The sequence below is a fragment of the Rhodococcus sp. OAS809 genome (assembly GCF_040546695.1).
Lineage (GTDB): Bacteria > Actinomycetota > Actinomycetes > Mycobacteriales > Mycobacteriaceae > Rhodococcus_F > Rhodococcus_F qingshengii.
Genome location: NZ_JBEPOI010000002.1, coordinates 4,512,653 through 4,569,897 on the forward strand (window position 1 = coordinate 4,512,653; position 57,245 = coordinate 4,569,897).

49 protein-coding genes and 2 pseudogenes (1 of these 51 cut by a window edge) are annotated in these 57,245 nt (G+C 62.4%); 16 read left to right on the forward strand and 35 right to left on the reverse strand.

Annotated elements, in window-relative coordinates; genetic code table 11:
• From ABIE52_RS23975 to ABIE52_RS23995, 5 genes and pseudogenes are all read right to left on the reverse strand, one after another.
• Positions 1 to 2,032: the 5' portion of a phosphocholine-specific phospholipase C gene (locus ABIE52_RS23975; RefSeq protein WP_192712727.1), read on the reverse strand. 92 nt of this gene lie to the left of the window's left edge; the window shows 2,032 of its 2,124 coding nt (coding positions 1–2,032); its start codon is at positions 2,030 to 2,032; its stop codon lies off the left edge, out of view.
• 104 nt (positions 2,033 to 2,136) lie between these two features.
• Positions 2,137 to 3,882: an Ig-like domain-containing protein gene (locus tag ABIE52_RS23980; protein WP_354541550.1), complete on the reverse strand. Its 1,746-nt coding sequence runs from the start codon at positions 3,880 to 3,882 to the stop codon at positions 2,137 to 2,139.
• 29 nt (positions 3,883 to 3,911) lie between these two features.
• Positions 3,912 to 5,054: an Ig-like domain-containing protein gene (locus ABIE52_RS23985; protein WP_042451633.1), complete on the reverse strand. Its 1,143-nt coding sequence runs from the start codon at positions 5,052 to 5,054 to the stop codon at positions 3,912 to 3,914.
• Between the two features lie 269 nt (positions 5,055 to 5,323).
• Complete coding sequence (locus ABIE52_RS23990) at positions 5,324 to 5,833, reverse strand: O-acetyl-ADP-ribose deacetylase (RefSeq protein WP_042922970.1); 510 nt, start codon at positions 5,831 to 5,833, stop codon at positions 5,324 to 5,326.
• Between the two features lie 546 nt (positions 5,834 to 6,379).
• Positions 6,380 to 7,312: pseudogene (locus ABIE52_RS23995) on the reverse strand (ADP-ribosylglycohydrolase family protein); the annotation flags it as partial.
• A gap of 27 nt (positions 7,313 to 7,339) precedes the next feature.
• Between ABIE52_RS23995 and ABIE52_RS24000 the strand changes: the two are divergent.
• From ABIE52_RS24000 to ABIE52_RS24010, 3 genes are all read left to right on the forward strand, one after another.
• Entirely contained in the window at positions 7,340 to 8,020 is a 681-nt protein-coding gene (locus ABIE52_RS24000) for an NUDIX hydrolase (RefSeq protein ID WP_003943269.1), read from the forward strand.
• 61 nt (positions 8,021 to 8,081) lie between these two features.
• On the forward strand, positions 8,082 to 9,206 hold the full coding sequence (locus ABIE52_RS24005; RefSeq protein WP_192712730.1) for an NAD(P)H-dependent amine dehydrogenase family protein: 1,125 nt from the start codon (positions 8,082 to 8,084) through the stop codon (positions 9,204 to 9,206).
• Positions 9,203 to 9,682, forward strand: coding sequence for a carboxymuconolactone decarboxylase family protein (locus ABIE52_RS24010; RefSeq protein ID WP_003943220.1), 480 nt, complete (start codon positions 9,203 to 9,205; stop codon positions 9,680 to 9,682). Before ABIE52_RS24005 ends, ABIE52_RS24010 begins: the two co-directional genes overlap by 4 nt.
• A 1-nt stretch (position 9,683) precedes the next feature.
• On the opposite strand, the gene ABIE52_RS24015 is transcribed toward ABIE52_RS24010, so the two are convergent.
• Genes ABIE52_RS24015 through ABIE52_RS24040 form a run of 6 tightly spaced genes read right to left on the reverse strand, consistent with a single transcriptional unit; the run spans position 9,684 to position 17,452 of the window.
• The gene (locus ABIE52_RS24015) at positions 9,684 to 10,472 is read right to left on the reverse strand and encodes an SDR family NAD(P)-dependent oxidoreductase (protein ID WP_030536188.1); all 789 of its coding nucleotides are present in this window, start codon (positions 10,470 to 10,472) and stop codon (positions 9,684 to 9,686) included.
• Positions 10,462 to 12,207, reverse strand: coding sequence for an N-acyl-D-amino-acid deacylase family protein (locus tag ABIE52_RS24020; RefSeq protein ID WP_054826743.1), 1,746 nt, complete (start codon positions 12,205 to 12,207; stop codon positions 10,462 to 10,464). Before ABIE52_RS24020 ends, ABIE52_RS24015 begins: the two co-directional genes overlap by 11 nt.
• Complete coding sequence (gene casG / locus ABIE52_RS24025) at positions 12,204 to 13,865, reverse strand: steroid-24-oyl-CoA synthetase (RefSeq protein ID WP_161120515.1); 1,662 nt, start codon at positions 13,863 to 13,865, stop codon at positions 12,204 to 12,206. The genes ABIE52_RS24020 and casG overlap by 4 nt, the downstream gene beginning before the upstream one ends.
• Before the next feature lie 19 nt (positions 13,866 to 13,884).
• Positions 13,885 to 14,925, reverse strand: a complete 1,041-nt coding sequence (locus ABIE52_RS24030) for an NAD(P)-dependent alcohol dehydrogenase (protein WP_161120516.1) — start codon at positions 14,923 to 14,925, stop codon at positions 13,885 to 13,887.
• Positions 14,922 to 16,067, reverse strand: a complete 1,146-nt coding sequence (locus ABIE52_RS24035; protein WP_192712731.1) for a serine hydrolase domain-containing protein — start codon at positions 16,065 to 16,067, stop codon at positions 14,922 to 14,924. Before ABIE52_RS24035 ends, ABIE52_RS24030 begins: the two co-directional genes overlap by 4 nt.
• On the reverse strand, positions 16,064 to 17,452 hold the full coding sequence (locus ABIE52_RS24040) for a flavin-containing monooxygenase (protein WP_192712732.1): 1,389 nt from the start codon (positions 17,450 to 17,452) through the stop codon (positions 16,064 to 16,066). The genes ABIE52_RS24035 and ABIE52_RS24040 overlap by 4 nt, the downstream gene beginning before the upstream one ends.
• Before the next feature lie 167 nt (positions 17,453 to 17,619).
• On the opposite strand from ABIE52_RS24040, the gene ABIE52_RS24045 reads away from it, so the two are divergent.
• Entirely contained in the window at positions 17,620 to 18,276 is a 657-nt protein-coding gene (locus tag ABIE52_RS24045; RefSeq protein WP_161120519.1) for a TetR/AcrR family transcriptional regulator, read from the forward strand.
• Positions 18,277 to 18,279: 3 nt separating this feature from the next.
• Here the strand turns inward: ABIE52_RS24045 and ABIE52_RS24050 are convergent, their stop codons facing one another.
• The 3 genes from ABIE52_RS24050 to ABIE52_RS24060 form a co-directional block, all read right to left on the reverse strand.
• A complete protein-coding gene (locus ABIE52_RS24050; protein WP_007730294.1) occupies positions 18,280 to 18,852 on the reverse strand; it encodes a TetR/AcrR family transcriptional regulator in 573 nt (190 codons plus the stop codon).
• Positions 18,853 to 18,888: 36 nt separating this feature from the next.
• A complete protein-coding gene (locus ABIE52_RS24055; protein WP_042451624.1) occupies positions 18,889 to 20,004 on the reverse strand; it encodes an agmatine deiminase family protein in 1,116 nt (371 codons plus the stop codon).
• 157 nt (positions 20,005 to 20,161) lie between these two features.
• The gene (locus ABIE52_RS24060; RefSeq protein ID WP_192712733.1) at positions 20,162 to 21,745 is read right to left on the reverse strand and encodes a helix-turn-helix transcriptional regulator; all 1,584 of its coding nucleotides are present in this window, start codon (positions 21,743 to 21,745) and stop codon (positions 20,162 to 20,164) included.
• Positions 21,746 to 21,917: 172 nt separating this feature from the next.
• On the opposite strand from ABIE52_RS24060, the gene ABIE52_RS24065 reads away from it, so the two are divergent.
• Together ABIE52_RS24065 and ABIE52_RS24070 are read left to right on the forward strand one after the other, a co-directional pair.
• The gene (locus ABIE52_RS24065; RefSeq protein WP_192712734.1) at positions 21,918 to 22,748 is read left to right on the forward strand and encodes a siderophore-interacting protein; all 831 of its coding nucleotides are present in this window, start codon (positions 21,918 to 21,920) and stop codon (positions 22,746 to 22,748) included.
• Positions 22,749 to 22,802: 54 nt separating this feature from the next.
• On the forward strand, positions 22,803 to 23,888 hold the full coding sequence (locus ABIE52_RS24070; protein ID WP_192712735.1) for an ABC transporter substrate-binding protein: 1,086 nt from the start codon (positions 22,803 to 22,805) through the stop codon (positions 23,886 to 23,888).
• 96 nt (positions 23,889 to 23,984) lie between these two features.
• Here ABIE52_RS24070 and ABIE52_RS24075 read toward each other — a convergent pair whose 3' ends face one another.
• Entirely contained in the window at positions 23,985 to 24,365 is a 381-nt protein-coding gene (locus ABIE52_RS24075) for a hypothetical protein (protein ID WP_192712793.1), read from the reverse strand.
• Between the two features lie 654 nt (positions 24,366 to 25,019).
• Here ABIE52_RS24075 and ABIE52_RS24080 point away from each other — a divergent pair.
• Positions 25,020 to 26,177 (forward strand): acetyl-CoA C-acetyltransferase, encoded by a 1,158-nt coding sequence (locus ABIE52_RS24080; RefSeq protein ID WP_030536178.1) that lies wholly within the window; start codon positions 25,020 to 25,022, stop codon positions 26,175 to 26,177.
• A 72-nt stretch (positions 26,178 to 26,249) separates the two neighbouring features.
• On the opposite strand, the gene ABIE52_RS24085 is transcribed toward ABIE52_RS24080, so the two are convergent.
• The 10 genes from ABIE52_RS24085 to ABIE52_RS24130 form a co-directional block, all read right to left on the reverse strand.
• A complete protein-coding gene (locus ABIE52_RS24085) occupies positions 26,250 to 27,797 on the reverse strand; it encodes an ABC transporter ATP-binding protein (RefSeq protein WP_192712736.1) in 1,548 nt (515 codons plus the stop codon).
• The gene (locus tag ABIE52_RS24090; RefSeq protein WP_042925250.1) at positions 27,797 to 29,428 is read right to left on the reverse strand and encodes an ATP-binding cassette domain-containing protein; all 1,632 of its coding nucleotides are present in this window, start codon (positions 29,426 to 29,428) and stop codon (positions 27,797 to 27,799) included. The genes ABIE52_RS24085 and ABIE52_RS24090 overlap by 1 nt, the downstream gene beginning before the upstream one ends.
• 129 nt (positions 29,429 to 29,557) lie before the next feature.
• Positions 29,558 to 30,451, reverse strand: coding sequence for a ChuX/HutX family heme-like substrate-binding protein (locus ABIE52_RS24095; RefSeq protein ID WP_042925282.1), 894 nt, complete (start codon positions 30,449 to 30,451; stop codon positions 29,558 to 29,560).
• A gap of 46 nt (positions 30,452 to 30,497) precedes the next feature.
• Positions 30,498 to 32,270, reverse strand: coding sequence for a sulfite reductase subunit alpha (locus ABIE52_RS24100; RefSeq protein WP_192712737.1), 1,773 nt, complete (start codon positions 32,268 to 32,270; stop codon positions 30,498 to 30,500).
• A gap of 33 nt (positions 32,271 to 32,303) precedes the next feature.
• Positions 32,304 to 37,772, reverse strand: a complete 5,469-nt coding sequence (locus ABIE52_RS24105) for a glutamate synthase-related protein (RefSeq protein WP_192712738.1) — start codon at positions 37,770 to 37,772, stop codon at positions 32,304 to 32,306.
• 182 nt (positions 37,773 to 37,954) lie between these two features.
• On the reverse strand, positions 37,955 to 38,998 hold the full coding sequence (locus ABIE52_RS24110; RefSeq protein WP_007730324.1) for a ParB/Srx family N-terminal domain-containing protein: 1,044 nt from the start codon (positions 38,996 to 38,998) through the stop codon (positions 37,955 to 37,957).
• A 168-nt stretch (positions 38,999 to 39,166) separates the two neighbouring features.
• Entirely contained in the window at positions 39,167 to 40,027 is an 861-nt protein-coding gene (locus tag ABIE52_RS24115) for a 3-hydroxyacyl-CoA dehydrogenase (protein WP_030536170.1), read from the reverse strand.
• Positions 40,028 to 40,042: 15 nt separating this feature from the next.
• Positions 40,043 to 40,657, reverse strand: a complete 615-nt coding sequence (locus tag ABIE52_RS24120) for a TetR/AcrR family transcriptional regulator (RefSeq protein WP_030536169.1) — start codon at positions 40,655 to 40,657, stop codon at positions 40,043 to 40,045.
• Between the two features lie 84 nt (positions 40,658 to 40,741).
• Entirely contained in the window at positions 40,742 to 41,338 is a 597-nt protein-coding gene (locus ABIE52_RS24125) for a hypothetical protein (protein ID WP_158170356.1), read from the reverse strand.
• A 4-nt stretch (positions 41,339 to 41,342) separates the two neighbouring features.
• Positions 41,343 to 41,801, reverse strand: coding sequence for a hypothetical protein (locus ABIE52_RS24130; RefSeq protein WP_158170357.1), 459 nt, complete (start codon positions 41,799 to 41,801; stop codon positions 41,343 to 41,345).
• A 101-nt stretch (positions 41,802 to 41,902) separates the two neighbouring features.
• Between ABIE52_RS24130 and pip the strand changes: the two genes are divergently transcribed.
• On the forward strand, positions 41,903 to 42,862 hold the full coding sequence (gene pip, locus ABIE52_RS24135; protein ID WP_007730337.1) for a prolyl aminopeptidase: 960 nt from the start codon (positions 41,903 to 41,905) through the stop codon (positions 42,860 to 42,862).
• On the opposite strand, the gene ABIE52_RS24140 is transcribed toward pip, so the two are convergent.
• Entirely contained in the window at positions 42,850 to 43,452 is a 603-nt protein-coding gene (locus ABIE52_RS24140; protein WP_192712739.1) for a TetR/AcrR family transcriptional regulator, read from the reverse strand. The genes pip and ABIE52_RS24140 overlap by 13 nt on opposite strands.
• Before the next feature lie 106 nt (positions 43,453 to 43,558).
• Here ABIE52_RS24140 and ABIE52_RS24145 point away from each other — a divergent pair, with 106 nt between their 5' ends.
• The gene (locus ABIE52_RS24145; protein ID WP_064113605.1) at positions 43,559 to 44,638 is read left to right on the forward strand and encodes an alpha/beta fold hydrolase; all 1,080 of its coding nucleotides are present in this window, start codon (positions 43,559 to 43,561) and stop codon (positions 44,636 to 44,638) included.
• Here ABIE52_RS24145 and ABIE52_RS24150 read toward each other — a convergent pair.
• The gene (locus ABIE52_RS24150) at positions 44,609 to 45,730 is read right to left on the reverse strand and encodes an endonuclease/exonuclease/phosphatase family protein (RefSeq protein ID WP_192712740.1); all 1,122 of its coding nucleotides are present in this window, start codon (positions 45,728 to 45,730) and stop codon (positions 44,609 to 44,611) included. The genes ABIE52_RS24145 and ABIE52_RS24150 overlap by 30 nt on opposite strands.
• Before the next feature lie 132 nt (positions 45,731 to 45,862).
• On the opposite strand from ABIE52_RS24150, the gene ABIE52_RS24155 reads away from it, so the two are divergent.
• Positions 45,863 to 47,155 carry an MFS transporter gene (locus ABIE52_RS24155; protein ID WP_007730351.1) on the forward strand — a complete coding sequence of 431 codons (1,293 nt, stop codon included), beginning with the start codon at positions 45,863 to 45,865 and terminating at the stop codon, positions 47,153 to 47,155.
• Here ABIE52_RS24155 and ABIE52_RS24160 read toward each other — a convergent pair.
• A complete protein-coding gene (locus ABIE52_RS24160; protein ID WP_231917411.1) occupies positions 47,130 to 48,143 on the reverse strand; it encodes an ABC transporter substrate-binding protein in 1,014 nt (337 codons plus the stop codon). The genes ABIE52_RS24155 and ABIE52_RS24160 overlap by 26 nt on opposite strands.
• An 88-nt stretch (positions 48,144 to 48,231) precedes the next feature.
• Between ABIE52_RS24160 and ABIE52_RS24165 the strand changes: the two genes are divergently transcribed.
• Positions 48,232 to 49,059 (forward strand): transglutaminase domain-containing protein, encoded by an 828-nt coding sequence (locus tag ABIE52_RS24165; protein WP_030536164.1) that lies wholly within the window; start codon positions 48,232 to 48,234, stop codon positions 49,057 to 49,059.
• A gap of 12 nt (positions 49,060 to 49,071) precedes the next feature.
• Positions 49,072 to 49,867 (forward strand): annotated as a pseudogene (locus ABIE52_RS24170) (2-phosphosulfolactate phosphatase).
• Here the strand turns inward: ABIE52_RS24170 and ABIE52_RS24175 are convergent.
• From ABIE52_RS24175 to ABIE52_RS24190, 4 genes are all read right to left on the reverse strand, one after another.
• Positions 49,822 to 50,613 carry an ABC transporter permease gene (locus ABIE52_RS24175; RefSeq protein ID WP_054780764.1) on the reverse strand — a complete coding sequence of 264 codons (792 nt, stop codon included), beginning with the start codon at positions 50,611 to 50,613 and terminating at the stop codon, positions 49,822 to 49,824. The pseudogene ABIE52_RS24170 and the gene ABIE52_RS24175 sit on opposite strands and share 46 nt — an antisense overlap.
• Positions 50,610 to 51,551: an ATP-binding cassette domain-containing protein gene (locus tag ABIE52_RS24180; RefSeq protein WP_054826940.1), complete on the reverse strand. Its 942-nt coding sequence runs from the start codon at positions 51,549 to 51,551 to the stop codon at positions 50,610 to 50,612. Before ABIE52_RS24180 ends, ABIE52_RS24175 begins: the two co-directional genes overlap by 4 nt.
• Before the next feature lie 14 nt (positions 51,552 to 51,565).
• Entirely contained in the window at positions 51,566 to 52,441 is an 876-nt protein-coding gene (locus tag ABIE52_RS24185; RefSeq protein ID WP_158170360.1) for a DUF4097 family beta strand repeat-containing protein, read from the reverse strand.
• Positions 52,442 to 52,506: 65 nt separating this feature from the next.
• Complete coding sequence (locus ABIE52_RS24190) at positions 52,507 to 53,022, reverse strand: toxin-antitoxin system HicB family antitoxin (RefSeq protein ID WP_007730367.1); 516 nt, start codon at positions 53,020 to 53,022, stop codon at positions 52,507 to 52,509.
• Positions 53,023 to 53,153: 131 nt separating this feature from the next.
• Between ABIE52_RS24190 and ABIE52_RS24195 the strand changes: the two genes are divergently transcribed.
• Positions 53,154 to 53,750, forward strand: coding sequence for a CHAP domain-containing protein (locus ABIE52_RS24195; RefSeq protein ID WP_030536161.1), 597 nt, complete (start codon positions 53,154 to 53,156; stop codon positions 53,748 to 53,750).
• Here ABIE52_RS24195 and ABIE52_RS24200 read toward each other — a convergent pair.
• On the reverse strand, positions 53,741 to 54,511 hold the full coding sequence (locus ABIE52_RS24200; RefSeq protein ID WP_158170361.1) for an acyl-[acyl-carrier-protein] thioesterase: 771 nt from the start codon (positions 54,509 to 54,511) through the stop codon (positions 53,741 to 53,743). The genes ABIE52_RS24195 and ABIE52_RS24200 overlap by 10 nt on opposite strands.
• A gap of 124 nt (positions 54,512 to 54,635) precedes the next feature.
• Here ABIE52_RS24200 and ABIE52_RS24205 point away from each other — a divergent pair, with 124 nt between their 5' ends.
• Positions 54,636 to 54,980 (forward strand): ArsR/SmtB family transcription factor, encoded by a 345-nt coding sequence (locus ABIE52_RS24205; protein ID WP_003943224.1) that lies wholly within the window; start codon positions 54,636 to 54,638, stop codon positions 54,978 to 54,980.
• Positions 54,980 to 55,648, forward strand: a complete 669-nt coding sequence (locus ABIE52_RS24210) for a cation efflux transmembrane domain-containing protein (RefSeq protein ID WP_233272373.1) — start codon at positions 54,980 to 54,982, stop codon at positions 55,646 to 55,648. The genes ABIE52_RS24205 and ABIE52_RS24210 overlap by 1 nt, the downstream gene beginning before the upstream one ends.
• 54 nt (positions 55,649 to 55,702) lie before the next feature.
• On the opposite strand, the gene ABIE52_RS24215 is transcribed toward ABIE52_RS24210, so the two are convergent.
• Entirely contained in the window at positions 55,703 to 56,176 is a 474-nt protein-coding gene (locus ABIE52_RS24215; protein ID WP_051649717.1) for an SRPBCC family protein, read from the reverse strand.
• Positions 56,177 to 56,321: 145 nt separating this feature from the next.
• Here ABIE52_RS24215 and ABIE52_RS24220 point away from each other — a divergent pair, with 145 nt between their 5' ends.
• Positions 56,322 to 56,738 carry a DUF7144 family membrane protein gene (locus tag ABIE52_RS24220; protein WP_003943077.1) on the forward strand — a complete coding sequence of 139 codons (417 nt, stop codon included), beginning with the start codon at positions 56,322 to 56,324 and terminating at the stop codon, positions 56,736 to 56,738.
• A gap of 95 nt (positions 56,739 to 56,833) precedes the next feature.
• Here ABIE52_RS24220 and ABIE52_RS24225 read toward each other — a convergent pair whose 3' ends face one another.
• The gene (locus tag ABIE52_RS24225) at positions 56,834 to 57,046 is read right to left on the reverse strand and encodes a DUF8691 family protein (protein WP_003943015.1); all 213 of its coding nucleotides are present in this window, start codon (positions 57,044 to 57,046) and stop codon (positions 56,834 to 56,836) included.
• Positions 57,047 to 57,245 lie beyond the last annotated feature (199 nt).

The following is a 57,245-nucleotide window of genomic DNA, read 5'->3' on the forward strand; positions in this document are numbered from 1 at the left end:
CCTGATACCAGCCGTCCACCGACGCCACTGCCCACCGGCCGCGTGCGCCGGCAGCGAGCTTCCGTCGGTCTCCGTCGACGTCGACGGAGAGTGCACGACTTCCGGAATTGTTCGCGGTCAGTACAAGCGCGCGCGTCCCTGCGTCGATGGTTGTCGAGACGTCGAGCGAGGCTGCCGCACTGTCTGTAGCTCCACTGAACTCGCGCCTGAAACCATTGGGACCCAACAGGGTCAGGCTGTAGACGCGATCACTGAGCGCAACGGTGTCGTCGACCTCGCCGACGACGTCGTAATGCCGTGGCTCGTCGAACTCACCTGCGTACGGGTACATGGCCAGGTGCGTTGATGCGGCGCCGGTATTGACCAGATGGACCGCCAACGAGCCGGTTTCCGGGTTCACCGTCGTGTAGGCGTCGGGCTGATAGGGAAGGGCCCGTGCTGGTCGAGTGCCGCTTTCCTGCAGAGGCATTCTCTGTTCGGTGGGCGGGGTCGGTGTCCACCGCGGTTCCAGCGGCGGAGTGGGTTGCGGGCGCGCCAACGTCGGCCGGCTACGCGGGTTGGCGAAGTCGAACACCGACGTGAGGTCGCCACTCACCGTGCGTCGCCACGGGTCGATTTCCGGTTGCGTGATTCCGAACCGCTTCTCCAGAAACTGTGTGACAGACGTGTGGTCGAATACCTGCGAACAAACGAAACCGCCAACAGTCCACGGCGAGATGATCGTCATCGGCACCCGCGGGCCGAGACCGAGCGGCTGATTACCGACCCATTCGGCTTCGACCGAGCGCGGTGGTCGAGGTGGCGGTACATGGTCGAAGTACCCGTCGTTCTCGTCGAAGTTGACGATCACGGCCGTCTTCGCCCACAGATCCGGATCGGACGCGATGGCGTCGAGTACTTGATAGAGCAGTGTTGCGCTCGCCGCAGGTGACGAACCCGATGGATGCTCCGAATCCACCTCGGACGGAACGAGATAACTGACTTGCGGCAGTCGGCCCGACTCGACGTCCTTCCTGAACTCGGCGGCCAGTGTGCCGGGCCGGGATCGGTACAGCGCGCGATCGTAGAGTTGGCGATCAGCAGGCGACAGTTGGTCTGCGGCATTCGCGAGGGCCAGTGCCGCTGCGTCCTGGACCGGCGCCGGCATCGACGGCAGGGCGAGATAGAATCCGGCCAAGGTCTGCAGTTCGTAGGGGAGCAGGCTTGGCCGACCAAGCAGCCCTGCCGCCACTTTCTTGAAGGCAGTGAAGTATTCGAGGTTGTTGTCTCCGAAGTTGTCCCACTCTTGGTAGGTCTTCCAGGAAATGCCGGCGGACTGCAACCGCTCGGGAACCGTCGTCCATCCGTAGCCGGCGTGCCAGGGGTTGTAGGCCGCATTGGTTACAGCTCTTCCCTCGGGGCCGGGCGGATCCGAAGGCAGGACCGACTCGGTCGGATTAGGCGAAAGTGGCTCGTATCCGGTGTATCCAGAGACCCAATAGTTCCGGTTGGGGCTCGTCGATGTCGGTACGGAGCAGTGGTAGGCGTCGCAGATCGTGAACGCGTCCGCCAGTTCGTAATGGAACGGGATGTCTTGCCGGTCGTAGTACGCCATTGTCGTACTGGTTTTTGCCGCGATCCAACCGTCGTGCCAGCCGTCGGCGAGTGCGGCATGTCCGCCCGCCCAGCTGTGGTCGAGTCCGGTCACGTTCTGGGTGTCCATGCGTTGTGCCGCAGCGGAATCGCGGATGGGGAAGGGGAGCACAGGACCGGTAGGACCGGGTTGTTCGAAGACGCTGTGGCCGCCGCGCAGACGCAGCGCATTCGGATCCCCGAATCCGCGAACACCCCTCAGTGCGCCGTAGTAGTGATCGAAAGATCGGTTCTCCTGCATGACGAGGACAACATGCTCGATCGAATCGAGCCCGCCGGAGTTGACGGGTGTCGCCAGTACACGCTGAAGCGACGGCGGGAGAAGGGAAGTAGCGGCGACTGCAGTTGCACCGACCCCGGCGGCGAGAAACGACCGTCGAGAAAGAGAATTCCTGGACACTTGTGCTCCATCGATAAATCAATCAGTTCTATGACCACGGCCGCAACAGGCTGCTGCCGCTGCTCCGAATCGGTGCAGCGGCAACAGCGTCGAGAAGAATTCGATCAGGAACCGAAGAGACCGCCCAGTGAACCGAGGCTGCCCGAACCGCCGTTCCCGCCGTCGTCAAGCGCAGCAGAAACCTTGACGACGGATTCGTCCGACGCGGACTGTGTGAATCCACTTCGCCCGGCGTATGACGCCTTGATCCGATGATCGCCCGTCGATGCGAAAGTGTGCGTCAGTCGCGCCACTCCATCGACTCCGACGACAACGGGCTGTCCGATGGGTTGGTCGCCGTCGTAGAACTGAACCGAGCCCCCGCCGGGGTTGGGGGTGACCGTCGCGGACAGTTCTGCCGCGACATTCTGCTTGGTCGTCGCGGGAGCTGCCAGTGAGGTCGAGGTGGTGGCATCGGACGGTGCGGGATCAGACACGGTGACCGTTTGAGCGGATGCCATCGACGGCATGAATCCTGTTGCGCCGGAGTAGTAGGCCGAGACGGCATGAGATCCAGCCGAGGTGAAGGCATGTTCCAGAGTGGCTTTGCCGTCAGCGCCCACCGGGATCGGAGCGCCGATATCTGCAGCGCCGTCCTTGAACTGGAGAGTGCCACCGGCGGGTGTCGGCGTGACCTGCGCCCTCAGCGACACCGATATGCCCGTCTTCGCATCGGTAGGAACGTTCACGGCAGTGTCGGTCTGCTTGACGACAGGTGCGGCAGTCACCGTGACCATTGCCTCGGTCGAGTTGGAACTCTGGAATCCGTTGACGCCCTGGAACGTTGCGGAGACCCGCGCGGTTCCGGCGGTGAAGAAGGTATGCGGTAGCCGGGCAGTGCCGTCGGCACCGGGCGTGACCGGTGTACCGACGTCGGCGCCGTCCACCCTGAACTGCACGTTTCCGTTGACCGGAGCCGGATCCACCTTTGCGACAAGCTCGGTCGGTGTGCTGGCTTGGATCGAGCCGGGCATCTGGATCGTGGTGGTTGTCGGTTGGCTGACGTAGATGGTGGTCAGGGCCTGCCCACCGGCGTTGAGGCCGGAGTTCCTGTTGTCCCGCGGGGAGCAGTTGTAGCGCTCCCAGTAGTTGACTGTGAAGACATCCTTTTCGCGCTGGACGAATGTGAGCGCATTTCGGTCGTCGTCGTAGTTGGCGGAACCGGGATCGGAAACCCTCAGCGAAGGCTTGATCTCGGTACCGGCCGCACCAGCTTTGACCGTGACGTCGACTGCGGGGAGTCGGAACTTGGTGTTGGCACCGACGATGATGCCGTCACTCGATCGAACTGCGGAGGACGGACCGTTTCCGGTGGTCCGATTCGATCCGGAGATACGCAGGTGCGTACCGGATGCCGATGGATTACCGCCGTCGTCGATCCGTGTGACTGTCGGAGTGGCACTGTCGGATCCGAGGCCGTACGCACTGTCCGCCACAAGCTGGGAACTCACGAATTCGACGCCGGACGGGATGTCGAAGTCGTACTTGATCCGGGCCCAATGTACGACTCCACGGCTGGCATGACCGCCGCTGTTTGCCTTCATCTCGTTCGGCTGCACGCGGTAGGTGACGGTCTCACCTGGTGCCGCGGTGGTCGGCGCGGTGATGGTGACTCCCGAGCCGAGTGTCTCGTTGAACGTGATCGGGCTTGCCACACCGTCCATCTCGCGCACATGGCATGCAGTTGTGAAGGCCACGCTCTTGGTCTCGGGGGCAGCCGAGGCGATCCCGCCGCCGACGATGGAGAACAAGCCGCCGGCCAGTACCGAGACGGTTGCAATCGCAGAGCCGCGTAGGAGTTTCGAGTTCATCGTCGAATCCTGGTTTCTGTTCACAGTTTTCACGACCCGAATCCGGGGGTACCAAGGCTGCCGAGGCTACCGGTGCCAGGCTCGGGCTCGGACGGTTCGACGACGTTGATCGTCACGGCGCCCGACATCGACTCCATGAAACCGGCCGATCCCGTGTAGTACGCCGTGATGTTGTGGTCGCCCGCTGTTGTCATCGTGCGGTTGGCCTTCGCGACGCCGTTGACGACGGCCACCGGAGCGCCGAGGTCGACCCCTCCGTCACGGAACTGCACTGTTCCTCCCGACGGCCACGGAGTGACCGTTGCCGTCAGTTCCACGGAGTCACCGACGACGGCCTTACCGGGTGCGTCGATTCGCGTCTGTGTCTGAGCGAGGCTGGAGTCGACGTTGATCACGGCGAGCGGCCGGCCGCCGGCGTTCAATCCGGCCGAACGATTGTCGCGTGGTGAGCAATTGGTGGTCAGCCAGTATTTGACGCCGCCGAGCAGGGTCTCCTGCTGCAGGAAGGTCAGGTAGTTGGCGGCACTGTCGTAGGAACCCGAGTTGGAGTCGGACACGCGCAGCATGGGCTTGATCTGGGTGCCGACAGCCCCTGACGTGACGGTGACGTCGACTGCCGGGAGCTGGAACGTCTTTCCTCCACCGACCTCGATTCCGCCGCCGCCGTTGTCGTCGGTGTTGGGTCCGTTGCCCGCCGTGATGTTGTTGCCGGAGATACGAAGATGCGTCCCATTCGGATCGGGTGAACCGGCATCGTTCACCCGCGTGATCGTCGGGGCGACCCCACCCAGATTCGAGCTGGTGCCGGCCACGATCTGCGCCCCCACGTAGGAGGTGCCTGCAGGGATGTCGAAATCGAACTTGAGACGCGTCCAGTTCACGACGGACCTGAGGTCGTAACCGTCCTTGGGGACCGTCATCGGCTTGGGCGCGAGGCGGTATGTGAAGGTGGAGTTCGGCGGGACCACGGCCGGCGCACTGATCGTGACGCCGGAATCACGCGTCTCGTTGTGCGTGATCGGTCCGGGGAACTGCCACCCGTGGCACGATGCCGTGAACGGAAGGTCCACATCAGCGGCGGACGAGACTCCGGTTCCGCCGATCACGAGGGCAACGCATCCGGTCAACGACGCGGCCACCCCCACTCCTCGGCGCATCAACGTCGACACCATTCACATTCTCCTTGAGTAGCGCTCGACAAGATCGAGCTCTCGGCTTGAAGCCGGGTCCGGGAACCGGCCTCGAGCTGACAGAGAATCGAATACGTCTCGTCGTTTGCTCACCACCAGCTCAAACCCTGGAGAGGAGTAGAACACAGAGCGAGCCGCAAAATATGCGATTCGGACAAATTGTTGGACAAACGTCCAACCGGTGAAATTTCTCCACTTCTCCGACCGCTCTGCACTGCTTTAACGTGGCGTGAAGTGGGCCCGGTAAACGGTCAGGCGATCGCGCGGCGCATCAGGTCTGCCGTCTCCTTGTTGAATGCGACCAGTGTGACCGTCTCGACCTCGGTCTTCGCCGCGCGAATCGCTGAAACGGCCTGTCGGACGGCATCTTCCTTCGGCCAGCCGTAGACCCCTGCCGAGATCAACGGAAAGGCGACGGTACGGGCGCCGATCGAGTCGGCCACGGCGAGGCTGCGGGTGTACGCCGACCGAAGCAATCCGGAACGGTCCTCGGAGCGCGAATACCTCGGGCCGACGGTGTGAATCACGGCCTTGGCGTGCAGCTTTCCGGCGGTGGTGGCTACGGCCGCACCCACCGGCAGGCCGTCGGGAAGGCTGGTGTTGCGCAATACCTCGCAAGCCTTCAGGATCTCCGGTCCCCCGGCACGGTGGATCGCGCCGTCGACACCGCCGCCGCCGAGGAGCCTGGAGTTGGCCGCATTGACGATGGCGTCGACGGTCAGCGTCGTGATGTCACCTTCGACGACTGTAATAGCGGGCATGGATCCTCCTGTGTATCCGACGGCTGTGTGTCCGACGGACGCGTTTCCGACTGCCGTGTTCCAGAGTTCACGCTTCGGGCGAGCCCACGGCATAGCCGAGCGTACGTCGTAGGGATCACGTCCGATCAACATCGAGTATCGCGCTGCAACCGACGGCGTGCGACTGTGCGCCTGAACGCAATGGAGGAGTACGCGCTTTCCCTCGGCCCGCAACGCCTGGACGGTGCGCGCTGCGTCGTCGAGAACGAACTCGAGGTTGGCGTTGGAATCGTGACCGTCGTCGACCAACCAGAACTCGACGTGATCAGGGGCGACCTGTCGTGTTCCCATGCGGCACAGGCTGACCACGGCGTCGTAGTCTGCAGTGGACACCGCATCGACGCCGCCGAGCATGACGCCGTCGTCGTGCGGGTGCGTCGTCAGGTGGTGGGTTCCGCGAAACCTCGAGTAGTCGAGTTCTGCCGTCGACGGCCATCCGTTCTTGTCGTCGGTACCGCCGCGAGCAGTCTTTATTGCCAGGCGAATCAGATCGGAGGAACGGTATCCCGGCCAGCCATGCATGATTCGGCGCCAACGGGCGGGAACCGCCGACGCTCCCCAGCGGGCGCCGAGGAGGCCACCCGCGATGGCCGCCGTCGTGTCGGTGTCCCCGCCGGCTCTTACTGCTGCTTCCAATGCGTACTGGAGGTGGCGAGCATCGCCATTGTCCGTGGAAGTGATTGCCCACCAAGCAGTCTGAAGTGCATGCACCACCCAACCGTTCTTGGAGAAGTCCTGCGGGTTCCCGGTTTCGGCCTGATCGAGCAGCGGGCCCCAGTATTCGGCGACGTCCTGATCGGCAACGGAGAGGAAGCCGCGAACACCGTCGAAGTTGCCGGAGACAACGGCATGGCGGATGGCATGGGTCCACAACTCGCACGCCTGTCCGGCACGCGGGTCGTCGTGCGTGAGTGAACTGATCCGGTGCGCTGCCGACCTGGCACCTTCTGCATCGTCCAAGTAGGAGAGGGCGACGGGAGCAGTCCGCATGAGCGAGCCGTTGCCGGCCTTGCGGCCGCTGATCGCCCGCGCACGATCCGCCATCGCCGCTGCGCTTTCGGAGCGGACGGACAACACTGCTCGCGTCTGGTTGCCGATGTCCGCGGGCTTCGAGTCGTACCACCGGATGAACTGTGCTGCAATGGCATCGAGACCGTCAGCGCTTCCGATGTCGATTGCGGTAGCGGCCACCTCGGCGATCGCAACTGCCATCGAGGTGTCGTCGGTCCATTCTCCCGGCGCCCAGTCGAACGGGCCGCCACCGATCATGTCGATCGTGACCTCGGCCTTCGGGTAGGTGAATTCGTAGCCGGCGCCGAGTGCGTCTCCTGCTGCGGTGCCGAGCAGAACGCCGGCCGCTCGATCGGACTGCTGTGCGGTGAGTTTCATAGCCACCTCTTCGGTTCGCGATGATCGTTTGATCAACTTTGCGCTAACCATAGATCATGTTTGAGATAACATGCAAGGGTGAATAAATGGACAGACACGAGCGGCAAGGGATTGACGGACTATCCGCGTCCGTCTGTGGCAGTGGACGTCGCGGTGCTGACGTACAGCGGTGGATCTCTGAAAGTTCTGGTGGTTCGGCACCGTCTCGGTGCGCTGGCGCTACCGGGAACATTTCTGCACGAACGCGAATTGCTCACGGCCGCAGCCGATCGTGCCCTGTCGGTCAAGGCAGAGTTGGCCCAGACGAGCTTCCACCAGTTGGCGATCTTCGACCGACCGGACCGCGACGACCGTGGATGGGTTTTGTCGGTCGCACACACGGCTTGCCTACCGGAATCGGCACTGCCCGATTCGGCGCTTCTCGTCGATGTGTACGACGACGAGGCAGTGAGCGGACTCGCATTCGATCACGCCGACATGGTGCGACTCGCGGTCACGGACCTACGCACGAGGTATGCGTCGTACGTGGATCCGGACGGATTGTCGGGCGGGACGTTCACCGTCGCCGAACTTCGGGGACTCTACGAGGTGATCTTCGATCGTCCGTTCCAGAAGGACAGCTTCCGCCGGCAGGTGTTCGACGCGCTCGAAAGTACCGGCGAGATGAGCAGACCAGGTAACGGCCGACCCGCCGAGACGTACCGGAGGCGGGGTGACGGCGCACTGACTGCGCAGGCAATGGCATTTTTGACCGGATGAAGTGAAACGAATTCTTGCAGTTCTGCTGACCTGACGCGCTGAGCTGGGTAATGTCCGATTGATGGGTGCAGTTTCGAATGAAGCCGAGTCCAAGATTCCGACTGTCGTGTGGGGTACCGGCAACGTCGGGCGTGCATCGATTCGCGCTGTGACAGCCAATCCGGCCCTCGAACTTGTCGGCGTCATCGTTGCGAACCCCGAGAAGGTCGGGCGCGACGCCGGTGACCTCGCCGATCTGGGAGTGCACCTGGGCGTCGCGGCTACCGACGACGCCGATGCCGTGCTCGCAGCGTCTCCCGGCGCGGTGGTCTACGCGGCGTCCGGCGACATTCGGCCCGACGACGCGGTTGCCGACATCACGCGGGCACTGGCCGCCGGAGCTGTGGTGGTCACGCCGTCGGTATATGCGCTGTACGACCCGAAATCTGCGCCTCCCGAACTTCGTGATCCCGTCGAAGCTGCTGCCAAGGCGGGCGGCGGCGCTCTGTTCGTCTCCGGTATCGACCCAGGCTGGGGCAACGACATCCTGCCGATTCTCGTCAGCGGGCTCGCGGGGACAATCGACCAGATCCGGTGTCAGGAAATCTTCGACTACACGACCTACGAACAGCCGGATTCTGTCCGCTACCTGATCGGGATGGGTCAGCCGATGGACTACGAACCTCCCATGGTCGCGCCGACCGTACCCACCATGGTCTGGGGCGGGCAGATTCGGCTCATCGCCCGGGCACTCGGGGTGGAACTCGACGAGATCCGCGAGACCTTGCTGCGCCGCCCGCTCGAGGAAACCGTGTCGACCGAACATATGGGGGAGTTCGCGGCCGGCACCCAAGGCGCACTGCGATTCGAGGTTCAGGGAATCGTCGGCGGGGAACCCCTGATCGTGATCGAACACGTCACGCGTATTCATCCGTCTTGTGCCCGCGACTGGCCGCTCCCGCCCGACGGCGGCGACGGCGCGCACAAGGTGATCGTCGAAGGACGACCACGAATCGAGATCAACGTCGAAGCCACCGATGAAGGTGGAAATCGCGCGGCCGGTGGAAATGCCACGGCCGTAGGACGTCTCGTCAACGCAATTCCCTGGCTACGTCAGGCTGAACCCGGTCTCTACGACGCGCTGGACGTTCCGCTCACACCCGGCGTCGGCAAGCTCGGTGCCCGAAACTCGGAGGTACTCGCATGAATATCGACATACCCGAAGGCAAGAACCCGATCGGCTACGTGTGGGGAGAGATGGTCCCCGGCATCGGACCCGCGGCCGCCGGGTTCTCCCAAAAGGTCTACACAGACGGAACTCTCGGCCTCCGTGAGTTCGAGGCGGCCAGGCTTCGGATCGCTCAGATCAACGGGTGCATCTTCTGTCAGGACTGGCGCACCGAGCGTGACGGCGAGACTGTGGAGTCGACGTTCGATCAGTCTGTCACCGACTGGCGCACCACCGATGCCTTCGACGACAGGACACGCCTCGCTGCCGAATACGCCGAGAGATACGCCCTCGACCACCACGGACTCGACGACGAGTTCTGGGAACGTATGACCGCTCACTATTCCCAGCGAGAAATCGTCGAGTTGAGCATGTGCCTCGGATCGTGGTTGGCCTTCGGCAGGCTCAACCACGTCCTCGGCCTCGATACTCAATGTGTGTTGCCCGGCAACTGAACTAGTTGCCCAGCGTCGTCAGATCCGGGTAGTTCGAGACCTCCCAGCCGCCGTCGACGACCAGACTGGTTCCGGTGATGTACGAGGCGTCGTCGCTGGCGAGATAGAGGCAGGGGCCCGCGATCTCGTCGGGAGTTGCCGCTCGGGACATGGGGATTCGGCTGAGAAACATGTCGCGGGCGGGTTCGTAGTTCATGACCGGTGCGACCAGTGGCGTGTCGACCAGGCCGGGTAGAACGGCATTGACCCGGATCCCCGACGCAGCCAGTTCGATCGCGGCATTCTTGCTGAACATCTCGACTCCGGCTTTGCCTGTCGCGTATGCGCTCCCGTAGGGGCTCGGCACGTGCGCGTTCAATGAGGACACGTTGACTATCGCACCACCGCGACCATGCTCTCGGATATGCCGCGCTTCATGTTTGGTGCAGAGGAAGACGCCCTTCTGCACCAGGTCGATGGTGAAGTCCCAGTCGGCCTCGTCGAGGTCGACGATCTGCCCCACCCTCGACGCACCGGCAACGTTGAAAGCCAGATCGATACCGCCGAATTCCGCCGCCGCCGCGGCAAGGGCCTCGGCAACATCGGATTCCTTGGTGACGTCAGTGGGAACGGCGAGGAAGGCCCCGCCGTGCTGGGAGGCTATCTCTTTCAAACCCTCTGCAGCGATGTCGATTCCAGCTACCTGTGCGCCTTCGTCGATAAGCCTTAGTGCGATGGCTGCACCGATACCTGATGCTGCTCCAGTGACGACTGCTGTTTTCCCGGCAAATCTGGACGTGTTAATGGGCACCTGCTTTCAAGAACTTTCCGGTTCGGCGGTTGCCGAGAACGGGTGCTGCTTCTCCGTCGCCGAAGACGTACTCGCCGCCGACGAACACTGCGGTGACGGTCTGGTCGTTGCGATTGACCATGCGGGAGAGGTTGTCGTACTCCACAACCGGGCTTTCCGCGTAAGTGTCGAGCGAATCGTCGAGATGAGCGGGATCGATCACAACCAGGTCGGCGCGATCACCTAATCGAAGGTGCCCGGCATCGACGTCGTACCACTCGGCGAGTTCACCGGTGAGACGATGCACCGCTGCCTCGACGGTCATGAACGGACGGCCGACCTTTTGGGCATCGTAGACACGTCGTAGTAGGCGTAAGCCGAAGTTGTAGAACGCCATGTTGCGCAAATGCGCTCCGGCGTCGGAGAACCCGAGTTGGACGCCATTGTCCTGGGCGAACTTGTCCAGAACCTCCGGCCGGTGGTTCGAGATGGTTGTGCGCCAACGCACTTTCGTGCCGTGTTCGAGGACCAGATCCAGGAATGCATCGACAGGGTGGAGGCCGCCACGTTCGACGCCGACCTGCCCGAAGCTCTTGCCGACCAGGGATTCGTCGGGGCAGGACACGATCTCGGCGTCGAAGAAATCGCGATGCCAAACTTTGACACCGAACTTCTGGTCGTAGTCCTTGCGGAATTGTCGACGGTAATCCTCGCTCTGCATGAGGACGTTGCGTTCCATCTCGTCGGTCAGATGCAGTGCTGCAGCGCCGGATCCGAACTCCTCGAAGACAACCAGGTCGATGCCGTCGGCATATACCTCGAAGGGAACTGGCAGGTGCTGCCAGCGCAGGTCGCCGCCGAGTCGATTGACCAAGTGTGCCAGTGGGCCGAGTATCACCACGGCCAACTTGTTGGACTTGATGTCGGCCGCCGAAAGCATGCTCGTCTTGAGTCGCTTACGCCAGATACCCGCGCTGGAGAACGCCATCGCTCCGGTACTCATCGGGTTGGAGAGGTCAGGTCCGGCCTGAAATACCCGTCCCCGACGGCGCAGGATCGCATTGAGTCGGCGTCGTTCTTTCGTGGTTGCATACGTCGACGGCAGCGTGCGTGAGCGGCAGGTCTCGCCGTCGAGTTTGTCGAACAACAATTGCTGACTGGACATCCCGACGAATCCTGCGTCGAGAGCTTCGGTCAACTGTGCTTCCATCGACGCGAGTTCGGCGTCTGTGGGATGGACGTCCTTCCTGGTAGCACGATCCAGTCCCATCTCGGCGGCCCGCATATCGGAGTGTCCGATGAAGGCTGCAACGTTGGGACCTAGCGGAAGCGCCTCTAGTGCAGCAACATACTCGCTCGCAGAGTTCCAGGTCTTGGCACGGTTGAGTGCGTCGACGACGTGCTTACGCGGAATTGCCTCTACTCTGCCGAAGAGATCACCCGCGTCGGAGGGGCTGGCGTGAATGGTGGACAGGGAACACGATCCGACAAAGATCGACGTGACCCCGTGTCTGAGAGATTCGCTCAGCGCCGGGCCTTCGAGGATCTCGACGTCGTAGTGAGTGTGGATGTCCACGATGCCCGGGATCACCCACTTGCGCCTGGCGTCGATGACACGGGGACAGTCGGTTTCGTCGAGTGGATCGAGGGAGATGGCAGTAACCAACCCATCGCGGATACCCAGATTGCGGACAGCTGGTTTGGCCCCGGTGCCGTCGAACCACAGACCGTTGTTGATCACGGCGTCGTAGGTCATGAGAGAACCACCTTTGCACGTATCGTTTTTCCGGTTGCATTGCGGGGCAGAGGAGTTGTGCTCAGTTTCCACTTCACCGGCACCTTGAAGTAAGCCAGTCGTTCGGCGACGTAGTCGCGTAGTTCTTCTTCGCCGGCGGCTCCCTCACTCCGCAAAACGACGACGGCTGCAACTTCTTGGCCGAGGTCTGCCGAATCAATGCCGATCACAGCGCATTCGAGTACGGCGGGATGCTCGTCGATGGTCTGCTCGATTTCGAGAGGGTAGACGTTCTCGCCGCCGCGCAGGATCAGGTCGGATCGGCGACCCGTCAGGCGGAGTCGGCCGTCCTCGAATACTCCGAAGTCGCCGGTTCGGAGCCATCGATCAGGACCGATAGCGGCTGCAGTCGCGGTCTCGTCGTTCCAGTACCCCAACATCACATAGGCGCTGCGCGCACAGATCTCACCTTCCTCGCCGTCGGGGACTGCAACACCGAAGGGGTCGCGCACCTCCACGCTCACCCCGATGATCGGCCGGCCGAGAGTTCCGGGGAACGCGGCAAGTTCCGGTGGTGTGGCAACTGAAATGCCGGTGGAGGATTCGGTGAGCCCGTAGCTGTCGACCAAGGTGTGCTGCGCAAAAGGCAGTCGTGCGCGCAGTCGGTCCTGCAAGGCCGGAGATGACGGCGCAGACGCGAGCGCAAAGGCGCTCAGTGAGGTCAGGTCGTACTTCTCGAGACTGCCGTACTCGAGGAGACGGGTTGCCATGGTGGGGACCACCGCCCAGTTTGTGACCTTCTCGCGTTCGACGAGGGAAAGGACTTCGTCGACGTCGAAGGCGCCCTGATGGATGACCACCGCTCCGCCCGTCGCGAGTCGTGGGATCGCCAGGTTATGCAGGCTTGCAATGTGAAACAGCGGCGCGGTCAGCAGATACCGCAAGTCACTCGGTCGGCCGTCGCTGGGTTTGCCGGTGAACGCCGCAGCGAGGCGATCGCTGTAGCGGTGGTAGTCGATGACGGCCAACACGTTTCGATGAGTGTGAACAGCGCCCTTGGGGCGGCCGCTGGTTCCGCTCGTGTACAGGATGACGGCCGGATCGTCCTCGTCGACGGACGTGCGGGGCAGTGCAGAACCCGAATACTTCTCCATCAAGGTAGGTAGATCTTCTTCCATCGTGAGCACGGGAACATCGGTGTTCAGTTCGGAAAGAATCTGCGCGCGTTTGGCGTCGGCGATCACCACTGTGGGGGTGGTGTGATCGATGCCGTACGCCACCTCGCGGGCCACCCACCACGAGTTGAATCCGACGGCGATGGCACCGAGGGACTGAGCCGCCCAGAAGGTCATCACCCATTCCGGCGTATTGGCAGCAAGTATGCCGACCCGATCACCCTTGCGGACGCCATACCGCTCGCGCAGCGCCGTCGCCAATGCTGCTACGGCCTCGCCGTGCTCGAGGTAGCTGAAGCGTCGGTCCTTGGTCACCAGATAGTCGCGTGATCCGTAGTCGAAGGATGCAGCGAGCACGTCGCCGAGTGCCTTGTCGCGGTTCTTCATGACGGGCATCGAACTGCCCAGTACATCCTCGACTTGCATCTCGAAAGGACCACCGGGGCCGGTCAGCCCGGCCATGACGGACGCGATGAATGCTTGTGTATCAGCGGAAGTAGTCACGTGAAGTGCCTTTCGAAGATTAGGGTACGAGCACTGCGCGTCCGGTGACCTTGCCGTGTTCGAGACGGTCGAGTGCGTCGCGGGCATCAGCGAGGTCGAAGCGGGCTACTTCTACCGTTACCAGACCGGCCTGTGCCAGGGCGATGGAATCGACGAGGTCGTTTCTGGTGCCGCCGTACGACTTCCGGATCGATGCGCCCCACGGCCAGCCTGGTCCGCCGGCAGCTTCGGCAGTGATTCCGGGGTTTCCGCCTCCGAGACCTACCATGCGATACGCGCCGTTCGGCGCAACCGCTTGAACGGACATCTGTGCAGTTGCGTCGATACCGACGAAGTCGAAGATGACTTCTGCGCCTCTGGCCGATGTGAGGTCGAGGATGTGCTGCGCGGTGTCCGGTCCCGATTCGAGCGTGATGTCGGCGCCGCAACGTTTGGCGAGATCGAGTTGATCCTGTCCGACATCGACGGCGATGATGCGCACGGCACTGATTGCGCGAAGTATCTGTACTGCAACGTGACCGAGTCCGCCGACGCCGATCACGACGGCGGTGGCACCGGGCTGGAGATGTTCGCGGGCACCGCGAATGGCGTGGTAGCTCGTCAGTGCCGCATCGGCGAGAGGTGCGGCCTGCAGGAAGTCGAGGTCTCCGATGGGTACGAATGAGCGAGCCGGGATCTTGACGTACTCGGCCATCCCGCCTTCGGGACCAAGCCCGGGGCAGGGCGGCATCGCGGTGCGTCCAGCGGCGAGGCACATATTCTCGTTGCCGCTCACGCATTCTCGGCACTGTCCACATGACCAACAGAGGTAGACGACGCCACGCTCTCCGACGGAACGGCCGTCGACGCCACTCCCGACGGCTTCGATCGTTCCGGCAATTTCGTGGCCGATAGTCAGCGGTTCTTCGCGCATCTTGTACGGAAAGTGCAGGAGATGGAGATCGGAGTGGCAGATTCCCGCTGCGCCCACCCGAATCAGTAGTTCCGACGGGCCGACCTCCGGGACCGGCACGTCGTTGATTTCCAGGAGCCCGGGCCCCATGAGCTGGGCTGCCTTCATGAGCTGACCTCGGAGTTGTATGCGGCGCTCAGGTACGCGTTGCTGCGGTCGGATCCGATCAGGCCCGGTGCCATCTTGTTCATGACGTAGGCGAAGGTCATCCGTCGGTCCCGATCGTTGACCAGCATCGAGCCGCCGATACCTGCCCACCAGCAGGTGCGTCCGTCGGGAATCAGTGGCGCGGTAACCGGATGTGGCAGTCCGTAGCCGATGCCGAACTTGAGTGGTGTCATGATCCCGAGATCGATACCGTCGGCTTGGATCTCGAAGATCAGGTCGATGGTGCTCTGCGAGAGCAGCTTCCGGCCGTCGAGCACGCCACCGTTCGAGATCAGGGATTGGACCCGAGCGATAGAACGTGCGTTGCCGTGGCCGTTGACTGCGCCGATCTCGGCTTCCCGCCAGGGTGCGGTGTTGACCTCGGGGTAGTCGAGCAGTGGGCAGGTCAGGGTCTTGATGAAGATGCTGTCCTGGTCGAGCGTGGACAGGTCGAACTCCAACGCGGGCGGCGGAACCATGGTGGCGATTCGACCGAAATGCTCTGCGGACGTGCCGATATGGAAGTCGGCTCCCAGTGGACCGGAAAGCTCTTCGGCAAAGAACCTGCCGAGAGTTCGCCCGTCGATGCGACGAATGACCTCACCGACGAGATGGCCGTAGTTGATCGCGTGATAGCCCGACGCCGTACCCGGGGTCCACCAAGGCTTCTGGGTAGCGAGGCGAGCGGTGGACGCCTCGAGGTCGTAGATGTCCGTCAGTTCGATCGGGCGCTCCCAACCGGAGACGCCAGACGTATGCGACAGGAGGTGGCGAACTTCGATGTCTTCCTTACCGTTTGCCGCAAATTCGGGCCAGTAGTGAGCAACTTTCTGGTACACGTCCAATTGGCCGCGTTCGACCAGCAGGAGCGCACACAGGGCCGTCATGGTCTTGGTGATGGAGAACGTGTTGACGATGGTGTCGCTGCCCCATGGAGTGGTACGGGATTCGTCGGCGTACCCGCCCCAGAGATCGACCACGGATTCTCCGTCGACGGTGATGGCAACGGAGCCGCCGAGTTCTTCACCGGATTCGAGTTGAGCCTCGAAAGCCGCTCGGACGGCGTCGAACTCGTTGTCGCAGTGACCGTTCACCACACTCATGCGCGATCCGCCTTCTCGAGTTCATGTGCTGCTGCACGCGCGGCAACAGGTAGCTTGTTTCCGGAGGCCGCAGCACGCTTGGTGCCCTTGGCGATTTCCTTGTTCATGTTGCGGACGTAGGGATCGAACTCGAGCTGAATCGTGTGGCGTGGTGACTTGTAATAGGGGGCGAGGAAGTACGCCTCGTCGGCTTTGGTGATCTCCTGCATGTCGTTCGCAGACGGCAGTTGGTATTTACCGGTGAGGTAGGCCGCGACGAGCTTGCTCTGCTGCTCGGCGAAGTTGACGAGCGTCGGCATGGGCTGCGCGAGTCCCATGAAGAAGAGGTTGTCGATTCCGGGCTTCATCATTCGTTTGAACAGTGGGAATCGGTTGTCTTTGTCCGGCAGCAGATTCGGATCACTGAAGAAGGGGAAGCTGATGTTGTAGCCGGTGGCGCAGATGACCACGTCGACGTCCTCGGCGGTGCCGTCCGCGAAGTGAACCTGCTTTCCGTCGAGTTTGGTGATGGCAGGCTTGAAGGTTATGTCGCCTGAGCCGGCGCGTCCGAGGAACTCGCCGCTGGCCGAGGGGTGGGCCTCGAAGGGGCGGTGGTCCGGCTTCGGCAGACCGTAGCCTTCCATCGTTCCCAGATTCTTGCCGAGGAATCGACGACTCAGGAACAGTCGTAGACCACGCGGCATCCAGGGCGGGGTGATCAGTTTGTCGCCGGGTACACCGCCGAGATATTTCGGCAGTACCCAGACTCCACGGCGAGCCGACACGATGAGCTTGTCGGCGAGGTATCTCTGGCCCAGTTCGGAGGCAATATCCAAGCCGGAGTTGCCCATTCCGACCACGACTACCTTTTTGCCGCGCATGTCGACCGGGTCGAACGGGTCGTTGTAGCTGTGGCTGTGCATGAGGACCCCGTCGAACTCACCTGGGTAGTCCGGGATGTTGGGATCCCAATGATGTCCGTTGCAGACCATCAGGACGTCGTAGGTGCGAACTTCGCCGTCCGAGCGCGTGATGGTCCACAGCCCGTCTGTATCACGTTCTGCTGCAACAACACTGGTGTTGAAGATGATCGACTCACGCAGTCCGAAGTGCTCGACGTAGTCCTTGAAGTACTGGAAGAGTTCGGAGTGGTGCGGGAAGTCGGGAAGGTCAGCGGAGACCGGGAAGTCCTCGAATGCCAAGCGCCACTTCGACGTGTCGATGTGCAGGCTCTGGTAGCAGGCCGACATCCCGTTGGGATTCTTGTAGTACCAGTTTCCGCCGACCTCGTCGGACGCTTCGTAGCAGTCGAAGGGTATTCCGAATTCCTTCATTCGCTTGGCCGTCGTGATTCCGGTAGGCCCGGCGCCGATGATGCACACGCTCGGCAAGGGGGAGGGGCTCATTCGCCATCGCTTTCTGTTCTGTCTCGGGCGTGCGAGAAGAAGAATCGAAGCCCGAGAAGTGACTTGAGTCATAGTGCGCCATTCGCTGACGTTGTGTCAATGAATGACGCAATGTTTTTTGGTGACGGCGAGTCGGTGATTTGCCAGGAGGTTGAAATGCGAGCAAGGTGGGCGACGTGAGCACGACTACGGACGGCCCGAAGAACAGGCGGGGAACACTTCGCGACGAGCAGAAACGCGCGACGCGGGCCAAACTCGTGGACGCCGCACGCACTCTGTTCGAGGAACGGGGATACGCGGCTGTCACGGTCGACGACATCGCCTCGGTCGTCGGATGCAGTCGAGCCACGTTCTACGTGCATTTCGCCAGCAAGGTGGAGATGCTCAAGACGATCGGCGCGGCCGGGATGGCGGCGAGTGCGTTCGCTTTCTACATCGATCTCGATCGGGTTCTCGACACGAACTCTCGCGTGGAATTCACGGCTTGGCTGGAGCGTGCCTTCGACTGGTTCGACGAGAACAAACGCCTGCTGCCGGCCTGGGACGAGGCCGTGGCACTCGAACCGGAGTTCCGCGAGACAGCGCGAGACGGTATGACCCAACTACCGAATGCCATGCCCAAGTACCTGAGCCGTTGGCCGGAGGAACAGCACGACGAGGCACGGTTGCGCGTCGAACTGCTCGTGAGTCAGTTGGAGCGATTCTTCACACGCTGGGCCGTGCAGGGGACAATCGATGTGACGCGGATTCAGGCCGCCGAAGTTCTGACCGACATCTGGTTCCCGGCTCTGTCTCCGGAATCGAAGGGCGTCGGCGAGCGGTAGAGGCTAGCTCGGATCGATCTCCACACTGATCGCGCCGGTGAGCAGTTCTCTGGCTCGTTCGATGGGGATCGAGCCGCTCAGCCAGCGCTCACTCAAACCCTCGACCAGGGCGGTGAGTCGCTCGGCGGCGTCGGCCGGGCTTGCCTTCGGGTCAGCGAGTCCGGCGTCCTGCGCTTGGCGGATCAAGGATTCGACGTCGTCTGCCCACTCTTGCGTCGTGGTGCGTAGCGGTTCGCGCAGTTCGTCGGCGAAGACTGCGCTTGCTCGGAGTTCACCCCAGGCGATGCTGTTCTCTCGAATCTTCGGGGCATTCTGAAACTCCAGCAGGAGCATCTGCTCGAGCTGCGCACGAGGGTCTGTCTCCGTGAAGGCGCTTTCGGTGTACAGCGCGGCGCGATCGTTGATGTGATCGAGGGCCCGGCGCAGCACACCTGCACGGTTCTGGAAGTGGTAGTAGATGAGTGCCGTCGACACTCCGGCCTCGGCAGCGAGCGTCTCCACCCTCAGCCCGCGTACGCCGTGTTGCGCAATGACGCGGACTGCTGCTTCCAAGATTTGCGTTTGGCGGTTCGACACGAGTCCGAATTCTACGAGGGTGGTCGGGACAGGTTTCTAGTCCGCGGGTTCCTGCTGGGTGGTGCAGTGAATGCCGCCACCACCCGCGGCGATGGCGTCGATGTTGATCTGAACGACACGGCGGTCGGGGAAGAGGCGCTCCAATTCACTTCTGGCGGCCTGGTCGGCCTCGGGGTCACCGAACTCGGGTGCGATGACCGCCCCATTGCATACGTAGAAGTTGATATATCCGGCTGCGAAATCGTCCGATTCGAAGTCGGGCCTGATCGCGACCGGCGCCTCGAGGACCACCACTTCCAGCTTCCGTCCCTGTGCGTCGGTCGCGTTCTGGAGAATCTCGAGGTGACGTGCGGTCACGTCGTGGTCGAACGACTCCGGGTCTGTGTCGAGGCCTGCGACCACGACACCTGGGCGTGCGAAACGGGCGTAGAAGTCCGTGTGGCCGTCCGTGATGTCCTTGCCGGCGATTCCCGGTAGCCAGATGATCTTGTCGAGACCGAGCAGGGGGCCGAGTTCGGCTTCGACGTCCGACTTCGACCATCCCGGGTTGCGGTTGTTGTTGAGTACACAGCTTTCGGTGATGATGGCTGTGCCTTCGCCGTCGACCTCGATGCCGCCGCCTTCGAGGATCAGGTCGGTAGGCAATGATTCGACTCCCGCACGGGCGGCAACGAAGGCTGCGACCTGGCCGTCCTGATCAAAATCCTGCTTCTCCCCCCAACCGTTGAAGTTGAAATCGATACCCGCTTTGGTCCCGTTGCCTTTCACGAATACGGGGCCGGTGTCGCGCATCCAGAGATCGTCGAGAGGCGCGGCGATCAGTTCGACCGATGGGCCGACGAGGGAGCGAGCCAAGTCCAGTTCCTCGGAACGAACAAGCATCGAGACGGGCTCGAACTGCGCGATGGTCTGCGCGATCGTCGCGAGGTTGCGCTGGACTTCGGGCAGGAGGGCTGCTCCCCAGATCGCTTCGCTGGCACCGAACGCCATCCAGGTGCGCTTGTGCGGATCCCCCTCTTCCGGCATCACCCACTCGCGAAGATCGTTGCTGCCATCGCTCCCGCGCGAGGCTGAGTCGGAATCGCCGCAACCTGCCAAAAAGAGGCCACTGAGCGCAGCGGCGCCTGCCTGAATGAACCGACGTCTTTGCATTGCGGTGACTCCTTGTGCTGTGTGCGTGCGCGCCCGGTCCGCGTCCTGCTTGCATGGAGCGTAAACCTTGACTGAAAATTTAGTCAAGGAAGTAGTGCCAGTTCGAGACCGTTTCGGCGGGCGACACGACGGATCGAAGGACTCATCCGTCGGAAGGTCACGAGTCGATGAGTCCTTCGACCGTTCCCCGCCATCCGCGGCGCTGGTAGTCCCGGGGCGACATGCCGTGGGCACCGATGAAGACCTTGGTGAATCCGGACGCGTGCGCGTAGCCGAGTCGACGGGCGGTATCTCCGGCCGAGAAGCCCTCCTCGAGATAAGCGCGGGCGAGGGTCATCCGCAACTGACCGCGCCAGCGCGGGAAGCTCTGGCCGGTGGCCGCTACGAAGCGTTTGTGGAGCAGGCCCTCGTCGACGCCGAGTCGAGCGCTCCACTCCGGCAGCGTGCGCGAATCGGTGGGGTCCGCGCGGAGTGCGGTAAGGATCGTTTCGACAGGATCGGTTCGGCCGCCGGGTGTCCGCGTCGCCGCGCTGTTTCGGATCAGCCTCGAGATCCTCGCTGGGTCATGGATTTCGGGGCGCAGAAGGGTGTAATTCGCAACGACCGTGTGTAACAGATACGCCTCCGCTTCGCGCGCGAAGTGCAGCACTCGTGGCGGCGGTGCAGTGACGGGAGAGTCGCCAGGCTGGGATCCGAGCGGAAGTAGAAGCGAACCCTCCGCGATCTCGACGCTGTTGCGTACTCCCGCGGGAAGCCACATCGCGTCGCCCCGCCTCAGATTCCAGGTTCGGTCGCCGAAAGTGACCCGGGCGGAGCCTCGGTAGATCCAGACGATGACGTGAAAGTTGTTGACCCTGGCCCACGTTCCGCTTGCGGGAATCGTCGGCGGTATCGGCGCCGAGCCTGAGTGGGCGCCTTCCTCGGACAAGAGTACGACGCTCTGTGCCAAGGTCTCGTTCTCATGGATCGGCGCTGAGCCTTGGTTTGCACGTGTGTAGTCACTGGGTGTCACACCGGTGTGTTCACGGAAGGCACGGGTGAATCCCGCGGGCGTCGCGAATCCGACCTGCCCACCCGTCCATCCGATTTCGCGGCCGGAGTTCAGGTATGCGATTGCTGCCGCGATCCGGGCCGAGGTGCGCCAACGCGCGAAAGGCAACCCCGTCTCCTCCGTGAATCGGCGCTGCAGGGTGCGGACGCCGATCTTGAGTTGCCAGGCGAACTGGGAAAGCTCCGTGTCGTCGGCTGGCGTCCGTAGAAGCGTGCGAGCGATCTCGAGGGTCTCGGCCGAGCGTGGCAAATTCGGTGGGGCGTACGACACCGAAGCGTCGGCGTCGTTGGAATGGGCCCCCGCGACAAGCTCGAGTAGTCCGGCTCCCACAGTCGCCCCACCGCGCAGAAATCCCAAGTTGTGCGCGAACTGGTGGACGAGCCAGTCCTGCCAGGCTGCCGGGATCTCGAAATCGATGATCCGGTTCAACGTGGGCGGCAGGTCGGCAGCGGGCATCGGAATGGGAAACGCGACCGCTCCCGGGTCGACTCGGATGCTGTAGGCGATTCCCGCGGGCACCCAGGTTGCCGCCCCAGCGGTCACGCTGCGGGTGCGGTCGCCGATCTGTAGTTCCGCGTGTCCGGTGTGTACCCAGAAGAGCAGTGGCTCACGTGCATTCGCGATCGAGGAGAGTCGGGACGCGGGGATCTCGGGGACTTCGCCCGCGGAGAACACCAACCGTGGTCCCACGTATGCCCTCCCGATTCAGATGCTTTCTCACGCAGCCACCGATGAGTGTAAGAAGTCGGCACGCACGGATAACCGTAACCGATTAGGGCAGGCTAGCTTTATTCAATGGCCCTCCCGCCGTGATCGAGCGTGGGTCGAACCCCCCGTCTGTGCGCTTCCGAGGAGTCTTTCCGTGCCCCGAAACACCCGTCCGACAACGGCGTACTCAGTCACCTTGCGTGAACTCGAGGTAGGTCGGGTGACAGACGTGACGCCGGGCATGCGGAGAGTGACGCTCACCGGAGCGCAGCTCGACACCTTCACAAACGCCGACGGCTTTGCCGAGCCCGCCTTCGTCAGCACCGGCTTCGACGACGACCTCCGATTGTTGTTCGCCTATCCTGGCGAAACCGTTCCGGTCTTGCCGGTGATAGTCGACGGCAGTGTGACTTTCGCAGCGGGACGCCGTCCACTTGCCCGCGCGTACACCGTGCGCCGTTACGATCCGCGAACAAGGGAACTCGACGTCGATGTCGTCGTTCACGGCGGTGGAGTTGCTACCACCTGGGCGCGCGACGCCGGCCCGGGCGACCGAATGCACATCGCGGGTCCCTCTGTATCGCAGGGACTCCCGGAAGATTGCGAGTATCTGCTCGTCGTCGGTGACGAGACGGCGCTACCTGCGATCGCACGTCTGCTCGAGGAATTGCCTGCCGATGCCAGGGGGCATGTGTTCGTCGAAATTGCGGACTCGGCTCACATTCAATCGGTGCGCGAGTTGCCCGGGGTGAGTGTCACGTGGTTGCCACGCGACGGGGTGGAGCCCGGCACTACTTCTTTGTTGCTCGACGCGGTCTGTGCTGTCGAATGGCCTGACGGACGCGTATTCGCTTGGCTTGCAGGCGAACAGGCGACGATTCGCTCGCTTCGGCGTCATTTGATTCGTGATCGAGGAATTGCGAAGACCGACATCGATTTCACCGGCTACTGGAAACGCAGCGACACAGTGCGCACAGATTCCTGACCCGGCTCCATCGCTCGGTAAGACCGAAGCGCTCGATAACACCGAAAGGCAGAAATGACAGTCCTGCGCACCAGACGATCACGGATCATCGGACTGATAGGGGCCGCGCTCGCCGCAGCGCTCCTTGTGTCCGGGTGCTCGGCCTCGGCCGAAAACTCGAAAACGGCGTCCACTCCCGGTTCGGAGGGGAACGCCCTTCCCGCTGCGGAAGGAACGACTACTTACCCGCTTACCCTGGAATCGCCATACGGTACAGATATTCTCGAGAAGCGCCCGGAGCGGGTTGCCGCAATCGTCCCCAATGCCGTCGACACGGAAATGCTCCTCGCGCTCGGCGTCAAACCCGTCCTCTCCTCGTCGATGGTCAAGGAGTCGGCTTCCCAGTCGTACTTGCTGCCTTACGGCGCAGAGGATCTCGACACCTTCGAGTTCGCGATGGGCGGCACACTTCCCGTCGAAGCGATCGCCGCGAGCGAACCTGACCTCATCGTCGCCGTCGGCTGGGCCGACGGCCTGGGTGGTTTGTCGATGGGCGATTACTACGAACGTTTGTCCTCCATCGCACCGGTGGTGACGAGCCCCGACACGAAGTCGCGGATGCTCGTGCCGTGGAAGGAATCGATCCGCGTACTCGGCGAGACACTCGACCTCTCGAAGGCAGCCGAAAAGATCGTGACCGACCATGATCAATACTTTGCGAAGGTGCGTCAGGAGAACCCTGAACTCACTGGCCTGACCGCAACCTGGGCGATCTTCTACGGAACCGGCAATGGGCTGCAGTACCTTTCAGCGCCCGATTCGGCTCCGGCAACTTTCTTGGGCGAGCTCGGTTTTGCCGAGAACCCGCGTGCACAGGAGTTCGTCACCCAAAGCACTGTCGGCGAGGAACTTCTAGAGAACATCGATGCGGACTTCCTGCTGATCGGCCGCAGTGCCGCCGGCAGCGAGGAGGATTTCGACAAGCTGACCGGCGGGAAGCTCTTCCAAGCGCTGGGAGCGGTGTCCTCCGGTCGTTGGGTCGCTCTGCCTCCTCGCACCGCCGACGGTGGCGACGTTCTGTGGGCAATCACGAGCGGTGGCCCGATCGGAACGATGTGGGCGGCTGAACATATCGTGCCGCTCATCAGCGCGAAGCTGTAGGCGTACAACTGGAGAACGGAAAGCCCTCACCCGTCGCCACACGATTGTGTGGCGACGGGTCGTTCGTACAGCAGGTGTCCCGGGTTTGAGGGTTGCCTATGGGACGAAGAAGGTTGCGAAACCCGGGGTGACAGGTCCGGCGGCAGGCAATATGGCGACGGCAACTTGCCCGGCTCCAGTCTGCAGGGTTGCCTCTCCCTGGGTTCCTTGGTTGTCGCCAGAAAGCCGACCGGTGCCGGAGGCTCCTGTCGAGAGGTTCATCCAGCGCACTTCCGTCGAAAGCATGCAACCCCACCGCTCGTCTTTGGCGCCGGTGATAGTCACCGTGCCAGGTTGTTCGCCGACTACCGCCACACAGTGGACAGGGGGTGCGTCGAAGCTGCCGTTTGGGTTCCCGAACGGCGCCGGGTCGATTTGGAACGGAACGGTGACCGCAGCGGAGGCAACGGCTGCGGGCGCGAGAACCGATACGGCCACTATGGATACGCAGGCAGATAGTCGGCGTACGAGATTCGTCACGGTAACCTCCGGTAATCGAAGACGGTGTGGTGCCCATGCTCTACCCGGAGCGCAATTACCGCAAGGGGATCCAGTTTTCGAGCCAGCGGCGGTTCATGAATCGCTGAGTGCGTGACCGTTTGTAGAATCGTTGTCCTGCAACGCGTATCGGTTTACGAAGCCTGTATTGGGCGGTGAATAGCCCAATCGTGCTGGGCTCCACCGAAAGTACTAACTTTCCAGCCATCGGCCAGCCGGCTTGCGGTGTAGCTCGACAAAGCTGGTGTTGTTCGCAAGGCGGGCTGAACGATTTCTCAGGGAAGGCAATGGATATGGATGATGCGCTCGTTCCGCTCGAAGATGCACTCCCGCAGCTGTTCTCGCATCTTTCGCGGTTTCACGCTGGCGTGAGGGGTCTGCGGCGTGGGCAGCCAAGCCGCGTTTGGGGGTCGAGCCTCGAACTGTCGAATGATTGCGACAGCAGTGGATTTCGTTGGATAGAAGTGCGGAGACCAATCCTGTGGTGGTGGCTGCGGGTCTCGAAATCACGTTTCATCTACCAAACAAATGCTTGATCGCTAGAGTGTGTGCGACATCGAAAGCCCGACAAAGCTCGATTTCGAAGGAGTTCGTATGGTTGCACCTCAGGCTTATGTCGTCGATGCGCTCCGCACTCCGGTGGGTAAACGGCACGGCTCGCTCGCAGGAGAGCACCCAGCGGACATGGGGGCCCACGTGATCACATCGATTCTCGACCGCACTCGACTGGACCCGATGGCCGTCGACGATGTGATCTTCGGTTGTGTCGACGCTATCGGGCCGCAATCGGGCAACATTGCCCGCACCGCCTGGCTTTCAGCAGGCCTACCGTTGGACATCCCAGGAACGACAGTCGACAGACAATGCGGATCTTCACAGCAAGCCGTCCACTTCGCAGCGCAAGCGGTCATGAGCGGGACCCAAGATGTGGTGCTTGTCGGCGGTGTGCAGAACATGTCCTCGATTCCTATCTCGGCGGCAATGCGTGCCGGCAACGAGTACGGATTCGACACGCCCTTCAGCAAGTCCCGGGGGTGGGCAGCACGATTCGGCGAGGCCGAAATCTCACAGTTCGTCGGCGCCGACCTGATTGCCAAGAAATGGGGTATCAGCCGTGAAGACATGGAGGAGTGGGCACTGCAATCGCATCAGCGTGCCCGTGCTGCCATCACAGACGGCCGATTCGAGCGTGAGACAGTGTCATTGGGCCAATGCGTCGTTGACGAATGCCCACGAGAGACATCCATGGAGCAGATGGCTGCACTGCCCGCATTGAGGGATGGCTCGTTGCTGACGGCTGCTGTGGCTTCGCAGATCTGTGACGGCGCATCAGCGGCCCTGATCGTCTCCGAGAAGGCGCTCGAGGTTCATGGATTGAAGCCACGTGCGCGCATTCATCATATGAGCGTGCGCGGCGACGATCCGATGCTGCAGCTCTCGGCGCCGATACCCGCGACGAAGTATGCACTGGCGAAATCCGGCATGGCGATCGGCCAGATGGATACCGTAGAAATGAACGAGGCATTCGCTTCGGTAGTTCTGAGCTGGTTGATCGAGACGGGTGCAGATCCCTCCCGGGTCAATCCCAACGGTGGTGGAATCGCACTGGGCCACCCTCTTGGGGCCACTGGCACCAAGTTGTTCGCCACGATGTTGCACGAGTTGGACCGCATTGATGGACGGTACGGACTCCAAACCATGTGTGAGGGTGGTGGGACCGCGAACGTCACCATCATCGAGCGGCTGAGCTGAAATCGCCGACTGCGGTCATCACCTGGGTGCGACGGGACCGGCAATGTATCCCCGCGTGTAAGACAAGCGATGTCAGAGGGTGATCGTGCGGGTGGGCTCCCAGATGGCGGGGTCGCGGTGGGTGACGACGAAGACGGTGGCCGCCAATTCCCGCACGGCGCCGGCGATACGGCGCTCGGTGGCCTCGTCGAGGGCCGAGGTGGCTTCGTCGAGAACCAGGACGGGAGCGTCTTTGAGGAAGGCGCGAGCGATCGCCACCCGCTGACGTTCGCCACCGGAGAGAGCGGCACCCTGGTGTCCGATGTCCTGATGAATGCCGAGCGTCGAGCGGTCGAGAACGGCGCCGAGGGCAGCGCGCCTTGCGGCGTCCTCGATCTCGGTTTCGGTAGCGCCCGGTCTTCCAAGTCCGATGTTCTCCCCGAGGGTGCCCGAGAACACGAGTGGGTCCTGCGGCACGTAGCCGATATGTGCCGCCAGAGCGTCGTAGGGCAAGTCGCGCAATGAAACTCCGCCCAGAGTGACGCTGCCTTGGTCAGGATCGTCGAAGCGCATGAGCAGCCCGAGAAGTGTGCTTTTCCCCGTACCCGAGCGTCCTGCGACGAGAACTCGCTCACCCGCGGGGATCTTCGCGGTGATGCCGCGCAGAACCGGAGCGTGGTCTACCCCGGCGACCTCGATGTCAGTTCCAACAGGGCGCGCGGCGTCCCGGGGTGCGGGCTCGGCCAGTGCGGGAGCCGAAGTCGCTGTGCGGTAGTCGCGAACCGTTGCGCGCAGCTCGTTGACTCCGATTCCGGCCAGGGCGAGTTCGTCGAGCGGCGCAGCGGCGCGGGCGGTGAGGATGACAAGCGCGAGAGCGGCTGCGGGATCGTCGAATCCGGTGGCGGCGAGGAAAATCACTGCACCTGCCAGCGGCACAATGGTGGCGATCGCCGAGATGAATGTCGCTGGTGCCGCGGCGAGATTTGTCCGTGCAAGCGCGGCTTCCTGGTCCCGCCAGCTTCGCTCGATTCGTTCGACGGAACGTGTGGGACCGGCTGCCGTACGCAGTAATTCGAGGTGGTCGGTGAGCTCGAGTGTTGACTGAGTTGCTGCGAGCTCGGCTTCGTGTCGGCGCTCGTCCGCTCGGCTGAGCGCACGTTGGGCCAGCGTCTGAGCGACGAGCGACACGGCGAGCAGTCCACCGACGAGCAGCATGACACCTGGCCCCGCGACGACCGCGATCCCAGGAAGCAGGAGCAGCGGGATCAGCGGTGCAACCAGGAAGGTCTGAAGTTGGTGCGCGGGAACACTCATCAGCGACGGGATTCCGCGCCCGGCGACGGTGGCGAGCAGTGCCCGGTTGTCGTCGGTGAACCAGGACAGTTTCGCACGGGCGAAGGCATCGCCGAGAGCGTCGTAGAGATCGCCGACGAGTCGAGCCCCGGTGAAGTAACCGCCCCGCGAGACCAGTACGGTCACGAAGAGAGCAATGGTGGCCGTGGCCAGGACGAGAACCGGCGACCGGTGATCAGCGATCGAGAGCGCGAGGGTGGTGTACGCGATCGCTTCGAGGACAGCGACGGACACCCAACCGAGTCCGATGGTGATCAAGCGTCGTCGGACTGCATTGGCGCTGTTCATTATTCGGCTCCAGTCAGGGCTGCATTGTGCGACGCGGCGTCGTTCACGTTTCGACCGCCGAGGTCGAGTCGATCGTCGGCATCGTCTGCAAGAGCGGGGTCGTGGGTGACGATCACGACCGTCTTTCCTTCGTCGTGCGCGAGGTACCGCAATTCTTTCAGCAGTTCTGCCGCTGTCCGATCGTCGAGTGCACTGGTCGGCTCGTCGAGCAGCAGTACTGCTGCGGGCGAGAGGAACACCCGAGCGATCCCGACTCGCTGACGTTCTCCGCCGGAGAGTGAAGCTGCGTGGGCGTCGAGGCTGACGTCGATCTGTGCCCGGCGTAGTGCGGCGGTGTATTCCGCGTCCGTTGCATCGGGGGCGGCCAGCGCGATGTTCTCGCGCACCGTGGCAGGTAACACGTCTGCGCCCTGGGGTGTGAGCAGAACGGACTGTGGCCGCAGGTTCTCGTCGATCGCGGTGATGCTACGACCTGCGTAGCGGACGGTACCCAGTTCCGGGATCTCGAAGCCGGCCAATGTTTTCAGGAGCGTCGTCTTGCCTGCTCCACTCGGTCCCGTGATCGCAGTGATCGTGGCTGGGCGGAATGCATGCGTGACGTCGTCGACGACTCTGCGGTCCGCGATCGTGACAGTCAGGTTGACGATCTCCAGTCGATCGGAGGGACTCGAGGCCGGAACGGTTGGCGCTTCACCGGCAGGGAGGGTGGGTTCGTCCAGGGCAGCGGCGAGCCGGCCCGCAGCAGAGCGTCCAGCAGCGACGTAGTCGAGGCCGTGCCCGAGCCGCAGGGCCGGTGTCACGATTGCGAGGCTGAAGAGAATGGTGGCGGCCAACGTCGTTGCATCCCAGTGGAATCCGACGGCATAGGCGATCGCGAACGTCGCCGTCGCCTGCATGAGGGCAACGGCGACGGCCGCAGGGGTAGCCACGAGTCGAACGCGCTCCTGCATTCCCCGGGTGAACCGTGCTGTCGATTCTGCATAGTCGGCGGCAGCGCCGGTCTGCGCGCCGTAGATCCGGCAGACGCGGATGCCGCGGGCATAGTCGTCCACGGCAGTCACGATGTCGCCCATGACATCTGCACTTTCGGCGCTGTGCCGAGCGGCCATTCGGGGGATCACGACCAGGTAGAACAGAGCTGCCACGATGCCGGGAGCCAGAGCGAGAAGCGCCACGGGGCCGGCTGAGGCAACCAACGCCGCGATCGTGACCGCGGGGACCACGATGAGTGTGGCGAACTCGGCCGGTAGGTGCGCAGTCATATGGTGCAGCGCCGAGATGTCGTCCGAAACGAGCCTCCGCAGTGCGTCTCCGCTGTAGCGGGACAGCGTGCTTGCCGGTAGGCGAACGAGGTGGGCTGCGAGCTGGCGTCGAAGCCTGGCCTCGAAGAGTGACTCGGCGTGATGCGAGAGCCACGACGACGTGGCAGCGAGCGTTACCCCGGTGAGCCACAGCCCACATGCCCACCCGGCCCAGCTCATCGACGGTTCACCGATGAGTTGCACGACGCACCAGAGCGCCCCGAGCATCGCGACCCCCGACGCTGCGGCCGCGACGACCCCGGCAGCCAATGCAGGCAGCGCCGGGCGCAAGGCCGGGACCAGCGACGGTTCGACGAGAGGGCGGGGCATGGATAACTCCTTGAATCAGCGTCAGGGTGCAGGCACGACAAATGACCGAGACCTAAGGTTAGGGGTCGATGGCTCCATGTGGTTATCGCCGTACGCCGATTTCTTACACTCGCCCAGCATCTGTCGGTGTCAGGATGCGGCCGAGATGGAACTCATGACGTCTTCCCACACGCCCATGACTGCGGGTTCGGTTGGACCCGTTTGGGTGAAGACTGCCACGCATTTGCGGCGGAAGTCGTACATCTCGATCGAGCTGGTCAGGCCGTGAACGCCGTGGGTGAGGGTCAGCCAGCACTCCGAGACACCATTCAGGTCGATCACCGTCCGGCAGGTGTCGGACGCCAAAGTCAGCGTCCCCCCGAACATGGCTGCGGCGTCGAGGTCACCACGGTGGATCTGCAGGCATCCGTTCCCGGCGACGACGGTCGTGACGGGCAGTTGGTGGTAGGACAGGTGCTCCATCCCGGCAGCCATGAGGTGAGGATCGACTCGCCGGTAACCGAGGGCGCCCAGAGCGACCAGGCCGCTACGACGTTCGCTGCCGCCGTCCGCGAGGATGAAGTCGAGCTGTGTCAGCTGATCGGCTTCGGCCCAGAATGCGGGCGTATTCGATGTCTGGATGGGAGTGCTTGTTTCCCTCGCAGTGCTCGGCGCAGTTCGCATCGCTTCGAAGGCGAGACGATCCGAGGCCGGGGTCAAATACGTGGTGTGTGAACTTGATCCGTGGATGTCGAACATGCGGAGCGTCGGCGGTATGTGCTGCTCTGCTTCAGTGGTCACCACCGAGCCGAGGGAGGCAACGTTCAAACGCAGAGCGACGAGCCCGGGCGCGCAGACCAACGGATCGCCGGGAACTGTCGGAACGGAGTACTTGCCCGAGTCGTTGACAGCCACCGGGCCTGCGACGGTGATTGCTACCGTGTCGTCCAAGAGCGGCAACATTTCGCCGACTACGTCAGGTGCGGTGTCGATCAGTTCACCACGGAACCCCGGACGCGCAAGCAGTGCGTCCAGGTCCGACATGCGCGCCAAAGCTGCACAACGACATTCGCCACGGTGCGGGTACATCTCAGTAGACATCCCTTAGGTACCGCTTCGATCGTTTGAGGTTGTTGACGTAATCCTCAGCGGCGTCCGCATCCAACCCACCGTGCTCGGCGACGACCTCGTGCAGCGCGTCGTCGACGTCCTTTGCCATCCGAGTGGCGTCGCCGCAGACGTACACGTGCGCACCGTTTTCGAGCCAGTCGAACAAGTCTCGGCCCTGCTCGCGCATACGAGTCTGAACGTAGATCTTCTCGGACTGATCGCGCGAGAAGGCCAGATCGAGGCGAGTCAGGACACCGTCCCAGGTCAGCCCGTTCAACTCGTCCTCGTAGATGAAGTCGCTCGACTGATGCTGATCGCCGAAGAACAGCCAATTCTGCCCCGACGCGTTGCGCGCGCGACGCTCGTGCAGGAAAGCGCGGAAGGGTGCGATGCCGGTTCCGGGGCCGATCATCACGACGGGAACAGCGTCATCGGCGGGTAGGCGGAACGAATTGTTCTTGGAGACAAAAACTCCGACCCGATCTCCCTCGCCGACGCGGTCCGCCAGGTACGTCGAGCAGACGCCGCCGCGGTCCCGCTCGCCCGAGCGGTAGCGCACACTCGCTACCGTCAGATGGACGGTGCCGTCGTGGGCCAGCGGGCTGGAGGAGATCGAATAGACCCGATGTTGCAGCGGGCGAAGAAGTGTAAGCAGATCCTCGGGATTCAGGCGAATGCTGTTGTCCAACTGGAGGAGATCGAGAACGTCCTTGCCCCACAGCCACGCATCGAGCGCTTCCCGATCTTCCGTGTCGAGAATATGCTGCAGTTCGGCGTCGCCGCTGCGTCGGGCGATGTCTTCGATCAAATCGCGCGAGGGAATGGAGATCTCGTAGTCGCTGGTCAACACCTGGTCCAACGGTGCGGACGAGCCGTCTTTCGCGGTAACCACGTAATCGCCGCTGACACCGAGCTGATGGATGATCGCCTCGACGAGGGCGGGGTCGTTGATCGGGCGGATGCCCAATCCATCTCCGGCCTCGTAGTCCAGACCGTCCTCGCCGAGCGCAAAGGTGAAGTGGCGGACTTCCTTGGCTGAGTCCTCGCCGGACAACAGCCGGTTGGCGAGGACGGTTGCAGGATAGGGGTTCTTGCGAGTCCACTGGGACTTGGTCTTCGTCTGAGCGGGCGCAACCGGCGAGGCAGCGGCCCCCGCATCACCGTCGACACCGGCCACCGCAGCGACGGCCCGAACGATCCACTCGGCCGCCGGATCCTCGTAGTCGACGTCGCAATCGGTGCGGTCGACAACCCGGGTCCCGCCGAGCGCTTCGAAGCGGGCGTCGATGTTCTTTCCCGACTGGCAGTACCCGTCGTAGCTGGTGTCACCGAGTGCGAGGACTCCGAAGTAGAGACCCTCCAGCCGGGGCGCACTCTCGGATTCGACTGCATCCCAGAACAGCTGCGCGTTGTCGGGCATCTCGCCCTCGCCGTAGGTGGAGGTGATGACGAGCACCCGGCGCATGGCGGAAAGTGCATTGATATCCACGGTGTTCAGACCCGCGACAAGTGGTTCGAGACCGTGGGCACGAGCAGCTGCGGCTGCGTCTTCAGCCAAGGACTCCGCGTTGCCGGTCTGACTTCCGTAAAGGATGTGCACGGCTGCGCCGGCAGCTCTCTCCACTGTCGCTGTTGCAGTACCGGTTTGACCGGACATGACAGTTCGCGAGTGTAGACCGGCCAGGAATCCGGAAAGCCACGCGCGCTGGTCGCCGGTGAACGGTGCGTATTCGGGGATGTACGGGATTTCCATGATTTGAAGCTCACCTACTTTCGGGGGAGGAGGTCAGGACACCAGGTCGGGGATCGTGCGCGAAGCGAACAGTTCGTCGAAGTTCGGCAGTGATCCGAGCTTGTCCCGATTCTTGTTGTCTTGAAACAGAATCCACCCGTACGTCGCCGGGCTGTCCATGGCCAACACGTTGCGTAGGCTCAGCGCCTGCTTGTAGTCGTCGACCCGCTTGGCTGCAATCAGCGCAGCCAACTGTTCGTCGTCGTAGTCGGCCAGAATCTCTTTCGAGTACTTGACCAAGTGCTGGACGAGGGCGAAGTCCTCGGTCAGCACCAGGTTTCGGGCCGCCTTCTGCACTGCTGGATCGTCGGGTCCGGACGCACCCGGCGTGCGGGCGGTGGCGAGTTGTTGCGCGAAGTGAAGCACGGTGTACTCACTGAGCAGCGCATACATCGTCGCCGTATCGGTCTCGCCGTAGGCAGGGACTGCTCCGTTCAGTGCGGGGCGCCCGTCGCGCACTGCGAGTTTGAAGGTGCGGACCTGACGTGCTGCGATGGCGGACGCCAATTCTTCGAGGAGCTCTTTGTGCGACTTCGCAGCCAGGATTGCATCACTGTCCTGGTAGAGCATCAGTGCCTTGGGCATCGCGTAGACGAACGAGTGCTGTTCGACTTCCCAGTTCTCGAGCAGTCGGGTGCCGAGCGCGGATCCCGTTGCCTCCACATGCAGTTCGAGCAGGAGTTGTACTGCGTGGTTGTGGACGGCGGCAAGAGGGTCGGTCGCAGCGGTGATCGAACCCAGCAGTACGGAATCGGTACTTGCTCGCAGTGCCAATTCGCCACGAGGGTCGTACTGGTAGAAGAAGCCACCACTCATGCCGTTGCCGACACCCTTGCCGAACTCGCCGAGATTCACGACAGCACCGTTAGTCATGTACTCGCCGGCGAAGTCTCCGACACCTTCGACGACAGCACTGGCGCCGGAGTTGCGAACTGCGAAGCGATCGCCTGCTTCACCTTCGACGAACACTCGTCCACCGGTGGCGCCGAAGAGCGCGAAGTTGCCGATCAACACGTTTCCACCGGCGTCACTGGAGCCGCCGCCTGGGCTGCGCACGGCAATCACGCCGCCGCTCATGCTCTTTCCTACGCCGTCGTTACATGTCCCGGTGTGTTCCAGGTGCATGCCGTCGTTGCAGAATGCGCCGAACGACAGGCCCGCAGATCCGGTCGTCAGGACGCGCACGCTGCCCGGCGCCAGATACCGTCGCCCGCGCTCGTCGGTCAGTACTCCCGGAGCGAGAAGGCCGGGCGCTCCGTAGTTGAGTTCGCGTTCGAGGTCGATCGCCAACTGACCACCGACGCTCTTGTTCCGGTTACCCAGGTGCAGTGCACCTTCGGCGAATTCAGGTCCGGACACGGCGACCGAGGCCTCGCCACGGTTGAAGAACACCGTACGAACCTCGTCCATGATCTTCTCGTCGAGCGCGTACTCACGTTCGAGGTACACAGGATTGTCGATGGTGATGTCCGGGGCGGACTCGAACATCGCGTCCAGCTTCAGATTGCCGACAATAGACGGGTGATCGAGCAGATGCAGGAGATCCGTTCGACCCCGCGCTTCCTGAAGGGACCGCATTCCCAGATTCGCGAGCAGTTCCCGAGTTTCGTGAGCGATGTTGAGAAGGTACTGCGCCATCGCGCGGGGATCGCCGTCGAACAGTTCCGGGTTGGTGGTCAGACCGGCGGGGCACTTGATGTTGCAGTTCTTGGCCATGACGCAGCCCATCATCATCAGCGCCGACGTACCGAACTCGAAGCTGTCTGCGCCGAGTAGGGCGGAAGTGATGATGTCGCTGCCGGTCTGATGCGCGCCCGAGCATCGCAGAACGACTTTCTGGCGAAGGCCGTTGGCACACAGAGCTTGATGGACCTCCGCGATACCGACCTCGGCCGCACGCCCCGCGTATTTGAGGCTGGTCACCGAAGCTGCGCCGGTGCCACCGGTATTTCCGGCGACGTTGATGACGTCGGCGCCCGCCTTGGCGACACCGACGGCGATGGTGCCGATTCCTTCCGAGGACACCAACTTCACGATCACCCGAATGCGAGCTGCCTTGCAGTCGTGGATGAGCTGAGCGAGGTCCTCGATGGAGTACGTGTCGTGGTGAGGCGGCGGCGAAACCAGTTCGACCCCGGGCGTTCCGCCGCGGGCGGCAGCGATGTCGACGGTGACCTTGGCGGCCGGAAGCTGCCCGCCCTCACCGGGTTTTGCGCCTTGGCCGAGTTTGATCTCGATCTCTTCGAGCATCGGATCGGCGAGGTAGCCCGCCCAGATTCCGAAGCGTCCGGATGCAAGCTGCTTGATGCGCGATGCACGAATCGTGTCGTAGCGCGAAAGGTGTTCGCCGCCTTCGCCGCTGTTGGACATCGCACCGACCATGTTCGTGCCGTGCGCGACGGCTTCGTGCGCCGGAGCGTTCAGTGCGCCATGGCTCATGGCACCCGACGCCAACTTCGGGGTGATGTCGCTTGCACTCTGTACCTCGGAGAGAGGTACACCTGCCGGTGCGACCCTCAGCTTGGAAAGGAACTCTGCCGCAATACCGGTTGCATTCAGCACCAGATCCGGGTCGGTGGCCTCGATGGTGACGTCGTCGGCAAAGGCGACGGAAAGAGCATCGCCGAGTGCTACCACCCGAGCGGTGTCGTCGGCCAGTGGACCGTCCAGGCTAAGTGTGTACCGGCCGTCCGCGGCAGATTCACACCGGATTCCACGCATCACGATTTTCTTATTGCCGCGCACCGAGAATCGGCTGATCTGGTCGGTGAACTCGGCTGTCGTCACCGCAAATGTGACATCACCGGGCACGGAGATGACATCGCGCAACGCGGCGGGACGACGCGATCGTTCCGCAGCCATGACAGTGGAAAAATCCCGGTACCCGGCGGTGATGTCGAAGTCGTCGATCTGCTCGGTGGTCAACCGGTCGAAGCTCGTCGCCCGGTATGCCCCGGCGTCGAGGCGGAAGGCGTCGTCGAGCCGTCCGAGCGGCAGTAGACGTAGAGCCTCGAATTGTTCTGTTCCGGAGGGACTGTCGAACGCGATCTTCTCCTCGGTGAGTTCGACGTACTTACGGACCGCGGTGGTACCGAACGAATGCCCTGCGCCGTCTGCACGCTCCTTGAACAGGCCGAGCAGTGGCAGATCCTTCTCGCCCCCGACTGCGCTCGCACGCTCGTGCCACTGCTTCGAGGTCACCGCGACGGTCTCGAAACCGACGCCACCCACCGGTGACTTCATGTTGGGGAGCCACTGGCGCAGAACAGGGTCGGACGTATCGAGGAAGTTGGGTTCGAAAAATTCTCCGCCGATGTAGCTTTCGACGGTGCACAGACCGACGCGTCCCATCGTCTTCATCAGGGACTTCTCGGTGGCCTTCGCGAAGCGTCGGAACGCGGCATCCGGGTCAGCGGCGAACTTCTCCTCGGCTCGCAACTGAACGGACAGCGGGTAGACGGCGGAAGCGCCGAAACCGAGTGCGGCCGCAACGTGGTGGGAGGACTCGATCTGGCCGCTCTCCACGATGAGAGAGACGCGCAATCGCAGGCCCGCGTCGATGAGGCGTTGGTTCAATGCTCCGACGACCATGATCGCGGGAAGTGTTGCGCGCTCGTGAGATACGTGGCGGTCGGTCAGGACTGCGATTCCGCCCTGTTCGGCCGCGAAGGCTACAACAGCGTCGCCGAGCGCGGTCATCGCGTCGACCATTGCCTGCGCGTCACCCTCGGCGGGGTAGAGCATTTCGAAGCGGCGGTGCGGAGTGTGGTTCTGTTCGCGGATCTTGAGCATGTCCAGGTGCCCGAGGATCGGCGAGGCGATGACGATCTGCTTGCCCTGTCCGGGAGACATCTTTGCACCCAATGCGACCCGGAGAGTCATACCGTCCGCTTCACGGATGCTGTCGAGCGGAGGGTTGGTGACCTGGGCGAATCGCTGCGAAAAGTAACGAGCCACGCCGCCTTCGCGGTCGCTGAATGCGTTGATGGCGTTGCCGTAACCCATGGCGGAGACCTTTTCGGCTCCGTGCGTGAGCATCGGATCCATCAGGAATTTGAAACTTTCCTGATCCAGGGAGTACGCCATGTAGCGCTGATGAACCTCGAAGGTGCCGTTGTAGCGGGTCGGGGAGCTGACCTTCTCCGCTGGCACGGCGGGAATGTCTTCGATCAGGATTCGCGATTGCTCCAGCAACGACTGGTAGTCGCGCTGAGCGGCAATCTTTTCCAGAGCTTCGCGGGCAGTGTAGGTATGGCGATCGCGATGATCGAAGTACAACATTCCGCCGGCCTCGACGCGGCCACGGTGAATCACCGTCTCGGGTGCGAACGCGATCTGTCCGGCTTCGGAGAACGCGCACACGTAGTCGTGTGTCTCGATCGTGCGTAGTGGACGCAGACCGAGGCGATCCAGGCGCGCACCGATGATGGTGCCGTCGCCGAACACCAGCGCTGCCGGTCCGTCGTTCTTCTCCTCGTACAGCGAGAAGTACTCGAACATCGCACGCACTGCGGGGGAGAGGGTGGTGTCGTTTTCCCAGGCAGGCGGCATCATCGAGACCACAGCCGTCACCAGGTCGACACTGTCCTCGATGACGCGTGCTTCCAGGGTCTGATCGAGTCGGCAACTGTCGGACTGGCCGGGCGGACGGACGATCGCACGTCGTTTTGCACTGGCGACAGCAGCTTCGGATAGCCGATTCTTCTTGTCCGTGTTCAGTTCTCCGTTGTGAGCCATGAACCGGAACGGCTGCGCCATCGTGGGATGCGGGTCCGTGTTGGTCGAGAACCGCGTATGGAAGTACATCGTGTGCACGGCGTGATCGGGGTCGACCAGGTCGCGGAAGTACGGGATCACTTCGTCGGAGTTCAAGCGACCCTTGAGAACCTGAGTTCGCGCGCTCAGCGAGAGTGGGTACAACCCGCGCAGTGCAGGGGTGTTGTACGCGATTGCCTCGATGGCGAGCAGAGCTTCGTGCACGAGGCGATCGACTACCGCAGGCTCGGGGCGAGGAGTGGGCACCTCGAAAATCCACTGCCTGACCGGAAGTTGATGCGCGATCGCGGCCGGCCGAATCGCCGAGTTGTCGACCGGGACGTCGCGCACTGCGAGAGTGGTGAAACCGCGATCGAGAAGTTCACGTTCGACCAGGGCGGCAGCGCGAGCGTGCTCGGCGTCGTCGTCCGGAAGGAAGAAGTTGCCGACGCAGAAGCGTCCGGCGCGAAGGTCGGAGCGCCCGGTTACCTTGCGGAAGAACCGGAGGGAGAGGTCCACCGAGACGCCGCCGCCGTCGCCGACGCCCTCGGAGGACATACCGCCGCGGTGCGGAACCGAGCAGAGCGCTTCGCGGCCCTTGATCAGGACATCGTGGGTCTGCACGCCGTCCTTGCGCGTGATGAACCCGACCCCGCAACTGCTCTTGTCATCTGCGGGGTCGTACAAACCGACGATGGACGTGCTCACTGCAGCAACCTTCTCCCTGTCCTGGTTGCCCGGAGATTGTTCGACCGGGCAGATACGACGGCATGTATTCCGTCAGGGCAGGGCGTCGCTGCTTCGATGAAGCGGCACCCGAATGGGTTCAGACTACTGAGTAGAGGCTTACCTTAGTCAAGTCTGCTTGGTGTGACTTGGATCTGAGCAGGTCAGAGGGTTGCTTTGTAGGCAAGTGCGTAGGCGATCTTGCCCGGCTTGTCGTCTGTGTACGGCTTGGACAGCTTTGCGAACTCGCCCTTGGACTCGGCTTTGCCGTCGTTCCAGGCCGACAGGACGCCAAGATCGGTGGCAGTGAATCCGCTGTCGACGACGGCATCGCCTGTCAACGCTGTCTGTGCTTTGGTCACCGACTTCACGGTGCCCAGGTAGCTGGAGAGATCATCGCGATTCCAGTTGGTGAGGTCGACGGGCGCGGTGTCGCGGACCCAGGCGCCCCAGTAGAACTCCTGGAACGGAATCGTGCCTGCGGCGAATCCGATGTCGCGGGAGAAGTACATCAAGCTGCGGTACTTGTCGTCGGCGAAGTTGGCCAGGCCGACGCTCTTCGGCAGAGCCTGGACCGGTACCTGGTTTCCGTCGACGTCACGCGACCAGACCCACTTGTTCTTCTCCATCTCGGTCCAGAAGGCACCTTCACTCAAGCCGCTGAGGTTGCCGAGAACCCGCAGTCTCACGTGAAGGTCGGGACCGCCGTCGGCCGTCTCGATGAAGGACGTGAGGGTGTGGTGACCGTCGGTCAGATAGAGATCGCCGCGGGGTCCGACGACCACGGTCTTCATGGGCGCGATGCTCTCGGCGGTTTCCTGACCCACTGGAATCTGGCAGGTGAAGGACGACGGGTCCTTCAGCGTCGACGCCGCAGTAGCGGTCGCGGCCTGGATCTGGCCGTTCGCCTCACACCAGTCGTCGAACTTCTTGTTGATCGTGTCTTTTCCGAGCGTGTATCGCCCGAGCTTGTAGTACACCTCGTCGTAGCCGAGTGACGGTTGTGTCGCGTGAACGTCGCCGATGCGCACGTCCAGGAGATCACCTTCCTTGGCGCACAGGTACTCCGATCCGCCGGCGGAGCCTGAGAACGAACCGGTGGAGATTCCGCCACACGCGAGGGGAGCGGCGACAGCGGGAGTGCTGACCAATGTTCCGGCGCCGAGCAGTGCCAGTGTTGTGAGTGCCGAGATGGCGGAACGACGCATGTGGGGATCTCTCCTGATGATGGGTTCGCACGTGAAGAAGCTTGCGTCACAATCGCTCAGGGTGGTTTCGGACTTACTGACAACAGACGTCCGCGCGGTGGCTACCACGTGAATTCACGTCGTAACCACCGCGCGGTGAGCCTGTTGGTTGATCAGCCTTGCAGTTGATCAGCCCTTGTAGTTGTAGAAGCCCTCGCCGACAGCAACGCCGAGCTTGCCCTCGTCGATGTAGTTCTTCTTGATGTAGTCGGCGAATTCGCGCTGCTTCTCGCCGCCCTGGGAGGAGATGTTGTAGACGGTGGTCAACCCGACGACGTCCATGATCTGGAAGGGGCCGAACGGGGCTCCGGTGCCGATACGCCACGTCTTGTCGACCATGTCGGGATCGGCGATGCCGTCGATCAGCAGGTCGGAGGCCGCGTTGAGGAGCGGGACCAGGAGCGAGTTGAGTACGTAGCCCGCCTTCTCCTTCTTGAGTTCGATCGGCACCATGCCGATGTTCTTCGCGAACTCGACGACCTCGCGGTACACGGCGGGGTCGGTGGACTCGGTGCCCATGACCTCGGCAGTGTTGTTGACCCACACGTGATTTGCGAAGTGCAGTGCGAGGAACTTCTCGGGGCGGCCGGTGAACTCCTTGAGATCGCTCGGCAGCAGCGTCGAGGAGTTGGTAGCGAACACCGTGTGCTCAGGAGCAACCGTGGCAAGCTTCTCGTAGGTGTCGCGCTTGATGGCGATGTCCTCGGGAATTGCCTCGATGACCAGGTCGGCCTTGGCGACGGCTTCGCCTAGATCGTACGAGTACGTAATACGTTGCAGCGCTTCGTCAGCCTTGCCTTCCTTGGCACCCTCGACGTTCTCGGCCTTGTAGGCCGCGGCCAACGAGTCGAACCGAGCCTTGGCCTTTTCGATGACCTCGGCGTTGATGTCGTACGCGACGACGTCGAAGCCGTGATAGGCGGTCTGATAGGCGATCTGTGAGCCGAGAACTCCGGTACCCAGAACGGTGATCTGCTTCAGTTCAGTCATTTTCGATCCTCAATCCTATTCGGTGGGTAGTCCGGCAAGCGTCAATCGGACCTGTGCGGCAACGATGTTCGTGAGTTCGTCAGCCGTGATCCGGTCCAATGCCGCGCGGGCTATTTCGAAGTGCAGCACGTTGGAAATCGTTCGCGCTGCAGTGGTGGTTCGGGTGGTGTGGTTGGGGTGTGCCTCGTGCAAGATTTGCGCAATCCGCGTTTGCAGGCGCTGCGAGAGTTCCAGGCCTTCGGCCCGGAAACACTCGCTGGGCTCACCGAACAACACCTCGCGTTGGTAGATGCCGGTGTTCTCGTCGTTTCGGCGACTTGCGATCAGCAGGGGTGAAACCAGCTCGAGTACACGATCTTCTGTGCCGGTCGACTTGGCTTCACGCTCTTCTCCCAATTCGATCTGCTTGCGGTATTCCGCGTTGTACACCATGAGCAGCAACTCGGCTTTGCTTGCGGCGTAACGAAAGAGAGTGCCGCCGGCTACATCGGCGCGGTCGGCAATTTCTTGAGTTGTGACTGCGCTGTAGCCCTTTTCCGCGAACAGTTCGGCAGCGGCGTCGAAGATGCGTGTCTGCTTCTCGAGTTTGTTGCGTTCACGACGGCCCAGCTCTTGGTCCGGCTTCGTCATCCCGTTCACCTCGTTCCATTTCGGATCACGCTCATAAATGAGTCTACTCCGAAATGTCGGGAGGGTGGAGTCTCCTCCGTCACATCACCGCAGTCCGCTGACCCAACCGGCGAACACGTCGGAGAACACGTCCGCTTCGCACGCATGCGCCGATTCGGGATAGGCGCACTCTGGGTATCCGGCGACGACGGCGGCAAGTTCGACGTTGCAACACTGCGCCAAGAGGCCACGCAGGAGATCCGCAACCGACCAACCCGCGACGGATACCACAGGGATTCCCTCTTCGTCGTACACCTTCACCAGATCGGCCTGCCTCCAGGACAATTCCTCGGCCACCAGTGCATCAGGGTTGAAAGACATGGCGCGGTCGAGTGATCCGCGCAGAAGTGAGTGCGGATCGTCCTCGCCGCGAAGCCTGGTCGCGAGGTCCGCCGGCGCCTTCTGCATGACGAACATCCAAGGTTTGCCGTCGGGAAAGACTCCACCGAAGCCTGCCACGTTGAACGGTAGGTGGCTACTGAGAAAATCGGTCTCGACGTCGACGTGTTGATCGTCGCCCAGATGAATGAAGTGGCCGGAGGCAATCTCCTCGCCCATTGCCGGCTCAGCCCATGTGTTGTTCCACAGATCGGTCATCCGACTGCCTTCGGGAAAATCGAGAACCTCGAAGAGAAAACCCATGTCTCTACAACTCCCCGTCGAAGTGGGTGGTTACTCCACCGGTCAGTCGAGAAACCGTCTGCGCCGAGGTTGCGAGGACGACTCGGCTTGTCTCGAAGGTCATCTCGTCGCGTTCGGTGTCCTCCGATTCGGGATCCTCGGCGAGTGAGAAGTCGAGTTCCACCTCTCGATCGGTGCTGGAACAGACCGAGATCATCAGCCCGAGTCGTTCGTCGGTGAACGCCGGAAGCGATTTCTCGGGATGGAAGTCTGCGGCCGCGTGAAAGAAGAACGCCGCCAGCCGTTCGACGAATCCGTCGTCCGTATGTCGGCTGAGATAGTGATTGAAGCGGTCGGGGCTGAGCAGTCCGACGTCGAAAACGAGTGTGGGCACGTCGGATTCGAAGACAGTGGCGGGAACCGCATGACTGCGAAGGAAGACTGCGGCGCCGCCGTATGCCGGCAACCTGAACCCATCACGCATCTGGTGTACTCCCGTCGCAGTGGTGTCCTGTCCACGCTAGGCCATTGCTCGGCCGCGTGCTGCCTACTCGAGTAGGCAGCTTGATGGAAGAATCACCGCCTATGACTGCTGTCCTGTACCCGCCCGTCGAACCGTACGAGTCCGGTCTGTTGGAAGTGGCGGATGGTCAGAGTCTGTACTGGGAGACAGTCGGCAATCCTGCGGGCATTCCGGTTCTCTACCTCCACGGCGGTCCCGGTTCGGGATGCACTGTCGGCGCCAGGCGTTTCTTCGATCCCGAAGTCTTTCGCGCAGTTCTGTTCGATCAGCGAGGCTGTGGGCGCAGTCTTCCGCTAGCGAGCAGTCCGGACGTCGATCTGACCGTGAACACCACGGCGCACATTGTGGAAGACATCGAGCGTCTTCGTGAGCATCTCGGTATCGAGCGATGGATCGTGACGGGACTTTCCTGGGGCGTGAGTTTGGGTCTGGTGTACGCGCAGGCGTTTCCCGCGCGGGTGCAAGCGATGGCCCTGGGCGCGATCACCGGCGGGACGAGGGTCGAAATCGAGTGGATCACCCGTGCCATGGGCCGGGTATTTCCGCGTGAATGGGAAGAGTTCGTGGCGCCGTTGCCGGTGGACGAGCGTGACGGAAACCTCCCCGCGGCGTACGCGCGACTGCTTGCCGATCCGGATCCTGTTGTGCGCGAGAATGCCGCGTTGCAGTGGTGCCGTTGGGAAGACGTGCACGTGTCGCTGATGCCGGGGTGGACTCCGAGTGTTCGATACCAGAATCCGGACTTCCGCCGGGTGATGACCAGGCTGGTTACGCATTACTGGGGTAACGACTGCTTCCTGGCGCCGAATCAGATATTGGACGGAATGGACCGTCTCGCTGAGATTCCCGCGATTCTCGTGCACGGACGGTATGACATTTCCGGGCCACTCGACACTGCCTGGGCGATCCACCGGCGTTGGCCGGGTAGTGAGTTGGTGGTACTCGACGGCGCCGGGCATGGCGGCAGCGGATTCAACGAGGCAATCGTGGAAGCGCTGAATTCACTGGCTCATTCGGCCTGATCGAGTGCCCCGGCGCGGGCCGCAGCGAGCGCGCCGGCAGCAGCACGATCGGCAACCGACTGGTCGACGGGTAGATCGGCGACCAGCAGGCGATAGTAGATGGGTGCGGCGACGGCCGCCAGAAGATCAGCGGCCGAGACCTTCTCGGAGATCTCCCCGCGCTCGACTGCTCGGCTAACGACGATGTCTGCCAGTTCGTAACGTGCGGAATAGAACTCGCGCTTGAGTCTCGCGACCTCGGGCGTGCGGGCCGCGTCGGAGAACAGTGCAGCCACCAACGCGCCGCCCGACTCGCTGGTCACCAGTGCGACTATCGATCTGGCCATCTCGCGCAGGTCGGATTCGATGGAACCGGTATCCGGGATGGGGACGGTGGTTGCCGATACCTCGATCGCCGCGTCGGCCACCAACTGGGACAGCGTGCTCCACCGCCGGTAGATCGTGGTCTTGTGGACTCCGGAGCGGGCGGCTATGTCCTCGATAGTCATCGCCGCGAATCCGCGTTCGGACAATTCGGCCGCCGTGGCTGCCAGGACGGCCTCGCGCACCCTGGCACTACGCCCTCCGGGCCGTTGTGGTGTCGAAGTCATGAGCCAACCTTATCGCAACAAGGTGTTGTGTTAGCTGGAGGCACGTGGTTCACTGAGCTAATGCAACTGATCGTTGCATTAGAGATGAATTGAGGGGTGTTTTCCCATGTCATACGAATTTCCTGTCGATCACCGAGGCCTCTTCGAAGAGCGCACAGGACAGTTTCTGAGCTTCGGGCTCCCCGTCTCGGATCTCGAGGAACTGCGCGCGTCCATCCACTCGACCTGGGCCGACGCGCCGGGTGGTTGGTCGTACGAGTGGTCGGCGTTGGCAGCAAAGTACTCCGCGGCCGGCAATCATTCACTCGCGGCGATGATCTACGGAATCGCCAAGTTCCCCGTCCTGGCCAACGATTCGCGGCGCCGGGCCCTGCAGAATCAGGTGGACGAATACGTCAAGGCAGCACCGGGATTCGGGCTCGAGTTCGAGCGTCGAATCCTGTCCCTGCCCTACCGAAACGGCGAGATCGAGCTACCGGTACACATTCTCTCCGTGGACGGAAGGTACGAAGACGCACCCGCCCTGTTGCTCAGCGGCGGCGTCGACGGCTGGAAGATGGACATGCATCCGTTGGTCAGTGCGTTCGCGAAGAACGCCGGAGTGACTGTTGTCGCTTTCGACCAGCCGGGAACTGGTGAATCACCGGTTCCTCTCGACGCTTTCGGTGACGAGGTGATCGACGGACTGGTGGCGACGGCTCGCGCCCTCGGCAATGGCCAGGTGGCACACCTGGGAGTCTCCTTCGGTGGCAACTTCGCCGTGCGGTCGGGGTTGACCGGCGCCGTCGATGCGGTGATCAACATCGGCGCCCCGGTCAAGGGCGCGTTCGAGACCGCGAACGCGGAGCGCCTGGTCTACGGCATGGGTGACATCGTCGGAAACGCACTGGGTTTCGATGCCCCGGCAACCAAAGAGGCGCTGGTACAGGGTCTCCGTGCTTTCGATCGCAGTGTCTTGATGACCGCCGACGACGGCCGGACCCCGATGCTTGTGGTCAACGGGGCCGACGACGTTCACATTCCGCTCTCGGACACCACTCTCTTCGAGGAGCGCCCGAACACGCAGGTACACGTCATCCCGGATGCGGGGCACTGCGCAGTGACCAAGCTGCCCGAGTTGACGCCGATGATGATCGACTGGCTACGAGATGCCCTGTCAGGAACCGCTCCACGAACCGGTAGATGATCCGCCGCCGAAGCTGGCAAAACGATACGTCGCAAGAACGGCCTTGTGATCGGTCGGCCACGGCGTCGGTGAAGCGATGAAGTTGTCCTGGGAGTTCTCCTCCACTCTTTTGTTGTGCACGATCGTCTTTCGCGGGCCGATGATCCCGACAGATCCCAACTTCAGGTCGGAAGCGCGATCGGCGAAGATGTAGTCGATCCGATCGCGTTCGTCTGCCTCGGGTGCCCAGGTGAGCTGTGAGGTGTCGACGTCGGGATTGTCGGACGGCCAGGTGAAGCCCGGGTGTGTGGCCGGGTTCGGGTACTTACTGCGGTAAGCGTCGACGAATCCGGCTTGGTCGAGCAGGCGGGTGGATTCCCAAGGAACGACTACACCGTTGTGGTCGAACAGATTTCGCGTGCCGTCGGTCCAATCCAGGGCCGACGGTTCGTTGAAATCGCCACCGAGGATGACGGATCTGCCCTTGGCCCGTTCTTTTGCCGCATCGTCGACGAACGTCGAAATTGCCTTGGGTCGTCCCGAATTGATGTTCACGCGCTGAACCGTCTCGGGGTCCGTGACCGGACCGGACGGCATCTTGTTCCAGCCGAACTCGGAGAACTCTCCGGGCTTGGGAACACCCGCGCCGTATCCGCGCGGTAGATACGTCGCGTAGGACGTGTAGGCCAGATGTGCCGAGTAAGCAGCGATTTGTTTGCCGTCGACCGTCACGACTGCCTTGACCATCGAGTTCAGGTCGGCTGTTTCCTCGATCGGAAACTTGGAGAGAATCCCCACGTCGGAGGACGCTGCTCCGTAGAAGGTGGTTCCTGATTTGGTCAGCATGTCGGCCAATGCAGTTGTCGCAGTGCCGGCTTCCGACAGGAGAACTATCGACGCCTGTGTCGAGATGATCATGTCGGCGATCAGCTGCAGGCCACCGTTGATCTTGGTTCCGCCGTGCCAGGTGTTGAGGGAGAGCACTTTGATCTCCTGCGCGGGGCTCGCCCCCGCGACGGAGGTATTGGCACCCAATGTAAATGCGCTCGCGGTGACTGTGCCCGCGGCTACCGCCATCGCCTTGACCATCTGGCGGCGCGTCAATCCATTCATCAAATCCCGGCTCTCGTTGTCGTGTGCTCGAACCCCCGGAAGATGATTACCATCGCTACCTAAACGGACAGTTAACCAATTGTAAAATGGCAGATTTCCACAGAACGCCGTGCGGGCAATAGTCTTCTGATCGTGGTACTCAGTGAGCGTTTCCCCGGTAACAAGACCTTCGCGAAGGTTCGTGTCCTGCCGCCGGTGGTGAAGCTGCTCCTCCTCTCGATGGTGCTGTTCAACATCGGGTTCTATCTGGTTGTCCCCTTTCTGGCGGTGCACCTTTCGGAGGACCTCGGATTTGCGGCCTGGATTGTCGGCCTCGTCCTCGGATTGCGGATGTTCAGTCAGCAGGGCATGTTCTTCATCGGTGGAAGCCTCGCCGACAGGTTCGGCAAGCGTCCGATCATCCTGCTGGGCATAGCCGTTCGTGTAGTCGGTTTTCTGATGCTCGGTCTGGCAGAAAGCATGAGCGCCGTGATCGTCGGCGTGCTCCTGGTCGGCTTTGCTGCCGCGCTCTTCGCGCCCGCAGTGGAGTCGGCCAACGCGGAGTACGGACGCGAACTCGAGTCCGCCGGAGTTATGCGTCGTACCGATTTGTTTGCAGTGGAACAGATGTGCAGCCGCCTGGGAACAGTGATCGGTCCGGCGCTGGGAGCTGCTCTGTTGATGTTTCCGTTCTCGTGGACGGCGTCGAGCGCCGCGTTGCTCTTCGCGATCATGTGGGTCGGCTTCTTCATCTGGTTCCCCCGACCGGGCGATGCCCACGACGGCCCGGTGTCGACCTATACGCTGCGCGACGTCTGGCGAAGTGTCCTGACCAACAACAACTTTCTGCTCTTCGCGACGCTCTGCAGTTTTCAGCTGGTTGCGTACAGCCAGCTGTACCTGATGCTTCCGGAACAGCTCGAGCGCGGAATCGGTTCGCAGTCGGCGCTGGGATGGTTCTACGTGGGCGCGGCGGTGTTGGTGATCGTCGGGCAGGGACCGACGGTCGCGGTTGCCCACCGCATCGGGCATCGGCGCGCGATCACCTTCGGGCTTGTGCTCATTTCGGTGTCGTTCCTGGTTCCGCTGGTCACCGGCGTCGACTCCGCAGCTTCGGCGTCGACGCAGATAGTCGGTCTGGCGGTGTGGATCGGGCTGCTGCACCTGGGACAGATGTTGATGGTGCCGCCGATGCGAGACACCATCGCGATCCTCGGTCGTGAAAGCAACCTCGGAGCGCACTTCGGCATGCTCAACACGATCGGCGGTCTGCTCGCGCTCCTGGGAACCGTGGGAGTCGGATTCGTGTACGACCTCGTCGACAACGGCCACGCAGCGCCGGCGTCACCATGGGTGATCGTTGCGCTCTGCGTGGCCGTGTCGGCTGTGGTGTTGTGGGTGTGGTCAGGCCGAACGAAAGTTATCGACCAGCGATCGTCTGATTGATCTTTGCGACGAAATCTTCCAGCACAAACGGAATGGTGAGTGGGTTCGGCATGGACACCGCGTCACTGACGATGGGGTCCAAGCTGATCAGGCCTCCGGTCTCGACCACGTTCAGATTGGTGAACGCCGGCTGCGACTCCATCTCGGCGCGAGCCTTCTCGTAGTTGTCGAAGAGCAGGTAGTCGCACTCGAGGAGGTCGTAGTTCTCGGCGGAGATCTCGTAGTTCAGCTTGCCCGCGAACCGATCCTTCAGTGCGGCAGGCGCCGTGAATCCCAATTGCGTGAGCAGCTGAGCCCGCGCTGCCTCGGGGCTGAACGCTCGCAGATTTCCGTCGCTCCAGCGAATGACGAGAGCTGCTGTCTTGCCTTCGAACTGGGGGTTCTCCGCGCGGGTGCGAACGATGAGGTCTTCGACTTCCTGGACCTCCTTCTTTGCCTGCGCGGGAACGCCCACAGCCGTACCGATGCGGGTCGTGACTTCCTGCCAGGGCAGAACCCAATCCGTCTGATCGGCGGCGTGCAGCACCGTCGGCGCGATGGCGCTGAGCTGCTTGTACAGATCCTCGTCGATCGCGTTGTTGACGGCGATGATCAGGTCAGGCGCTGCAGCCACGATCGTTTCGATGTCGAAATCGGTGGTGGCGTTGGCCAATGGCGTCGGCTCGGCGCCCTGGACTGCGGAGTCGGCCCAGACGCCGATTCCGTCGTCGGTCGATCCCTTCCACACCGGGACCAGGACGGGCGTCAGCCCGAGGGAAAGCAAAACGTCCGCGTCGCCGATACCGACCGCTGCGATGCGGCTGGGTGCCTGCTCGATGGTGGTGGAGCCGAACTTGTGGTCGATCGTCACCGGGAAGGCGTTGACCTCGGCGTGAGCACCTTCGGTGCCGGGAGTGGATTCGTCTTTCGCACTGTCGCCGCAGGCAGCAAGGGCGAAACCGGCTGCTGTTGCGAAGGTGACGGACAGCATGGCACGGCGGCTCAACATAGGGTTCACGGCAACCTCGGGTTTCATGGTTATGGGACCCTAACCATAGTGGAGTTGCTGTGTCGGCAGTGTTTGTTAGTGTCCGCCCATGACGGCGGTTCTCGACTACACATCAGCAGGACCGTTCACCCGCATCGACGGGGTGGACATGCTCGCCCTCGAGTCGCTCCCCACCGACCCCATGCAAATATGCCGGGTAGTGCCGTACCTGGTGGTCCAACCCACCGATGCACGGTCGCTGAATCTGCCCACCGACCGATTCGACGAAAACCAGATCCGGCCGGCAAGCGTTCTGCTTCAACGCCTGCTTGCGCTCGATCCGGCACCGGTGACCTCCGCCCGAGAACCCGACAAGCGGCTCGTCGGAACCTGTCGGCACTTTGCTGTTTTGAGTTGTGCGTTTCTGCGCTATCGCGGAATTGCCGCTCGCGTCCGCTGTGGTTTTGCCACCTACTTTCAACCGGGACAGGGCGTGGACCACTGGATCACCGAGTACTGGGACGACGCCGGCAAGCGGTGGATCCGCATCGATTCGGAGATCCTCGGACAGAACGTCCTTCCTCACGCCCATAACCTGCAGCCGGGAGAATTCCTCAGTGGTGGTGAGGCGTGGCTGGCGTATCGACGCGGCGTGATCGACGGGTCCCAGTTCGGGGTGTACGGCACCGAGAACTGGGGGCCTGCCGAGATCCGCGGCAACGCAGTGAAGGATCTTGCCGCGATGAACAAGGTCGAAACTCTGCCGTGGGACGAGTGGGGTCGTATGACGGACGCCTACGACGGAAAGACAGGCGCCGACTACGACCTACTGTTGGACGATGTCGCCGCGGTGTGCGCCGCCGACGATCCCGTTGCCGTGCGAGCACTGTACGAGCACGATGACTTGCGCGTGCCGGACAAGCTGATTCGTTTCTGAGATGCTGGTGCGATGAATCCGGAGCATCGTCAACTCGATTACGGACTTCGATTCGACTGGGGGTTGCGCGGCGCCGAAGCGATTGCTGCCGGCGTCGATGTGGCAGTGGTGGTAGACGTTCTCTCGTTCACGACGACGCTGAGCGTTGCCGCCGACGCGGGAATCGACGTACTTCCCTTTTCCTGGAATGACGAGAGTGCGGTCGACTACGCGCGTGATGCCGATGCGGTTCTGGCTGTACGGCGAAGTGTGGCCAGAGAGGGGTCAGATCAGTCTGTCTCCCAAGACGATTCGCGAGACCGAGGCGCCAAGTCGGCTGGTGCTGCCGTCTCCGAACGGGTCGACTATCGCGTTTGCGTTGGCGTCCGAGGTTGCGGTGTGTGTCGGCGCTTCCTTGAGGAACGCTTATGCCGTCGCGGATTGGATTGTGCACGAACATGGTCCGGGATCGCGGGTTGCGATAGTCGCATCCGGGGAGAAGTGGCCCGGTGGAGAGTTGCGCCCGGCGGTGGAGGATCTGTGGGGTGCCGGTGCGGTTGTCACGGCGCTGACCGCTGCTGGTTGGGACGGCCACGTATCGCCCGAGGCTCGGATGGCGGCGGATGCGTGGGCGGCGGTGTCGGATTCGTACGAGGAACGGTTACGGGACTGCGCCTCAGGGCGCGAGTTGATCGTCATGGGGTTTCCACACGACGTCGCCATCGCCTCGGAACTCGACGACAGCGACACCGTACCTGTTCTCGAAGATCGTGTGTTTCGAGGTCAGCGCACCGGGCGTCGGTTGAACAAACTCCGCGCCCAGAGGTAGGAGAGGAAGGTGATTGCGACGCACCATCCGATCGCGAGTATCGCGTTGTTCCCGATAGCTTCGCCGAGAAGAAGTCCTCGAAGAGTCTCGATGATCGGAGTGAACGGCTGATACTCGGCAAACCATCGCAACACGGTCGGCATCGAGTCGGTGGGGACAAAGCCGCTTCCCAGGAACGGCAAGAGGATCAACACCATTGGAAGGTTGCTGGCCGTCTCGACACTCTTGCTGACGAGGCCGAAGGCGACCGACAACCAGATCATGGCGATGGAGACCAGGACGAGGAGTGCAAACGTCGCGGCCCACTCCACGAAGCCTGCAGTGGGCCGGAAGCCGACGGCTATCGCTACGGCGATGACGACAACGAGGCTCACGATCGTCTGAAGGAGGCTGCCGAGAACGTGACCGGTCAGGACGGACGTGCGCGTGATCGCCATCGTTCGGAATCGTGCAATGATCCCGGCGGTCATATCGGTTGCGACGGAGATGGCAGTACCTTGTGCCGCTGATGCCACGGTCATCAGAATAATCGCCGGTGCAACGTAATTGACATACTCGGCTCGGCCGCCACCGCCGGGGCCGAGGCCGTTCCCGAGCGTTCCGCCGAGCACGTAGACGAACAGCAGGAGGAAAACGACTGGCATTCCGACGAGCATCACCGTCATCGACGGATATCGAAGGATGTGTCGAATGCTGCGACGCAGCATGGTTTTCGAGTCCTGATAGGCAAGCGTCATGGTGGTCATCGCGCGTCGGTCCTTTCGGTGGCGGTCAGAGTCAGGAACACGTCGTCCAGGTCGGGTGTGTGCACGGAGAGTTCCTTGACGTCGATCGAGTGAGCGTCGAGTTGGTCGAGAAGAGAGCGCAGCGAGCGGACACCCCCGTCGCTGGGGACCTGGAGGACATAGGCGGCATCGTCACGTGATGATTCGTCGAAAACAGCTGCAGCAGAATCGAGCTGATCTCGGTCGAAGAAGTGAAGACGAATGTGGCCGCCGGGGATGTGCCGTTTGAGTTCCGCTGCCGTACCTTGGGCGACGATCCGTCCCTGATCGAGGACGGCGATGTGGTCGGCCAGTTGATCAGCTTCCTCGAGGTACTGGGTCGTGAGGAAGATGGTGACACCGCCCTCGACCAACTCCCGGATGATCTGCCACATGGTGCGTCGACTCCGGGGGTCGAGACCGGTGGTGGGTTCGTCCAGGAAGATGATCTCCGGCCGCCCGATCAACGTCATTGCCAGGTCGAGCCGTCGACGCATGCCGCCCGAGTAGGTCGATGCCAGCTTGTCCGCGGAGTCGATCAGATCGAACTTCTCCAGGAGTTCGTCAGTGCGAGTGCGGCGTTCGTCCTTGCCGAGGTGGTGAAGATCGGCCATGAGGAGAAGGTTTTCCTCGCCGGACAGGTAGTCGTCTACCGCCGAGAACTGTCCGGTGACACCGATACGCGAACGCACCGCGTCAGGATCGTCGGAAGGGTTGTACCCGGCGATGCGGATGTCGCCGCCGTCTGCGGGAACGAGGGTCGAGAGGATTTCCACGATGGTGGTCTTGCCGGCGCCGTTGGGGCCGAGGAGTGCAAAGACGGTTCCGCGGTCGACGGAGATGTCGATTCCGTCCAGTACCGTCTTGTCGTCGTAGGCCTTCTTCAGGCCCGTCGCGGTGATGGCTGGTTTACGGGACATCAGCGTTCCTTTCGCTAGATCTTCTTGTTGGATTCTTCTCGGGGCTCCGAACGTCGAATGACGATGTCGCCGTAGCTGGTGTGTGCCCGGACGTCTACCCGGCGTTCAGTGGAAGCCGGACCGTGCGTGGCATTCATCTGGTTGTCGACGCGGCCGAAGGACGTATGGGCGTCGAATCGTGCGGCGGTTCCGGATCGAACACCGATATGGATTCGTCCGGCGGCCGTCTTTGCGGATACGACTCCACTCTCGATGGCCTCGAAGCGGATGTCGCCGTTGGCGGTTGCGGCGCTCGCGTCGGATTCGGCGTGCTCGACGGCGACACTGCCGTTGGCGGTCTTCGCCTTCAGTGCGCCGGTGATCGTGCCGATGTTGATGTCGCCGTTGGAGTTCTTGACCTCCGCGTTGCCGTCGACGCGGCCGATGCGGATGCTTCCGGACCCGGTGCTCGTGTCGATGTCACCGGCCACGTGCTCGACGATGATCGCGCCGGCCCCGGTGCTGACGTTGAGCGGCCCGGTGGTTTCCAGTGTGCAATCGCCCGCGGAAACCTTCACCCGTGATCGTCCGAGAGTGCCTTCGCTACGGAGGTTGGCAACTGCGGCAGTGCCTTCGAGTTCCGAGCCGGAGGGAAGCTGAACGGAGATGTCCACAGATCCTGTCTTCCCGAAGATGCCGAGGCCGCGCTGTTTCGGAGTCTTGATCTGCAGCCGGCCACCTGCGAATTCGACGCGTGTTTGTTCGGCGACTCGAACGTCGACCTCGCGAGACGAGTTGCTGGGCAACACTTCCACGACAGTGTCGTTGCGGCTGCTCGCCGTGATCCGGATGTGTGCGACTGCCACGTCGAAGTTCAAGGTGATGGGGTCAGGTGTGCTGAATGTAGGCATGGTGATACTCCCGATGAGGTTGTCTCGGTTGATGAAAGAGGGTGGTGCGAAAGATGAAGCCGGTGTCAGTGCACCCAGCCGCTGAAGCTTTCGGAACCTTGGGACGTGCGCTGTCTCGGAGTGCTTCTGTTCGCGCCGCCTTCCAGAGCCGTTGCAGCCGAGCGAACCAGCCACGCGTTGACGGAGATACCGGCTTCCCGGGCCGCCGCCTCGATCCGGTCTTTGAGGTCTTGCCCCAGCCGCAAGTTGATTCGAGTCATCGAGGCGTCGTCGGACTCCGTGACGGGGCGCGGTGCAGGAGTCGGGTCCTCTTCGACGGGGGCTGGAACCGGTTCACTGATGGCTGGTGCCACCACGAATTCGGGTTCGCGTCCCCGCAGACGCAGGTCCACCGAACCCGGGGCGAGGTCACGCGTGATCTCGGCGGCTGCCGCAGACAATGCGTCGAGAAGGGTGAGTCGCACTGCTGATTCCAGCGGTGCGGTCAAACGATCGGCGAGTGCCTTTGCGTCTTCTCCGCCTGCTTCGGCCGCCACCGCGAGTTCGTGGCGAAGGTTGTCTACGTACGGCGTCAAGTCCATGGCATCACTATGGCACCACTTTGGTGCCACCGCAATAGTTTGGTGGCACATTCGTGTGAATTTGGTGAGAATTGCCAGGTCATCGGGGTGGTTGGCGATTCGGTCCGCGGCAGGCTGGCACACTCGTAAGGGTGAGTCCTGCCGAATCGAACCGCCGACGCCGCATCGTGCTCTGGATTGCCGGGGTGCTCGGCGTCGTGATCGTGGTTGGGGTGGTGGTGGTCGCGATCGCACCATCGCGGTACCTGCCCTGGGACACGGCTGAGTTCCCGGCGGTGGACGCGAGTGCGCTCACGTCTGATCAAGGTCGGGTGCTCGAGCTACTGCAATCCGAGCATGAGCAGGACCGTCCGGGCACCTTCTATTCCGACGGCATCGACGAAGAGTGGTGCGCCGACTTTGTCAGCTGGATCATGAGGGAAGCGGGTCGACCGTTGTCCAACCCGAACTCCGGAAGTTGGCGCATCCCGGGGGTGTACACCTTGCAGGAGTATTACCAAGGGATCGGCGCGTACGCCGAGAACGGCAGCGGGTACACCCCGAACGTGGGTGATGTGGTGATCTACGACAGTTCGAGATGGGTCGGTCAGCACACCAACATCGTTGTGGCAGTGGACGGCAACTCTGCGATCACGGTTGGCGGCAACGAGTTCGGCAAGGTGCGGGTTCATGATCTGGACTGGCAATCCGACTCTGCCGTCGTGGGATTCGGAAAACTTCACCCCTGATCGTTGCACTTCGGAGACAAGGCGAACCACCGCGCCGACGCACGTGCCTCGTCGCCTGCGTCGATGTGCAGCGTGTTCGTGCCGGTTCGCACGCTCACCTGCTCACCTCTCTTGATGGGCTGGGTGTACTCGAGGATCGCGCGAAAGGGCCCGCTTCGTAATCTGTCGGGCAGCGCATCTTCCACGGGCTGCCAGTAGATTGCGTTGTTCACGTGATCGAAGGGGTCGAAATCGCTCGAGCGCAACGGGAACGGCGTATCCGCTGACGGCGTCGTGTCCGGGGTCGGGTCGATCCACCGACGCCAGTGAAGATGCTGGTCCACAGCCGTCGATGCCAGGGCAGCGGTGAACTTCTCACTGATGGATGCCGGCATTCCCGTCTTCGGGTCGATGTTGATCCAGAACGCCTCGGTTTCGATCAACCCGCCGCCATCGGATCTGATGCGAACTCGCATCGAACACCACTTGTTCGACAGGCCTGAACACCAGCGCTGCAGATGAACTCGATCCGGCCAGACGACCGGTTCGAGTATATCGATCACCGTTCTTCGTACCATCCACAGCGGGTGTGTATCCATGGCGCCGCGGTCGACGAGATTGTCGAAGCCCGCGTCTTGGAGGTAGCGCGCGATCGCGTCGAGGCGCAGTTGTTTGTCGGTGTGGATGTCACCCGTACGCACCGGCCACGAGGCCTGGAAGATGCTTCCGGTTGTTGGTAGTTCGGCCATCGCTACGTGGTCGTCGACTTTTGTACGGTTCATCGGATGTGGGCTCCCGGTGTTCGCTTGGTTGGGTGGCTTCACGCTTGCGTTACCCGATGGTGGGATCTTGAACCATCGGAGTTCATCGTTTTCTGAATCCAGTTTTCGATGTACTGTTGCACGTATGGATATCGAGGGCGTAGATGTGGTGACCAACGTGGCGGTGCTTGCGAGGTTCGGGCATGCACTGTCCGACGAGACTCGGACACGGATACTGCTCGAACTGAAGACCGCCCCGCGGTATCCGTCCGACCTCGCTGAAACACTGGCTGTGACCAGGCAGAAGCTGTCCAACCATCTGGCGTGCCTGCGCGGTTGCGGCTTGGTGGTGGCCGTCCCGGAAGGGCGCCGGACAAGATACGAACTCGCCGACGCACATATCGGTCAGGCTCTCGACGACCTGCTCGGGGTCGTACTCGCGGTGGATCCGTCGTACTGCCCGGACAGCGAATCAGAGGGGTGCTGCTGATGGTTGCGCCCGTTGACGGTGTCGGGCTCTCGACTGACCGGCGTGCGCTCTTGTCGAGAAGAATTCGCATCTTCGTGGCGATCACGATCAGCTACAACGTCGTCGAAGCGATCATCGCGCTGGCGGAGGGCACACGGGTGTCGTCCGCAGCACTGTTCGGTTTCGGCCTCGATTCGGTGATCGAAGTGTCCTCGGCGGCAGCTGTTGCCTGGCAGTTCTCGGCGCCGGATCCGACGAGCCGTGAGAAGACGGCACTGCGAGTGATCGCATTCTCGTTCTTCGGGCTCGCTGCGTACGTCTCGTTCGACGCGATTCGGTCGCTGTTCGGTCTGGGGGAAGCTCAGCACACGAGCGTCGGAATACTCTTGGCTGCGGTGAGTTTGGCGATCATGCCGGCCCTGTCCTATGCGCAACGCCGAGCCGGTCGGGAGTTGGGTTCGCTGGCGGTCGCGGATTCGAAGCAGACGCTGCTCTGCACTTACCTCTCTGCTGTCTTGTTGGTCGGTTTGCTGCTCAACTCGCTGCTCGGCTGGTCGTGGGCGGATCCGATTGCGGCACTGGTCATCGCCGTCATCGCGGTGAAAGAAGGCATCAACGCGTGGAAGGGTGATCCGTGCTGCCCGGTTGTGGCTGTGCCCGAGAGCGGTGACGAGTGCGACTGCTGCTGAGTGAACACAGGTTTTGTCGAGTGAGCACTCGCTGCGGTGCGTCAGAGCGGGTGTTCACTCGATGAAAGGCGTGCCGACTTCTGCGCGGCCCTTGATGTGCGCGGCGCGTTGCTCGAGAAGGCGCCGCAGATACGGGCCGACAGCCAACCTCAGTGCCAGGTGTCCGAGCACTCCGAAGGGGGCCGTAACCGTGAAGCGGTCATGCATCCGCGTCCACCCACCCGGCTGAACGTCGAAGACGTGCTCGTGCCGCATTGCGGCAAACGGGCCGCGGACCTGCTCGTCTGTGAACGAGTACGGACGGTTGTACTGCGTGATCCGGCTTGTCATCGAGAATCTCCACCCGAGATGCCGAGCAGTGAACGACACCTCGTCGCCCTCTCCCAGCGTCGATCTACCCGTACTCGTGACTGCCACCTCATCTGTTGCGCGGAGCGAGGCCGAGTGTTCGTCCATGTCGAGTTCGAGATCGAAGATCACCGCCGGTGGAGCATAGATATCGGTGATCACGACTACGGTGTGTTGCACAGTGCCAGTCTGCCAACATTGGTTTGCGATCCCGGCAAACGGGTACGGGTCGGTGACCTGCGGTTCATCCGCGACGGGTGATGTTTTCGCCTTCCAGCCCCTCGAGACTGAGTAAGGGAAGTGCATTCTGTCGAAAGGAACGCTGATGACTGCTCCACCGCGGGAACCCGCGAATCACCCTGTCCGGCAGGGTTTCGCGGTAGGTACGACGTTTGCAGCAGCAATCCTGCTGCTCACCGCAGGCATTGTCGCTCTGCTTCAGGGCATCGCGGCCGTTGCCGACAACAATCTGTTTGTCGTGGGTATCAACTACACGTACAAGTTCGACATCACGACGTGGGGTTGGATCCACATCATCTTGGGCATCATCGGGATCGTGGTGGCCCTCGGCCTCTTCACCGGTGCAGTGTGGGCCAGGGCGGCGGCAATCGTCATTGCGTCGCTCTCGATCATCGCCAACTTCTTGTGGATGCCGTATTACCCACTGTGGTCGATCCTGGTCATCGCGCTCGATGTCGTTGTGATCTGGGCGGTCGCGACCTGGGACAGGGACAGAGTCTAGGCACCGAACAACCCGAGAGCAGTTGGTCCCGACCGAGTCGACTCGGTCGGGACCATCGCTCGTGCGTGGGACATTTCGACAGGGTGTGGCTCGGATCAGTCTGGGAGTCGACGCATTTCGGCGACGGTCAGGCCGAGGGAATCGAGACGGGCCATGATGCTCCGCATAGCCGTGTGGTCCGCGACGGGTCCGTACAAACTGGTGAACCCGCCGGCGGCACTGGCGACACTGAGTTCAGGAAATGCGGCCTTGACGCGGTCCGACACTTCGCCGTCGATGAGGAATTGATACCGAGTGGGAGCATTCATCAGTATCCGCTCCATTTCGTAGGGCCATGAGGTTCGAGAAGGCAGCGCTCCGAGCCTCGAAATCGCATGTCGTCAAGTGCAATCGGCGTCGCTGCCCGATCCAGGACTCCGCATCCGTGGGATCCAGTCTTACTCGCGTACGCGCTCGGGGCGTCATCCCCTACGGGTGAATGTCGTCGCGGGTCCGTTCATCCCTTTT

What these genes read in the sequence shown, in the direction of transcription:
- ABIE52_RS23990 (WP_042922970.1), bottom strand. Translation starts at nt 5,833, where the DNA reads ATGCCCGCTATTACAGTCGTCGAAGGTGACATCACGACGCTGACCGTC.
- ABIE52_RS24185 (WP_158170360.1), bottom strand. Translation starts at nt 52,441, where the DNA reads ATGCCTACATTCAGCACACCTGACCCCATCACCTTGAACTTCGACGTG.
- ABIE52_RS24125 (WP_158170356.1), bottom strand. Translation starts at nt 41,338, where the DNA reads ATGGGTTTTCTCTTCGAGGTTCTCGATTTTCCCGAAGGCAGTCGGATG.
- ABIE52_RS24115 (WP_030536170.1), bottom strand. Translation starts at nt 40,027, where the DNA reads ATGACTGAACTGAAGCAGATCACCGTTCTGGGTACCGGAGTTCTCGGC.
- ABIE52_RS24095 (WP_042925282.1), bottom strand. Translation starts at nt 30,451, where the DNA reads ATGTCGGACCTGGACGCACTGCTTGCGCGTCCGGGGTTCCGTGGTGAA.
- ABIE52_RS24175 (WP_054780764.1), bottom strand. Translation starts at nt 50,613, where the DNA reads ATGACCACCATGACGCTTGCCTATCAGGACTCGAAAACCATGCTGCGT.
- ABIE52_RS24120 (WP_030536169.1), bottom strand. Translation starts at nt 40,657, where the DNA reads ATGACGAAGCCGGACCAAGAGCTGGGCCGTCGTGAACGCAACAAACTC.
- ABIE52_RS24070 (WP_192712735.1), top strand. Translation starts at nt 22,803, where the DNA reads ATGACAGTCCTGCGCACCAGACGATCACGGATCATCGGACTGATAGGG.
- ABIE52_RS24035 (WP_192712731.1), bottom strand. Translation starts at nt 16,067, where the DNA reads ATGAGTGTGGTGAACGGTCACTGCGACAACGAGTTCGACGCCGTCCGA.
- ABIE52_RS24090 (WP_042925250.1), bottom strand. Translation starts at nt 29,428, where the DNA reads ATGCCCCGCCCTCTCGTCGAACCGTCGCTGGTCCCGGCCTTGCGCCCG.
- ABIE52_RS24005 (WP_192712730.1), top strand. Translation starts at nt 8,082, where the DNA reads ATGGGTGCAGTTTCGAATGAAGCCGAGTCCAAGATTCCGACTGTCGTG.
- ABIE52_RS24140 (WP_192712739.1), bottom strand. Translation starts at nt 43,452, where the DNA reads ATGACTTCGACACCACAACGGCCCGGAGGGCGTAGTGCCAGGGTGCGC.
- ABIE52_RS24080 (WP_030536178.1), top strand. Translation starts at nt 25,020, where the DNA reads ATGGTTGCACCTCAGGCTTATGTCGTCGATGCGCTCCGCACTCCGGTG.
- ABIE52_RS24205 (WP_003943224.1), top strand. Translation starts at nt 54,636, where the DNA reads ATGGATATCGAGGGCGTAGATGTGGTGACCAACGTGGCGGTGCTTGCG.
- ABIE52_RS24055 (WP_042451624.1), bottom strand. Translation starts at nt 20,004, where the DNA reads ATGCAAAGACGTCGGTTCATTCAGGCAGGCGCCGCTGCGCTCAGTGGC.
- ABIE52_RS24190 (WP_007730367.1), bottom strand. Translation starts at nt 53,022, where the DNA reads ATGGACTTGACGCCGTACGTAGACAACCTTCGCCACGAACTCGCGGTG.
- ABIE52_RS24180 (WP_054826940.1), bottom strand. Translation starts at nt 51,551, where the DNA reads ATGTCCCGTAAACCAGCCATCACCGCGACGGGCCTGAAGAAGGCCTAC.
- ABIE52_RS24030 (WP_161120516.1), bottom strand. Translation starts at nt 14,925, where the DNA reads ATGAAGGCAGCCCAGCTCATGGGGCCCGGGCTCCTGGAAATCAACGAC.
- ABIE52_RS24210 (WP_233272373.1), top strand. Translation starts at nt 54,980, where the DNA reads ATGGTTGCGCCCGTTGACGGTGTCGGGCTCTCGACTGACCGGCGTGCG.
- ABIE52_RS24020 (WP_054826743.1), bottom strand. Translation starts at nt 12,207, where the DNA reads ATGACCTACGACGCCGTGATCAACAACGGTCTGTGGTTCGACGGCACC.
- ABIE52_RS24145 (WP_064113605.1), top strand. Translation starts at nt 43,559, where the DNA reads ATGTCATACGAATTTCCTGTCGATCACCGAGGCCTCTTCGAAGAGCGC.
- ABIE52_RS24130 (WP_158170357.1), bottom strand. Translation starts at nt 41,801, where the DNA reads ATGCGTGATGGGTTCAGGTTGCCGGCATACGGCGGCGCCGCAGTCTTC.
- ABIE52_RS24150 (WP_192712740.1), bottom strand. Translation starts at nt 45,730, where the DNA reads ATGAATGGATTGACGCGCCGCCAGATGGTCAAGGCGATGGCGGTAGCC.
- ABIE52_RS24220 (WP_003943077.1), top strand. Translation starts at nt 56,322, where the DNA reads ATGACTGCTCCACCGCGGGAACCCGCGAATCACCCTGTCCGGCAGGGT.
- ABIE52_RS24010 (WP_003943220.1), top strand. Translation starts at nt 9,203, where the DNA reads ATGAATATCGACATACCCGAAGGCAAGAACCCGATCGGCTACGTGTGG.
- ABIE52_RS23980 (WP_354541550.1), bottom strand. Translation starts at nt 3,882, where the DNA reads ATGAACTCGAAACTCCTACGCGGCTCTGCGATTGCAACCGTCTCGGTA.
- ABIE52_RS24100 (WP_192712737.1), bottom strand. Translation starts at nt 32,270, where the DNA reads ATGGAAATCCCGTACATCCCCGAATACGCACCGTTCACCGGCGACCAG.
- ABIE52_RS24200 (WP_158170361.1), bottom strand. Translation starts at nt 54,511, where the DNA reads ATGAACCGTACAAAAGTCGACGACCACGTAGCGATGGCCGAACTACCA.
- ABIE52_RS24160 (WP_231917411.1), bottom strand. Translation starts at nt 48,143, where the DNA reads ATGTTGAGCCGCCGTGCCATGCTGTCCGTCACCTTCGCAACAGCAGCC.
- ABIE52_RS24110 (WP_007730324.1), bottom strand. Translation starts at nt 38,998, where the DNA reads ATGCGTCGTTCCGCCATCTCGGCACTCACAACACTGGCACTGCTCGGC.
- ABIE52_RS24225 (WP_003943015.1), bottom strand. Translation starts at nt 57,046, where the DNA reads ATGAATGCTCCCACTCGGTATCAATTCCTCATCGACGGCGAAGTGTCG.
- ABIE52_RS24165 (WP_030536164.1), top strand. Translation starts at nt 48,232, where the DNA reads ATGACGGCGGTTCTCGACTACACATCAGCAGGACCGTTCACCCGCATC.
- pip (WP_007730337.1), top strand. Translation starts at nt 41,903, where the DNA reads ATGACTGCTGTCCTGTACCCGCCCGTCGAACCGTACGAGTCCGGTCTG.
- ABIE52_RS24040 (WP_192712732.1), bottom strand. Translation starts at nt 17,452, where the DNA reads ATGAGCCCCTCCCCCTTGCCGAGCGTGTGCATCATCGGCGCCGGGCCT.
- ABIE52_RS23985 (WP_042451633.1), bottom strand. Translation starts at nt 5,054, where the DNA reads ATGGTGTCGACGTTGATGCGCCGAGGAGTGGGGGTGGCCGCGTCGTTG.
- ABIE52_RS24085 (WP_192712736.1), bottom strand. Translation starts at nt 27,797, where the DNA reads ATGAACAGCGCCAATGCAGTCCGACGACGCTTGATCACCATCGGACTC.